Source organism: Cephaloticoccus primus, from assembly GCF_001580015.1.
Classification (GTDB): domain Bacteria; phylum Verrucomicrobiota; class Verrucomicrobiia; order Opitutales; family Opitutaceae; genus Cephaloticoccus; species Cephaloticoccus primus.
On the sequence record NZ_LSZQ01000041.1, the window covers coordinates 1 to 56634 of the forward strand.

Consider the following 56634-nt stretch of genomic DNA (forward strand, 5'->3'; position numbering starts at 1 on the left):
GCGAAACCACTTCGACCGCTCGTGGCTCCCGAACATCGTCTTCGAAGGCTACCAAAACTACGAGACAACCTGGAAACCCTACGACAACAACTACATCCAGATAACCCCCTTCGGTATCGTCCCCGAACCCACCACCTACGGCGCCATACTGGGCGCAGTAGGCATCGGCCTGTACCTGTTCCGTCGCAAACGGAAGACAGGACGGCGCACCAGCGAGTGCGCCGCCAAATAAAATGAGTCGAAGACTCCCGCTCCGCGCGGGCGGCGGTGGCGGGGCGCCACGTGCCATTGAATTTGGGAATCGGCTTCGGCGATAAAACGGGTCTGCGACCCCGCCGAAGCACGATTCCCAAATTGAAAGGACTCCTCCCTGTCGCGTTGCGACAGGAGAAGGAGCTTCAAATGCGGATGGAACCCATTGGGGCGCGGCGAAAAAGTTTACGGGTTAAACTCCCACCTGAGCTCCGGTCAGGGAGTTCATTCAACTGTGCGGCTTGTTCGTCGGGCGGAACGCCCGACGAACAAGCCGCACAGTAATGGGTGCAGGCACCGCCTGCCGCCGCCCGCGTAGGGCCGCCCTCCCGCCCCCCCACGCGCAGTGGCGGTTCGGGTGTTATCCGCGGGCGACGCGTTGGATAAAGGCTTGGGCGGCGGGGGAGGGGCTTGCTGCGGTGCTCCAGCCGGCGACGAGGCGGCTTTCGGGGGCGGGGCCGCTTAGCGGGCGAAAGAGGATGTCTTCGGGCAGCGTCTTCGCCTCGGAGGGGGTGATGAATGTCGCACCGAGACCGGCGCGGACGAGCCCGATGGCGTTGGCGCGCGGCCAGATCTCGTCCACGATTTTGAGTGTGATGCCTGCGTGCTCGCAGGTGCTGAGGATGCGGTCGTAAAACCCCGGGTTCATATGCCGCGGGAAGAGCACAAAGGGCGTGTCGCCGAGCTGGCTCAGGTGCAGCCGTTTCCGTTGGGCGAGCGGATGCGCGGCGGGCAGCAAGACGCCATTGGGCTCGCGCAAGAGCTGGCGTGTGCGAATCCCTTCGGGCTTTTCCTGCGAGGGGTGAAAGAAGCCGCAGTCGATTTCGCCCGAGTGGAGCGCGTCGATCTGCGCCGCGCTGGGGGATTCGGCCAGGCCGACGCGAATCGCTGGATGTGTCTGGGAAAACGCGCGGATGATCCCGGGCAGGACGGTCGCCATCGCCAGTCCGGTGAAGCCGATGCGCACCTGGCCGACTTCTCCGGCACTTACGGCGGCGAGCTCGGCCGGGAGCCGCTGGAGCGTGCCGAGCAGCGGCAGCAACCGCTCGAAGAGTGCGTGGCCGGCGGCGGTCAGCTCTACGCTGCGCCGAGTACGCACAAACAGTTCGCAGCCGAGGGCCTGTTCCAGATGGGCGATCTGGCGGCTGAGCGCGGGCTGGGCGATGCCGACGAACTCGGCGGCGCGGCTAAAGTGCAGGAGTTGGGCAACGGCAAAGAAGCCCGTGAGTTGCCTTAGCTCGTAGTCGAACTGATACTTTAAAAGCATTAAAATGGTAAAATTAAGTATTTTGGAGCATGGCAAGAATCCGCTATCGTTTCCGCCTCGCCCTTAACCGATGCAGCACATTTATAACCTGAACTACTATGCAAACGCCTAAGTCCCTCTTTGAAAAAGTCTGGGAAGCGCACGCGGTGCGAAAGCTGAAGAATGGGCAAACCCAGCTCCTGATCGGTACGCACTTGATCCACGAGGTGACGAGTCCGCAGGCATTTGGAATGCTGCGCGACCTGGGGCTACGGGTGGCCATGCCGCAGCGCACGTTTGCGACGGTCGATCACATCGTGCCGACTGATCAGCGCACCGAGCCGTTTAGCGATCCGTTGGCCGATCAGATGATCAAGGCACTGCGCAAAAACTGCGCCGAGCACGGCATCACTTACTTCGACCTCGGCTCGGGCAAGCAGGGGATCGTCCACATGGTGGGCCCCGAGCAGGGCATCACGCAGCCGGGCTCGACGATTGCTTGCGGCGACTCTCACACGAGCACGCACGGGGCTTTTGGCGCGATCGCGCTGGGCATCGGCACCAGTCAGGTGCGCGACGTGCTCGCGACACAGACGATGGCCCTGAGCCCGCTCAAGGTGCGCCGGATCGAGGTCACGGGGCGGCTGCGCCCGGGCGTGTACGCGAAGGACGTGATCCTGCACATCATCCGCACGCTCGGCGTGAACGGCGGGACGGGCTACGCCTACGAATATGCGGGCGAGGTTTTCGACCGCTTCTCGATGGATGAGCGGATGACCGTCTGTAACATGTCGATCGAGGGCGGCGCGCGCGTCGGCTATGTGAATCCGGATGAGACGACCTTTGAGTACCTGAAGGGCCGGCCTTACGCCCCGAAGGGCGCGGACTGGGATCGCGCCGTCGCGCACTGGCGCTCGGTGGCGAGCGACCCGGGCTGTGCCTACGACGATGTCGTGGTAATCCGCGGCGAAGACATCGCTCCGACGATCACCTGGGGGATCAACCCGGGGCAGGGGATCAGCATCGAAGAAGCGGTGCCCGACCCCGCGCATGCGAGCAGCGCGGACGAGCGCACGAGCATTGGCGAAGCGCTCGCCTACATGAAGCTGGAGCCGGGCGCGCCGATTCGCGGCACGCGGATTGATGTGGCTTTCCTCGGCAGTTGTACGAATGCGCGGCTTTCCGATTTTCAGGAAGTCGCACGCTATTTACCCGGCCACCGCGTGGCGCCGGGGGTAAAGGCAATCGCCGTCCCGGGCTCGCAATTGGTCAGTGCGGTTTGTGCCGAGCTGGGCATTGATCGCGTGTTTCGGGAGGCGGGCTTCGAGTGGCGCGAGGCGGGCTGCTCGATGTGCCTGGCGATGAACCCCGACAAACTCGTGGGCGATCAGGTCTGCGCGAGCTCCTCGAACCGCAACTTCAAGGGCCGCCAGGGCAGCCCGACTGGCCGCACGCTGTTGATGAGCCCCCTCATGGTGGCGGCGGCAGCGGTGACGGGCGCAGTCGCCGATGCGCGCGAGGTCTTCTCTCTGCGCGAGGCGAGCTGAGCTGGCCAGTGCCTTCCCCGGACTGACCGCGGTACACTTACTCTTCCTCTCTCCACTCCCTCCTTCCCATTTTATGGCACTTGAGAAAATTTCTACGATAACGGGCCGCGCTGTCACCGTGCCCGGTAACGATATTGATACCGACCGGATCATCCCCGCGCGCTTTTTGAAGTGTGTGACCTTTGACGCGCTGGGCGAGGGCCTCTTCGCCGATGATCGCAAGGCCGCTGAGGGGCAGCATCCGCTCGACAACCCGATTTACGCAGGGGCCAGCATCCTGCTTGGCGGCGCAAATTTCGGCTGCGGGAGCTCGCGCGAGCACGCGCCGCAGGCGATCAAGAAATTCGGGTTTCGCGCAGTCGTGGCCGAAAGCTTTGCCGAAATATTTTTCGGCAATGCGACCAACATCGGTCTCGCCTGCGTCAACGCCGCGCGTGCGGACATCCAGACGCTAAGCGCAGCAATCGCCGCCGATCCGACGCTGGAGCTCACGGTCGATCTGGCCGCGCAGCAGATCCGTTTTGGCGAAAGAAGCGTGCCGCTCACGATGCGCGAGGCCGCCCGCGATGCCCTGATAAATGGGCGCTGGGATCCGATTGCCGAGCTGCTCGAAGGCAGCGATGCGGTGGGAAATACGGCGGCAGGCTTGCCCTATGTGAGCGGGTGGTAGACAGAAGTTTTTGAACTTTTCCCCGTGCGGGTATGTCCTGGCGCGGAACCGTTTCCCTCCTGCTTCCCCCCCTTTCCTCATGACGATTCTTGCTGCTATCGAAGTTTTCACGGGCGCGGGCCTGCTTATTTATCCGCTGGGGCTCTGCTCGGCGGTGGCGGTTTACATCCTCTGCGAGCGCGGCTTTGCGCTGCGCCGTGCCGCAGTCATGCCAGCGGACCTGGTCGAAGCCGTGATCGCCAACCGCACACTCACTGGCGGGCGGCATACGGTGCTGGCGCGGATCGTCGAGTTTGCCGAGGCGCACCGCGACGACGAAGGCGCCGTGCGCGCCTTCGCGCGGCTGGAGATTAACCGCATGGAGCGCGGCATCCCTTATCTCGACGTCATTTACGCGGCCGCGCCGCTGATCGGCCTCACGGGTACGGTGACGGGGCTGCTGCGCGTGTTTTCGCAAATCTCGCCCGAGACGGGCTTGCCCGATCCGGTGGCTTTTACCTCGGGTGTCGCGCTCGCGCTTTCGGCGACGGTTATCGGGCTGGTGATCGCGATTCCTGCGCTGGTCGGCGGCGGCTGGCTCCAACGCCGGGTGGAGAACTATGCGGCCCAGCTCGATGTGCTCCTTGAGCGGATCTTGAAGCACGGCAAAACTGCGCAAGCCGCCTTGCCCTCTTCGCAGGGCGCCGCTCCGTCCGCAGCTTCGGCAACCGCGACGCCCTCCGCCGGATGAACTCGTCGCTCTACACCAAGCGTCGCGCCCGGCCCGAGATGAACCTCGTGCCGCTGATCGACGTGCTCGTGATGCTCGTCTTCTTCGCGTTTGTGACGATGCAGTTCAAGTCGGCCACGACGCTCAACATCACCGTGCCGCGCGTGCAGACTTCGGGCACCAACCAGTTTGAGGGCAAGGTCGAGATCGGCATCGATAAGGAGGGCAACATCTCCTACAACGGCCGCGCTACGAGCCTCGCCGACCTCGATGCGCTCTTGCAGGAAGTGAAGCGCGTGAACCGCGATACGCCGATTCTCGTGCGGGCGGACGAGACCAGCCACTTTGGCGCGGTGACTCAGGTGTGGGATGCGTGCCGCCGTCTCGGCCTCAACAAGGTCGTCATGCAGACGCGCCGTTAGCCCGGGGCTTGCGGAATCCTGGCGCTGCGCTCCTGTCGGGAAATGAAGATCGTCATCACAGGTGTTTCGCGCGGGCTGGGCCGCGCCTTGGCCGAGGAGTTGATCGCTGGCGGGCACAGCGTTTTCGGCTGCGGGCGCTCGGGCGAAGCCATCTTTGAGCTGCGTATGGCGTATCCCGAGCAGCGCTTCGCAGTCGTCGATGTGGGGCTCGACAACAAGGTCGCGCTCTGGGCCGCCGATGTGCTCGGCAGCTACGGCGCGCCAGACATCTTGATCAACAACGCGGCGCTCATGTGCCGCAGGGCCCCGCTGTGGGAGCAGGGCGACGAAGAGCTTACCCGGCTGCTCGACGCCAATGTGCGCGGCACGGCCAATGTCATCCGCCACTTCGTGCCCGCAATGGTCGCGGCCCAGCGCGGCGTGATCGTTAACCTCAGCTCATCGTGGGGCCGCGGTGTCGCGCCACATGTGGCACCTTACTGCGCGAGCAAGTGGGCGATAGGGGGGCTCACCCGCGCGTTGGCCGAGGAGCTGCCGCAGGGCATGGCCGCCGTCACGCTCGACCCGGGAGTGATCGATACGGATATGAATCGCGGCAACGAGTCGGGAGCGGCGGGAGGGGCGGGCGAGCTTCTGCGACCTGCTGATTGGGCAAAACTTGCTACGCCATTTATCCTCAAACTTTCCCTGATTGATAACGGAAAAGCGCTCACGCTCGGCGAGTAGTAGCCAATTGCGGACAAAAAGAAGCGAACTTGGGGATTTACTTGTTAACCCAAAAAATCGGCCAAGCAGGAAAACCATTCGGGAGATTTTTTTGGGTTAACGAGTAAATCCCTGGCCCGACCAAAGGTCGGGCATTTCTTACTGTGCGGTTTGCTCGGTGGGCGGAACGCCCACCGAGCAAACCGCACAGTAAGCGGGAGCAGGCACTACCTGCCGCCCTCCCGCCCCCACGCGCAGTGGCAGCCTTGGGCCGTTTTTGAGGTGCGCGCGCGGCGTGCATGTCGAGCGTTGTATGGCAGCGTGTGCAGCCTCTAGCGTTTGCGGGCTTGAGCGCCGAAACACCCACGATCGCCTACCTGTTTACCACCTTTCCGAAGCCCACGGAGACCTTTCTCCAGCGCGAGGTCACGGCGATGCTCGCGCGTGGGGCGCGGCTGCGGCTCTACTCAATGTGGGGCGGTGGCGGCGAGTTTCAGGGCGTGCCCGTGCAGCACTTCCCGAAGTGGCGGCTCTTCACGCTCCTGTGGTGGATCCCTTACGAAGCCGCGCGTCGCCCGCTCGTTTTGTGCGAGATCTTGCGCGGTCTTTGTACGCGGCTCGCTCCCTCGTGGATAAACTTCTGGGAAAACATGCTGGGCGCGGGCTTTGCCTGCCTGCACGCGCGGCATTTCAGGAAAAACCCGCCCGCGCTGATTCACGCGCCTTGGGGCGGGGCACCGGCGAGCGCAGCTTGGCTTTTGTGGAGGCTGGATGGGTATCGCTACAGCGCCGCTGCGCATGCCTACGATATCTACGAGCACGGCGGCGATTGGTGGCTGCGCGAGAAGCTCGCGCACGCGTACTTCGTCCACACCTCCACAGAGATGGGCCGCCGCGAGTTGGTTAAGCGCGGAGTGCCCGAGGCGAAGATCGTCTGCATCCGCCGCGGGCTCGCTGCGCTGCCGCCCCTCAAGCCGCTGCGCCGGGAGCGCGCGCATACGCCGCTGCGGCTCGTGTGCGTGGCGCGGCTGGTGGAGAAAAAAGGGCTGCGCCACCAACTCCAGGTGTACGCCGGCCTGCGCTCGGCGGGCACGCCGTTTGAGGCGCGGATCGTGGGCGAGGGGCCTTTGCGCGGAGAGCTCGAAGCCCTCGCGGCCCGACTTGGCATCGCCGATGCCGTCCGGTTCACCGGACATCTGGCGCACGCCGCCGTGTGGGAAACTCTGGAGTGGGCCGACATCCTCCTGCACACCGGAATGGTCGCGCCGAGCGGTGACCGCGATGGGCTGCCCAACGTGATCCCCGAGGCAATGTCGGTCGGTACACTCGTGGTTTCATCGCTGGCTGCGGCTACGACCGAAGCGATTGCCAATGAGGAGACAGGACTGGTGGCCGCTGTGCGCGATACGGGTAGCTGGCTGGCCGCGCTCGACAGGTTGCGGCGCGACGACGCACTGGCCGGGTGCTTGCGCGCGAACGCGCGGGCCTGGGTCGAGGAAAACTTCGATGCCCACAAAAACGCTGCCAAACTTTTCACCCATTTCGAGGAGGCGATCCGTCGCGATGAGCAGTAACGCATCCGCATTGATGAGGATCTGGTACGACTGCACGAAGTCCGCGCGGGCCGCGCATCGCTCGGGCCTCCAGCGCGTGGCGGGGCGGCTACGCGACGAACTGGGAGCAGTTTCTGGCATCACGGTCTTGCCGAGCTCTGGTCTGGAATGGGCGGAGGCCGCGCGGGCACAACAGCGCGAGCGCGGCAACTCGGACGGGCAGGACTGGTTTTTGACGCCCGAGGTTTTCGCTCCGGCGGAGCGCCCGGGTTTCGCGGAAATCCTCGCACAGCGGCCTTGCCCGATGGCGGCGATTTTTTACGACGCGATTCCCCTGAAAATCCCGCACGTGACCTGGCCTGCGAGCGTGGCGCGGCATCCCGCCTACATGAAAATGCTGGCGAGCTTCGACCTCGTCCTGGCCATATCCGAAGCGAGCAGGCGCGAGCTGCTGGAGTATTGGGACTGGATGGGCCTCGAAAAAAGGCCACCCGTGCGGGCGATTTCGCTGGGAGCCGACTTTGACGGCTCGGTGCGCATCAGCGCCGCGAGCGGGCCCACCCAGCCGCCTGTTTTGCTCTGTGTGGGCATCCTCGAACCGCGGAAAAACCAGACGTTTTTGCTGGAGCAGGTTATCCAAAAAGTGGGAGCGGATTTTGAGCCCCACTTCGTGGGCCGGATGAATCCGCACTTTGGAAAGCCGATTGCGGCGCAGCTCGCGCGTGCGGCACGCGCGTCTCGGGCTTCCGGTTGGTGCCGCCTTTTGAGGCGTGTTACTGGAGCAGGTCGGAAAGGCCGGTCGGAGGCGCGGGTTTATTATCACAAACACCTGAGCGACGAGGCGCTGGTGCAGCTCTACGCGCGGGCGACGGCGACGCTGTTCCCCACAATCGCCGAAGGCTGCGGCCTGCCTGTGCTCGAATCGCTGTGGCGCGGCCTGCCTTGCTTGTGCAGCGACTTGCCCTCAATCCGCGAAATCGCCGCGGGCGGCGGCGCGCTGCTCCTGCCTCCCAACGGGGCGGATGCGTGGGCTCGGGCGATTCGCGAAATCGCCGAGGGCGGCCCGCTCCTGGAGCGCCTCCAGCACGAAGCCCGCGCCCGCCCGCTCCCCACTTGGGCGACGACCGCTCAGCAGGTCGTCGATGAACTCGGCGCATGCGGAGCAGTCGTGTGATGGGGCGCTGCGAGTTTTGGAAAAAACACGTTGCCCAAAAAAATCGCCCAAACGGGTGGCCCCTCTCTTCTTTCCCCGCGGCCTTGGCTCGTTTGCGTTGAGGCGAAAGTCGGGAGGCGGGAGCGGGCTTTGCTTCCGCCCTCAGGTCGCCCGCCAGGTGAGGATGCGGAAATGCTAACGGCCGACGCCGACTTTCTTGACGGCGTAGGCCATCGCTTCGGCGATGCGCTCGAGTTGCTCGTCGGTGTGGAGCGCGGAGATTGCCGTGCGGATCAGGTCTTTGCCCGCAGGCACGGCGGGCGCGATCGACATGATTGTGAAAATGCCTTTCTCTCGCAGCGCTTGCCAGAAGGGGTAGACGCGCTCCTTCGAACCGAGGACGATGGGGACCGCGGGTGTCTCGCTGCCCCAGGTGTCGAGGCCGAGCTCGTCGAGCATGGCGCGGTATTTGCGCGTGTTGGCCCAGAGGCGTTCGCGGTGCTCCGGCTCGCGTTGCATCAGGTCGAGCGCGGTGCTCGCGATGGCAGCCTGGGCAGGGCTGAGTGCTGCGCTGAAAATGGTCTGCTTCGAGTTGGTGCGCAGGAAGTCGATGACTTCGCGCGAGGCGGCGACGAAGCCGCCAGTGCTGCCGAGAGATTTTGAAAGGCTGCCGCAAACGATGTCGATTTGGCCTTCGAGGCCGAAGTGGTTGGGCGTGCCGCGGCCGTCTTTGCCGAGGACGCCGAAGCCGTGTGCATCGTCGAGGACGGTGAAGCAGTGGTGCGCCTCGGCGAGCGGGACGAGTTCGGGCAGACGGCAGATGTGGCCCTCCATCGAGTAGACGCCTTCGAGGACGAGCATCTTGGCGGCGTCGGGAGCGGCGGCCTCGAGTGCGTCGCGCAGGTCGGTGGGGTTGTTGTGCGCGAAGCGCTCCACGCTGGCCATTGAGAGGCGGATGCCGTCCCAGAGACTGGAGTGCAGGTTCTTGTCGGCGAAGACGAGGTCACCTTTTTGGGCAAAGGCGGCGACGCTCGACATGCAGGACAGGTAGCCGCTGCTGTGCACATGGCAGGCTTCGCGGCCGAGGTGGGCGGCGAGCTTTTCTTCGAGCTCGATATGGTAGGCGCGCGAGCCGTTGGCCGAGCGGGCGCCGGTGGGGCTGGCTCCCCAGCGCTGCATGGCGGCTTGCCCGGCCTCGACGACGCGCGGGTCGAAGGACAGGCCGAGGTAGTCGTTGCTCGCGAGCATGATCATGTCGCGCCCGTCGAGCCGGACGGTGCTGCCGCGCTGCTCCTCGATGACGTGGTAGTAGGGATCGTACTTGAGCCGCATCTTCGTCGCGTGATCGTCGCGACAACGGTTGAGGAGCGGCTTCTTGTGCTTGGAGAAAAAGGGCAGGGAAGGCAGGGCCATTGGGAAAAGCGCAGGAGGGTAGCGTACGTGTCGGGCGGGCTTCGACCCTTTATTTCTGGCGTGACCTGTTGGTTGTCCTTTCGGGGGGGGGAGCGAGGGGGGCGGGGCGATTCGTCGTTTGCGCGGTCTTTTATTTCGACGTTCGAGCAAGGCTAGCGGGGCGGCTGTTAGCGACTGCGAGGGGGAAGCGTATCCATCCAGTTGAGGAGCTCGCTTGTGTAGTCGGCCCAGTTGCGGAAGCAGCGGGTGCGCGACTCGGCGGCGAGTTTGGCGCGGTATTCTGGACTTTGAAGCAGCGCATCGATGGCGTCGGCGATGCTGGGCGCATCCATTCTGTCTAGCGCGAGAGCACCGCCGCCTCGTGACACTTCGCCGAGTGCGCCGCGGCCTGAGCAAATGCAGGGGCGTCCCCGTGCGAGGCTTTCGATGACGGGCAGCCCGAAGCCCTCGATGAGCGAGGGGTAGACGGTGAAGGCGCACTGCGCGTAGGCAGTCTCGACTGCGGCCCGTGAGGCATGTCCGGCGTAGTGGAGTGGGCGACCGGCGGCCTGGAGGGCGGCGATTTTTTCGAGCGCGGCACGGCCTGTTTCGCTTTGGGCAAGCCCGATGATGTGGAGCTTAAACTGCCTCCCCTTTGCCCATAGCATCTCGGCTGCGTCGAGCAGCGCGAGGTGGTTCTTGCGCCCCTCAATGCTGCCGACTGTGAGGACCGTCGGCGGTGGGTCGTCGCCAGTTTGGGGCGACGGGGGCGCTGGGAGCGTCGTAGGCAAGCTCACCCCGAGCGGGATCGCGATGACCTGTGGCGTGCGAGGCGCACCGAGCCAGCGGAAGTAGTCGCGCAGCGTTTGCGCGGAGTCCTCGGAGTTGGCCGCGATGCCGTCAAACTGAAGCAGGGCGTGGAGATAACCGGGGAAGAAGGCGACGGTTTTCGCCGGGCTGAGCTCAGGGAGCTTTAGCGGAATCGCATCGTGAAAAATCGCGACCTTCGGGCCCGGGATTTTGAAGAGGGGGGCGTAGCGCGTGAGGTTGGGGTTAAAGAGCTCAGGAACGATTAACCCACTGCGGATGGGGAGCGGGCGCCCCTCCTTGGTAGCTGTGGTGTTGGGTGCGAACTGGCTTTGGGGCGCCAGTGATTCTTCAGCGTCGGCCACACCGACGGCCAATTGTACCAGTGCCTCTTCTCCCGCGGATGGGCTGAGCTGCCTTCGTAGCCGCTGCCAACGTCCGCGCCAGCGAGCGTGGAGCGGCCACCGCGCGCTGCGCTTTGTGGATTGGCCTCGGCTCTCGGGCTTACCTGCCGCGCTATGTCCGGAGCCACGGCCCGCATCCGGGCTCAGGTTTGCGTACTCCCACGCCTCAAGCCTGCGCCACTCCCCCGCGTAGCGATCCCAAGTGATGGGCTGCGCCGCGTGGCGTCTGGAAAGCTCGTCATAAAGCGCCCGGCAAACCACCTGAATTCCCGTCTGAACTCGAGTGTGCGCCGTGTGGGTGAGGTCAATCAGGTGCATGAGTTTTGCTGCTAATCAACTCAGGGAACGATTTCCCCGCTCTGCTGTCTCTACCAAAAGACAGTAGTTGGCGACCTTATGCGAGGTCGCAGGCGGCTGTTTAGAAGAAGCAACCTCTAAAATGGGTCATAAACTGAATGTTCCTCAGGGATGAAGTTAATCATACAAATTCCGTGTTTTAACGAAGCCAAAACGCTGGCTATCACTTTGGCTGATTTGCCGCGTAAGGTGGCGGGGTTTGACGTTGTTGAGTGGCTCGTTATAGATGATGGCAGTGCTGATAATACGGTTGCTGTTGCGCGTGAAAATGGGGTGAACCATGTTGTACATCATACCCGTAACAGAGGTCTGGCTCGCGGATTCATGAGCGGGTTGGATGCCTGTTTGCGACTTGGGGCTGACGTTATTGTAAATACCGATGCCGATAATCAGTATAATGCGGCGGATATTCCAGCATTGATTGCGCCAATCTTGGAGGGACGGGCCGACATTGTAGTGGGGGAGCGCCCCATAAAATCGATTACGCACTTTTCTCCTATCAAGAAATGCTTGCAAAAACTAGGCAGTTGGGTAGTGCGAGTTGCGAGCAAAACGAGTATTCCCGATGCACCAAGTGGTTTTCGCGCAATGAGTCGCGTTGCGGCTCAACAGCTGATGGTTTTCAATGATTATACCTATACGCTGGAGACCATTATTCAGGCTGGGCAAAAAAATATGGCGATTACCTCGGTGCCAGTCCGGGTAAATGGCGATTTGCGTCCCTCGCGTCTGGTAAAGAGCATCCCTTCTTATATAAAACGCAGCATTGCCACAATCGTGCGGATTTTTATTATCTACCGCCCTGTGCGATTTTTTGGCAGTATTAGCGCGCTGCTCTTCGGTTCAGGGTTAGTGATCGGGCTCTGGTTTTTGTCCCTCTACTTTCGTGGCGAAGGAGATGGGCATATTCAGGTGTTGATTTTGGCTGCAGTACTGCTGGTCACAGGCTTTCAAACTTTCTTGGTCGCCTTGCTGGCTGATTTACTTGCGGCCAATCGAAAACTACTGGAAGAGGTTCGCTTTGATATAAAATCGCGTATTTAGGTAGATGGAATTTAATAATTGTGAATCTCGACACTTTACATAAAAATAATAACTGACATGAAAGTAGCAGCAGGAATGGCCGAGGGCGGCATCGTCGTCGGAAATACTTACGATAAATATGGCTCTCGAAACCCCATAGTACGCCGGATCATGATGGGCTTTTCTGACACACTCTCTAGCCTTGTGGAGAGAGCTAGCCCCATTGATATTCATGAGGTTGGCTGTGGAGAAGGGTACTGGATTCAGCATTGGACTGCTCAGGGAATCCGCGCTCGTGGCAGCGATTTTTCTGAGAAAGTGATTTCTCTCGCCTCTGCGAATGCTAAAGGAAAGGGGATCCCTGAAAATGCCTTTTTAGTCCGCAGTATTTATGATCTAGAGCGGGGCAGGGATAGTGCCGACCTCATTGTTTGCTGCGAGGTCTTGGAGCACTTGGAAGATCCTCTGGCAGGGATTACGTCGCTTCAGCGCATTGTGACGAACCATCTGATCGTTAGCGTGCCCAGAGAGCCTGTTTGGCGAATGTTGAATATGATGCGAGGCAAATACTGGGGGCAGTTAGGAAATACCCCAGGTCACCTGAATCACTGGTCCTCTTCTTCATTTATACGATTTATTTCGCAATACTTTAACATTGTGGAGATCAGAAAGCCATTCCCCTGGACAATGCTCCTATGCCGAGCAAAGCACTGAATCCCACAGTATGTCATCATCTTGGAAGCGTCTCTTGAATATAGCAGGTGGTGCCTTGGGCTTGTTGGGCGTTGTTTTTGTTGTTTTTCGACTAAGGCACTATGCGGGAGAAATTGAATTTAGTCGATTTGGAAGAGGGGATTGGGTTGGAATTGCTTTCCTATGCTTAAGTTATGGAGGAAGTAACTGGTTTCTCTCGAAGGCATGGCAAAAGCTGCTCTTCTATTTTAAAGTTCCGATCGAAATTAGGAGGGCGGTACGTATTTATGGTCTCTCTCAATTAGCCAAGTACGTCCCCGGTAATATCTTTCACTTAGCAGGGAGGCAGGCGTTAGGAACTGCCGCCGGATTACCTTCTGGAGGCTTAATCAAATCGACCTTTTGGGAGCTTGGGCTTATTGCCGTAGCTGGTAGCCTATTTTCTCCACTACTTGTGCCATTACTTTGGGGGGCGACTCCGTATCTCTTTTCATTGGGGCTTTGGGGAGTCGTACTGAGCAGTGCCTTGTTTTTCATACGGCGGATTTTTTCTGCCGAAGTGAGTTGTGCCTTATTATGGCACTGTGTGTTCTTTGTCGTATCAGGCTCTGTTTTTATTGCCCTACTTGGCACTGTCTCTTCCATCGATTTTCCTGCGCCACTGTGGCCTGCTCTGTGTGGGTCTTACGTTATTTCCTGGTTGGCCGGTTTTATTACACCAGGGGCACCGGCAGGGGTAGGTGTTAGAGAGTTTGTACTGCTTTTTCTGCTAAAGGGGTTGGTTACAGAGTCTGATTTGCTCTTGGTTATTGTTTTGGGTCGTGCTGTAACCGTGGTGGGAGATGTTCTATTTTTCCTTGGTGCCTTACTTATCCGAGATTCGGGCAGCCGGGCTATTGTCCGCACTGCCTAGGTAGTGTAGTCATGAGATTCTGTAAGAGCTTTCATTTTGCTCATAGAGGGCAGATGAAAGCGAGTTATCATCGTCACGATTTGACGCTGATAATTCCATCTCATCACCCCCTCTAACCACACCAGCTCCAATTATAAAGCTTTTACCAAATCTCGCGACTAGACACCTTAAGAGAATGTGAGTTTCGACTAAATAGGACCTCTTCTCGATAGATAAATAACACTAGGGTGACCTCATTTACTAGCCTTAGCAATACGTGTAGAGTCCTTCGGGTCGTCTCTGCGGGTTTGAGATCCGATAATAAAGTGGTTGGCGCGGGCGAGGGCGGAGTGGGTGCCGAGGTCGAACCAGGTGGTGTCGGGGGGGAGGGCTTCGGTGTGAAGCTGGCCGCGTGTTAAATACAGGCGGTTGAGGTCGGTGATTTCTAGTTCGCCGCGCGGCGAGGGTTTTAGAGTTGAGGCGAGCGCTGGTGCTTGGGCGTCGTAAAAATAGAGTCCGGGGATGGCGTAGTTTGATGCGGGCGCGGGTGGTTTTTCTTCGAGTGCGAGGGGCTGTCCTGCGTCCGAGAGTTTGAGTATGGCGTAGTCGCTGGGGGTATCGACCGGGAGATAAAAGAGCGTTGCTCCTTCGTCACGAGCGGCGGCCCGAGCGAGTGTTTCCTTAAGTGCAGGGCCGCCATGAAAGAGATTGTCGCCGAGAATAAGTGCAGAGGGTTCGGCACCCGTGAGGAAGCCGCAGTGAGCGGCGATTGCGAAGGCTTGGGCGATGCCTTCGGGGCGGGGTTGCTCGGCGTAGTGGAGGTGCAGGTCAAACTGTGAGCCGTCACCCAGTTTCGCCTGGAAAGCGGGAAGGTCGCGGGGGGTGGAGATGAGAAGAATCTCGCGAATCCCGGTGGCTATGAGTGTGGCGAGCGGGTAGTGAATCATGGGGCGGCCGCCCACTGGCAGGAGATGCTTCGATGTGTGTTGCGTGAGCGGGTGTAGTCGCGTGCCGCTGCCGCCGGCGAGGAGGATGCCTTTGCGTTGGGGCTGCATCGGAGTGAGCGGGGGACGCGTTGTGCGTTTTTTCAGGCTGAGCCGCTATTGCGGCACGATGGTGGTGCCGAGTCGGCGAAGCGCGTCGCCGTGTTTGAGAAGCGGCTGCCACCACGCGAGATTGTCGAGGTACCACTGGAGGGTTTGGCGAAGGCCGTCAGAGAGGGAGTAGCGGGGTGCCCAATTGAGCGCGTCTCGGGTTTGGGAGGTATCGAGCGCGTAGCGGAGGTCGTGCCCGGGGCGGTCGGTGACGAAGCGGATTTGCTCGGCGTAGGACACGCCATCGCTGCGTGGGCGGAGTTCGTCGAGGAGTGCGCAGAGCTGGCGAACGAGGTCGATATTGGGCAGCTCGGTACCGCTGCCTATGTGATAGGTCTCGCCGATTTTTCCGCGATGGAGGATGGCGGTGAGGGCGGCGACGTGGTCGGCGACATGGAGCCAGTCGCGGCGGTTTTCCCCGGTTCCGTAAACCGGAATAGGCTCGCCGTGGAGGGCTTTCATCAGGGCGAGCGGGATCAGCTTTTCGGGGAACTGGTAAGGGCCGTAGTTGTTGGAGCAGGTGCTGACGATGACGGGGAGGCCGTAGGTGTGCGCCCACGCACGGGCGAGGTGGTCGGCTGCGGCTTTGCTGGCGGCGTAGGGGGAGCGCGGCGCGTAGGCTTGCGCCGTATTTACGGCGGTCGCGTCAGGCGAGAGTGAGCCGTAGACTTCGTCGGTGGAGACATGCAGCAGGCGAAAGTTTTCACGAGCGGTGCTGCCGAGATTTGCGAAGTGGGTGCGTGTGGCTTCCAGCAGCGCGAAGGTGCCACAGACATTGCTCTGAACGAAGGTGGCCGGGGTATCGATTGAACGGTCGACGTGGGTTTCGGCGGCGAGGTGGATAATCCAATCGGGCTGAAATTCTGCAAAGTGTGTCCGCAGAGTCGAGACGTCCGTGATGTCGGTTTGTGAGAAACGGTAGCGCGGGTGCGCAACAAGATCGGCGAGCGAGCGGGGATTGGCCGCGTAGCTGAGCTTATCGAGGTTGAGGACACTGTGCTCGGTCGTCGCGAGTAAATGGCGAATGAGATTGGTGCCGACGAAGCCGGAGCCGCCCGTAACGAGGATTTTCATGGGAGCGCTCAACTTTTGCCCAAGCTGAGCGTGCCCGTCAACGAAGTCAGCTGGCTCGCCTGATGCTTGGATCCCGTCTCTCAAGAAGGCCTGCCGGAGTACCCGGCTTTGCGCGGCGTCAACCCGCAGTTCACGACTTTTTCCGGGCGACGAGAAGCAGGCTTACGCCAAACAGGTTGGGGATACGCCACATGGAGGTGGTGACAAAGATCCATTTGAGCAGAGCGTTTAGCCAACGAGGTGGGATGCGGTACTCGGCACGGTCTCCGCCCTCGACCTTGGTTGGTTTGCGATCGAGCCGTAGTTTTCGAACGAGCAGGGCAGGGATGAAGGCGAGCGTATTGGTGTAATTGATATGTAGGATTTCCCAGTTTGAGTCGGGAAAGAGTGCGAGGAGGCTGCGTCGATTGTAACGGCGGAAATGGTGTAGCGAGACGTCCCAGTCGCTCCACAGCAGCATGCTCGCAGGGACAGTGATAACAGCGATGCCGTCGGGTTTGAGCAAGCGGTGAAAGCTGCGCACGGCACTGAGGTCGTCCTCAATGTGTTCGACGACATCAAGTGCGGTGAGGTAGTCAATTGAGGCATCGGGCAGGGGAACCTCGGGGCTGGTAAGCGCGATCACTTGTTCGGGACGAAAGCGTTTGTGCAGGAGTTCAAGTGCAGGCTCGTGATCGTCTAGCACGAGTACGCGACAGTGCGCCTCCATCTCAGCTGCGAATAAGCCGGTGCCTGCACCGCAATCGAGAAGCACGTCATCTTTTTTGGGAGGACGAATTTTAAAGATCCAGCGACGGACGAACTCTCGCTTGGCAACGTTGTACCAGTGCGTCTTCTCCGTGCGCTCCATGTTGGCGTATTCGTTAACTTCCATCGGCTGTGTTTGACTGGCGGAGTATTGGGAGGCGGGAGAGGCTGGTTGCCTAGCCTAAAATCTTCATGCTTGTGGGTGAGTCGCGCAGCGGGTTGCCTGTCGGCATGCATCGGTCGTCGCGTGCGTTTACCTTGATCGAGCTGTTGGTGGTGATGGCGATCCTCGGGGTGTTGGCAGCGGTGATGGTGAGCGCGGGGAGCTGGGCGCTCAGGCGGGCGGATATTTCGCGGGCGAGGGGCGAGCTTGCGGCTCTCGCGACTGCGCTTGAGCGCTACAGACGCCAACACGGTGATTACCCGATAACGAACGGCGAGACCCGCAGCGCGGAGCTGCTGCAAGCGCTCGTCGGGCTGCGCGGGCCCGGTGGGGAGCGCCTCAATCCACGCGGTCGCGCACTGATCGACCTCGGGCTTTTCACGACGGGCAACGATCTGGATCCGCTCACGAGTGAGGCGGCAGAGCTCGTCGACCCTTGGGGGAATCCCTACGTTTACTTTTACAAGGAACCGCCCGATTCTTGGCGAAACTCGGGCTTCGTTCTCTACTCGGCTGGGCCGGATGAACGGCACGCCCCCGCGCTGCTGACTGGGGGCTACCCGCAACCCGATCTCGATGAAAACCGCGACAATATCTACGCTGCGCCGTGACAGGGTGGGCACGCGGATGCGCTCCTCATCCGGTAACCGGATTGAGTCGGCGTGTTGTTGCGCCATCCACTCCATGCGGGCGCGGCGGGCTGCAGGGTTCACGTTAATCGAGCTGCTGGTCGTCATTGCGATCATCGGGATTTTGGCGGCGATTTTGATACCGACTGCGTCTGGTGTTCGCAGCTCCGCGCAGCGCGCACGCACGCGGGTGCAGTTTGCGCAGTGGGCGGCGGCGATTGAGGCATTCCGCCGCGAGTATGGGCACTACCCGCAGTTTGACCCGTCGCATAAGGTGAATGGTGGTGCGTCCGCGTCCGGCGAGCATCTCTTCCACGACATTCTCGCGGGGCGGCGGCGCGATGGGCAGCCGATTGCCGGCCTGGCTCTCGCGCAAAATCGGCGCCGGATGGCATTTCATTCTTTTGGGCAAACGGAGCTGGGAGGCGGAACGCAGCCCGCGCTTGCACTGATCTGTGACGCGCAGGGGAACACCGATATCGCTGTGCTCGTGGACCGAAATCTCGACGGGCGGATTGATGCGGCGGACTATCCTGTGCTGCCTTCAGTGAGTCGCGAGGGAGCGCTGATCGGCGCGCCCGCGATTCCGCCGAGCGGGCTTTCGCTTCCGGTCGCATTTTATTCGGCTGCGGCGAATGCCACAGTGGCAGCGCCCGAGTTTGTTGTGAGTTGGTGAATGCAGCGTCCTCGATTGCTCGCTCTCCAAATGCACGCGTCCCGCACATCCTTATCGGCTTCCTGCCCGACTCGCCGCCCGCGCGCTGCGACGGGCTTCACGCTGATCGAGCTCCTCATGGTGATCGCCGTCCTGGGGATTGTGGCGGGGATTGCGTTTTCGAACGTGGGCGGATCCGGGAAGGCCACTGCGCTACGAAGCGCCCAGGCGACGCTGGCCAATGCGCTATCTGCTGCGCGCCACCGCGCTTTGGCGCGCGGCGTGCCGGTGGCGCTCGCGGTTCACGACGACCCGGGCAATCCGTCGCGCTATCGGCGGATGGTGGCCGTGGTCGAATCGATCCAGACTGCGCCCGAAGTGGTCACCGTTTTTGAGCTGCCCAAGCACGCTTACGTGCTCCCGCATCGGAGCCGATTTCCAGAGGCGTTGCGCGAGCCGGGCGACTGGGCTGGTGGGAGCTCCCAAAACCTCCTCGGCTCCACGCGTTTTCTAAATCCCGGCGGCGTGATCAGCGTCGCGATCAATAGTCCGACAGCGGAGCGTTGGGAGTATGCGCTCGTCACCGCGCGCGGTACTATGAGCGGCAGCGGCGCCCTCATCGTCGGCCTCGCGCAACCCGCCGTGGGCGGGCCTTTCCCGATACGCTTCGAGTCGCCCGAACGCGTTCGCGGCATGTTGGTTTCCCAATACGGTCTCGCCCGCATGATTGATGGGCGCGAGGGATTCTAGTGAGGGTGACGAGTGCCGCCGCGCCCCGAAGCGAGACCTGTGCAAAGACTCAACGCGCTCTCGTCCCACCACTCGCGATGACACCCAGCTCCGCACACGCATACCGAAAAGCTTTCGCGCTTCGGGTTTCTCCCGCTTGGCGCGATACCTGCGGCTTTTCGCTGGTAGAAGTCCTCATCGCGATCGGCATCGCAGGCGGGGCGCTTGCAGTCCTCCTTGCGCTGCTTTCCGGACTTCTGCGAGCGGCCGAGGACAATGCTGATTTGCAAACCGCGCTGCGGCTTTGTGCTACAATCGAGGCGCGCCTTTACGAGGACATGGGCGGGAGTTTTCCCGGTGCGCTTGGCGCGGCTCCGGCGGGCCGCGTTTACTTTGCCGATAAGGAGGGCGCCCACCTGCGCGGCGAGCTGGAGAATGGCTCGTCGTCGCTGCCGCCGCCTCATTTTTATATCGAGATAAAGCCCTTCTCCGCGGCACCGCTGGCTTATGAAGCGGGCCGCGCGGTGCTCCCGCTCCAGGTTCGTGTGTCGTGGCCTCACGCGGCGGTCGTCGCAAACTCGGGCCAAGCGGGTAATGCCCAATCGACCGAATTCGTTCTGTCGCTCACTCCGCCATGAGCCCGCGCACTAAAGCGACCGCAACATTACACAAGGGCGCCCGCTTCTCCTCGGTGCCGCGCTGTGTGTTCCGCCGCGTTTCGTCGAATGCGGCCTTCACACTGATCGAACTCCTCGTGGCGATTTCTGTTTCCGTTGTGTTGGCGGGCTTGCTCGTGGTCGTCACGCGCGGTGCCCTCGATCTTTGGCAACGGGCCCAAGACCGCAGCACGGCCAGCGTACAAGCGAAGACCGCGCTTGGCCTTCTCGTCAGCGATTTCCAGTCGGTCCTCTACCGTGCAGAAGGAGAGCCGACGATTGCGCTCAATCTCGTCAACGCGGCCAATCTTGGCGCGCACAACTGGCGCACTCGCGAGCCATTGCTCAAGCCCGATACGGTCGCCTTGTTCACTGCTGCTGAACCGCCGGACCCGCTGGGCCGCACCCACATGGAGCGCAGTGGGGCGTGGCTGCGGCTCATCAGTTTTAACCACGGGCCCGAGGGCACTCGCCCACAAGCGATCAGCTATCAAATCGCTCGTCGTCCCGTCTCCGGCTCCGTCAACGCCAGCCCTGCGCCACCGATCCGCTACACGCTCTTTCGCCACTTCGCGACGCCCGAGCTCACCTTCGCCAGCGGCTATGACATCACCCACTACGACAGCCACCTAGCGCGGCCTGCGCTCGATCAAGCGCTCTGCGACAACGTCGTTGATTTTGGCCTGTGGTTCTACCGCCGCGAGAGCGGCGGCGCGCTCACACTGCTTTATCCCAAAAACTCCGGAGACCGGGATTTCCTCGCGCGAGGCGGCGGGGCAGGGCGCTTCCCCGATGTCGTCGACATCATGTTGCGTGTCGTGAGCGAGAGTGGAGCAGCCCGCCTGGAGCAAATGGAGCTCGGGCAAGTCGTCCGCCCACCCGAGTACACTAGCGACGACGAGTGGTGGTGGGCCGTCGTACAGGCCGAGTCGCGCGTCTACGCCGAGCGAGTTTCCCTGAGCCGCCCCCGCGGGCTGTAGCCGATGATGTCTCGCACCGATACTCCCGCAAGCGGCTCGCATCTCCCGACTCCAGGTCGCGCCGAGAAAACACGAGGCTTCGCGCTCGTTCTCGTGCTCAGCCTGCTCTCGATCCTCGTCGTTGTCATTTATGCGATCTCGCTGATTGGTCGGGTGGATGGCGAGATCGGCGCGACCGATTCCTACCACTTGCAAGCACGCCAAAACGCGCTCCTCGGGATGCGCCTCGCGCTCGCGGAGCTCCAGCGCACCGCGGGCGACTCAAGCGCTATCACTGCGCCCGCCTCCATCCGTCGCCGCAGCAGCAGCACGCCTGCCTACCCCCAGCTCCTCGGCGTGTGGGCGGCAGGGAGCTCCACAGCGGTTCCGACCAATTGGTTCGTCAGCGGAAATTTTGAAGCAGCTGGCCCCAGGCAAATCACGCCCGACTCGCTCCTGACTGCGGCCACCGCGATTACTCTTGTCGGTCGCGGCACGGTCTTGGCCGAGCGCGATATGGGGCGTGCCCACCGCGTGCCCATTGGTGATACGCAAGGCGGCTACGCCTTCTGGATCGGTGATCAAGGCGCGAAAGCCGCGCTGGCCGTTGCTGCTGAGCGAGCGCCGCTCGCGCCCAATGGGCGCGCACTCCTCAGCGATCCGCGCCGAGACATTTCCGGCTTTGCCCACCACTCGCCTCAACGCGGCCAGCCCCTCATCTGGGATGACCTCAGTTACCTGATCGGCAGTACGACCAATATGAAGCCGCGTTTTCGCAGCTACAGCGCCAAGAGCTATTGGGCGGAGGGCGGCGTACTTCGCGCGGGTCTGTTTAACGTCAACACGAGCGACCCGATTTCCTGGGAGGCAGTCCTGCGCGCTTACGAACACGCGCGCGATGTTGACGCCCCGGCTCTCACCGAAAGCGACGCCCGCTTCCTCGCCGAACAGATCGCCGCCAACCTCGGCCCTAAACAAGCACCCGGGAAACCGCAGTACGGCCCCTTCTTTTCAATCGCGGCCTTCTGGGACAGCGAGCTGGTACAAGAGTCACTCGAAGCCGCGGGCATTACCGAGCTCACGCAAGACGAACTCCGCAACGTGCTGTGGCCCATGCTGCGCGTCCGCTCCGATACCTTTCTCATTCGCGCTTATGGCGACGCGCGTAACCCGGCCTCCGCTGCTGGCGCCCTCGGCTCGCGCGCGGCAGCCGTCGCTTACTGCGAAGTGCTCGTGCAACGCAGTCCGCAACCCGATCCACTCGGCAGCGGGCAGCGGTTCACGCCCCTGTACTTTCGCTGGCTCCTGCCCGAAGAGATTTAGAAAAAAACTTGAGCTCGCCGCGTGAAGCCGCTGCCTTCCTCGCCTCCCCACTTGCCAGGGTAGCTCAGTGGTAGAGCAGAGGACTCATAAGCCTTTGGTCGCGGGTTCAAATCCCGCCCCTGGCACCAAGGTTTTGCCGAGCAGGCCGGCAGGCGTGTGAGTTCCCCCCCCCCACTTGACCGCAATGCAGCCTGCCGGACCCGCCGGTCAGTCGATTACCTGAACCTGTAGAATCTGTGCCCATGCAAAGTGAATTTCTGTTTCCTGTCCCCAGTTTGTGGGGGGAGCGCGAGCGGCCCCGCACGGCGCGCGAATGGGAGTACGCCCGCAAACCGGAGTTGCTGGAGCTGTACTCCTCGCAGATTTATGGGCGGACGCCGGAGGGGGGCGGCGTCGCGAGCGTGGAGACGATTTCGCAGGATACAGGGGCCCTCGCCTGTCTGGCGACGATGACGCAGCTGAAGATCCGTTTCTGGGGACCGCGCGAAGGAACGAGGGCGGCGACCTTGCTGCTCTACACGCCGAATGCCCAAGCTGCGCTGGGGCCGGTTCCCGTGCTTGTTGGGCTGAATTTTATGGGCAACCACTCCACGACTGCGGATCCGACTGTTTTGGTGAGCCCGGGGTTTCACGATGAGGGCTATTGGAAGACGATCGCCGCAGATCGTGCCGCGCAAGAAAGCTACTGGTCGGTCGAGGTCGCGCTCAAGCGTGGCTACGCGGTGGCGACGATGCATTGCGGCGAGCTGGAGGCGGATACGCCCGGCGCGGGGCCTGCGGGGGTGCGCGGCCTGTTTAACAGCGAGGCGGAGTTTGCTGCGCCGGCTCCCGATATGTGGGGCACGATTGGCGCGTGGGCCTGGGGGCTCTCGCGGATTCTGGACGTGCTGGGCACGCTGCCCGAAATCGATGCGACGGCGGCGATTCTCCACGGGCATTCGCGCTTGGGGAAGACGGCCCTGTGGGCGGCCGCGCAAGATCCGCGTTTTGCGGCGGTGATCAGCCACAGCTCCGGCGGCGGCGGGGCGGGGCTTTTCCGCCATGAGAAATGTGAGACGGTGAAGGGACTCAGTCACTATTTCCCCTACTGGTTTACGCCGAATTTCAGGAACTACATTGATGCCCACGAAACGCTGCCGATTGATCAGCATCACTTGCTGGGGCTGATCGCACCGCGGCCAGTGCATGTGGCGAGCACGACGGCCGACGCGCATCGACCGGATTTTTTCAGCGCGGTTTATGCGAGCCCCGTTATGGAGCTCTACGGCCACCGCGGGATATTGCCGCCCGAGCTGGCAACGCCGGGCGTCGATCTTTCGTGGCAAGAAGCGCAGAGCGTGCAGCTACCCGAGGTGGGCCGCAGGATCGGGCAGCGTTTGTCGTTTCACCTGCGTGAGGGCTGGCACGAAGTGAAGGCCGAAGACTGGAAGCACTTCGCCGATTTCTCTGACGCAAACGTCCGCAGGTAGTAGGTGAGGGGGGGGCGGCGCATCCGGTCGGCCCACTTGACCGGATCGCGGTGTCGACCTAACTCTGCGCTCAACCTTTTCCGCTTATGACAACGCTCACTCCGCCTCCCGCCCCGAAGAGTTACCTTTCCGAAGAAAAACGAGAAGAGATCCTCCGCGAAATGGGGGAAAACATCCTCTATGTAGAGGAGTCGGCAGGAGCCCGGGAAGCAGGAGACTTGCAGAGCTCTTGGGGCTGGTTGGCTCGGGCTAACTTACCCCACTACAGCTTGATGCGGCTCAAGCTGAACTATGGTGCCGAGTTTATCCGGAAGTTTGGGTTCAAAACCGAACCTGCTGAGGTAGCCTACGGCAAAGACTGGCTGGAGCGTGACTACACGCCATGACCAAAGACTCCTTGGCGGCTCTTGATGCCCTTCTGATTGAAGAAGAGGCTGTTATTCTGGACTTAAGAAAGACCAGACTAGCACGTAGACTCGCTGCCAAGCGGCGCAGCTTGCTTACACACATCAGGGACGTTGCCCGCAGTGGTGACTTGCGGCTTATGGTGCTGACCGAGCTCGCGATCCTTAAGGGCGACCTGTTGCGCTATGCGAATAGCTCGGAAATGGCGCGTAGCTTACGGCGGGCGATTGAGGAGCTGGGCGCGGTGTTGCGGCATCTCAATCTCATCACCGATCCTGCGAAATACAGCCTGATCGACCAAGGGCATAGCCTCGCCAAAAAGCGCGAAAATGGATTGCCACTAGATGATGCCCGACTCGCTCTTGGCAGCCATTTGACGCGTCTGCGCAACATGGACAGGGCGCGACTAGAGGAGGAGGAAAAGGAAATTATCGATACCCGAAAAGCGCTCGTTGCCGCAGCACTCAATGGCTACGTTGAGCGGCAAGTTCGGGTGCTCGGAGCCTCCGCGGAGGTTCCATCTGCTGCGGGATAGTGGGCTGAGTTTAGTTGGTGCTGGCTGATTGCGAAGGCGCACCATTCCTTGGCCGTGCTTTGCAAAAGTCGTGTGTCGCTAAATCTAGGACGGTGGGTATTTCCGGACGGGTGGGGCGGTTTACGGGTTTTCCCGTAAACCAAATAAATCGCCCGCATGGGTAAGCCCTTTGGCGTAGGCGCGGGGAGAGCGTGGTTTTTGCGCGGCTTGGTTGGCGTTAGCGTTTTGTTGGAGGAGCGGTGTAGCTGGGGATCGTAAATCGGATTTGGCCTTCGGCATCGTGTGGAGTTTCGCCGACGGCGGCGCGAGTCGCGGCACCGTTGCGCAGGGCGGCGAAGCCTTGGTCGAGGAGTTTGATCATTTTGAGGTCGCGGGCCTTGGAGCTGGGGGCGCCCATGATGACGGCGATCACGCGTTGTCCGTCGCGCTCGGCAGTGGCGGCGAGGCAAAAGCCAGCGCTGCGGGTGTAGCCGGTTTTGAGCCCATCGACGCCGTGCACTTTGCCCAAGAGGTGGTTGTGGTTGCGCATATCGACTCGGCGTTTGGGGTCGCCGGGGCGAAAGCTGCGCCGCTGCGTCGAGCTGTAATCGAGGATGCTCGTGTGGCCAACGAGGTAGCGGCAGAGTGTGGCGATGTTGCGCGCGGTGCTGAGGTTTCCAGCGGCGATATCGCGTTGTGCAGGTGGGGAGGGCGGCAGGCCGTGGGGGTTGTGAAAGCGCGTGAGCGTGAGGCCGAGCTCGGCGGCGCGTGCGTTCATCTGCTGGACAAAGGCTTCGACTGAGCCGCTGGCTGCGAGTGCGAGGGCGTGTGCGCAGTCGTTGGCCGAGTGGAGCATGAGAGCGTAGAGCATTTCCTCGACCGGGAAGACTTCGCCCTCGCGCAGCCAAACTTGCGTGCCGCCTACGCGGGCGCTGGCGGCGGTGACGCGAACGGGGGAGTCGAGCCGGAGCCGCCCGCTGGCGAGCGCATCGTGCACGACGAGGAAGCTCATGAGCTTGGTCATGCTCGCGGGCGGTGCGATCCGGTCGGCCTGATCTTCAAAGAGTACGGCTCCAGTTTGAGCGTCGATGACGATGGCGCTTTTATAGGGCGGTGGAGCTGGCACAGAAGCCGCTGGGGAAGCCGATTTCGGTGCTCGTGCTTTGGTCGCGGCCGCCTTGGGAGTGGGGGCGATTTTCTTGGCGCGTTCGGCTGCGTGTACGGGCGCGATGCTCGCCAGCGCGAAGAGCCCGCAGAGCAGTAGCAGGCCGAGTGCCCACGTGTGACGCATCGGGCGGCGCGAGCACGGCTGCTTGCCGCCGCATGCTTTTTCGTCACGCCTCATCACTCGGCTTTCCCCTCCGTCGTCGCAGCGGCTGTTGCAGCTTTTGCTGCGGTGCCGACCTGTTCAAGCGGCAGCGCGTGGAGTTTGAGCTCGGGGTTTTTCTCTTCGAAATAATTTAGCGTCCACTCGTTGGGGAAGAGGACGATGGGCTGCTCAAACTTGTCGTGCCCAAAGCTCACGCCGCTGGCGACGACGATTGAGCTGAGGTCGGCGAGCCGCGGGTGCGGCTCGATCCAACGCAGCAGCGTCCACGGTGCGGGGCTGAGCCGGGAGTCGGCCTTGTATTCGGCGCGCAGTCGGTGTTGCACGACCTCGAACTGGAGCGTGCCGACGGCGGCGATCAGCGTCGTGTCTGACGGCGCGTTGCGCACGTGGAAGGACTGCACGACGCCTTCCTGAAGGAGCTGTGCGAGGCCGGCGCGGTATTTCTTGGCCTCGGCGGGACTGGCACTGGACAGGTAGGCGAAGACCTCGCTCGGGAAGCGCGGGATCTCGTCGTAGAAAATGCTGCGATCTTCGGTGAGCGTGTCGCCGATGCCGAACTCGCCGTGGCCGACCAGGCCGATGATGTCGCCCGGCCAAGCCTCATCGACTGTCTCGCGCTCCTGACCGAAGAGCTTGTGCGAGGAGGAGAGCCGCACGGTCTTTCCCGTGCGCTGATGCGTGACCGTCATGTCGCGCGTGAAGCGTCCTGAGCACACGCGCACGAAGGCGATGCGGTCGCGATGCTTGGGATCCATGTTGGCCTGGATTTTGAAAACGAAGCCGGAAAACCTTTCGTGCGTGACGGGCACTTCGGCCGCACTCGTCGGCGCGGGGAGTCCGGGCACATGGCGGCTCACGGAGCGGCGCGGCGCGGGCGGCACCGAGTCGCGCAGGAAACCGCGCAAGAGCAGTTCGACGCCGAAGTTGTTGATCGCCGAACCGAAGTAGACCGGGCTCTGTGCGCCCGCGTGCACCTGCGCGAGATCGAAGGCGTGGCCCGCGCCGTCGAGCATGGCGAGCTGCTCGGTCGCCGCAGCGAGGCTGTGCGCGTCGAGTTGCGCGCGGATCGCGTCGTCCTCGATTGAGGCGACCTTGACGGGGGCCTTGTACGCGCCGCCGCCTGCTACGCGCTCGAATAGGTGGAGCTGCGCGTCGAGCCGGTCGTAGACGCCGCGAAAGGTGGGCCCATTGCCCAGCGGCCAGTTAACGGGCGAGGCTTGGATGCCGAGCACGGTTTCCAGCTCGTCGAGCAGCTCCAGCGGGTCGCGCGTGGGGCGGTCGCACTTGTTGATAAACGTAAAAATCGGTACACCGCGTCGGCGGCACACCTCGAAGAGCTTGCGCGTCTGCGCTTCGACGCCCTTCGCGGCATCGATGACCATGAGTGCCGCGTCGACAGCGGTGAGGACGCGGTAGGTGTCTTCCGAGAAGTCCTTGTGCCCGGGCGTGTCCAGCAGGTTGACGGCGCAGCCCGCGTACTCGAATTGCAAGACGGTGGAGGAGATCGAGATCCCGCGCTGCTTTTCGATCTCCATCCAGTCCGACGTGGTGGCGCGTGCGGCCTTGCGGTCTTTCACCGAGCCAGCGAGGTGGATCGCGTTGCCGTAGAGGAGGAACTTTTCGGTGAGGGTCGTCTTGCCCGCGTCGGGGTGCGATATGATTGCGAGGGTACGGCGTCGGGCGATTTGCTGAGCGGGTGACATTTGGCGAAAGCCATGATCCCCAGCACAAAACCTCAAACGGGGGAAGTGTCGTTTGGAGTTTTAGCCAAAACGGAAAGTGCCGCTCAGGAGCTCAGCCTTTGTGGAGCATTGTAGGAGGGAATCCGGCAAGGGCCTGCTTGGCCCAGCTCCAAGAGCGCGAGTCGCACTGGCCCCTGGACTAGTTTTGTGGGACAGGGATTTCGGCGAGCTCCGACACGCCCAGCATGACGAACATCGACATTATTCCCAAGCCGATGAAGTAGACGATGGGGGAGACGCAAATCACGAGCAGCATGGGGATCAGGCCGCTAGTGGCTTCGCCCTTGCACATGACGATAATGGAAAGGATGAAGGTGGCCAGGCAGAGCGCGCTACCCACGGTGCCACTCAGACCAGGAATCGGGAGTAAGTAAAAAGCCCAGGCTAGGCCGAGGCAGATCCAGGTCGCGCGTACCGGGGCGGTGTTATTGGAGGAAGCCATGATGGGAAAACAGGGAGAGGAGAAGCTGAAGTGGGGGAGGGCGTCTAGCTGGAGAAAACGCGCAGTTGTGTAGCGTGAGAGTGGCTGCCGGCCGGCATGCATACAGCTCCCCTGAGCACCGCTCTCGTGTCTGGCGGAATTCGCCCGCGCGGGTTTCCCAAGTAGAGCCAGGGAGAAGCGAGCGCCGCTTTGGCTTACGTTCCTGCGCGCTTACTGGGTGACGCGGACGGGGATCGTGAGTTCGCCGCCTTCGTAGCCTTTCAGGAAGAGGCTGCCGGTGCCGGAAGCGCCGCCTTGCACGTTGATTGTGACAGAGCTTTGGCCGCCGGGGACGATCACTTCGTCCATGATGACGCTCTCGGGGATGTCGGTCGTGACGTCGAGGAGCAGGCCGCCGAGCGGCGCGGGGTTGGGCAGCGTAAAGGTGAGCGGCTGGCTGGAGCCGGTGCGCAGACTCAGCGCGGAGGGCGTGACGCTGAGCGTGCTGCCGTCGATGCGGAAGCTGCCCAGCGGGGTGGCGCCGCGCGCGCCAGAGAGTGCGACCTGGTAGCTGCGGCCGGTTGCGAGCGCCGGGACGAAGAAGCTGAGCGAGCTGGGCGACTCGTAAGCGCTGCGCACGGGCGCGCCGTCGAAGCTCACAGTGTCTTGCGGGGTGAAGCCGCGGCCGATCACGCTGATGCGTGCGCCGACGGGCCCGCGGTTGGCCTCCAGCGAGTAGACGTAGCGGCCGGCGACGCTGGCGCGGCTGAGCTCGGTGTAGCTCTCGGCTGGGACGTTGCGGTCGTTGCTGCGAATTTCGTAGTTAACGAGGAAGTAGTAGGCAAACTCGTTGCGGCCCGGCGCGAGCGGGTAGTCGTATTCGTAAAAACCGCTGCCGCTCTGGCTGGGCTTCATGGGGTGGCGCTCACCGTCGATGACGATGTGGGGCGCGACGCTGCCGGGGACGATGCGTTTGCGTTTCTCGTCGACGCGCAGGGTGATGGTGTAGATGCGCGAGGGATTCTCGGTCATCGAGCTGGGCGTCAGGTTACTCAAAACCACATCGTTGCACCCGGGGACGAGGGCGAGTAAGCAAAGGGCACTGATCCACAGGAACAGTCGGCGCGCGAGAGTGGGACGAGAGTTTTGCATTGGTTTTCGCAAGGGGCCAGTCAGTTAAAGCAGCGAGGTAATGAGTGCGGCTTTACTAGCGCAAGGGTCTAAGCCCCCTTTTTTTGCGGGAGCGCCAGCGGTGGAAAACTGCCGCGGCGGCTCCGGGGCCGAGGCTGCGCCGCCGATATCGAGGCCCGAGCTGGTGCCTAGGCTTCCGACGGCGGTTGGCTCAAGCGCAGAGCCCCGCCAATCGGTCGGCTTCCCGCCGCCGCCACTGGGGCTGTATGTGCATGTGCCGTTTTGCGCATCGACCTGCGATTTTTGCGCGTTCTATCAGGTGCGGCCCACGGCAGCGGATGTGCGCGACTACTTCGCCGCGCTGGAGGCCGAGGCTGCGCTTGTGCAGTGGCCGCGCGCGGCAAGCACGGTGTTCTGGGGCGGGGGCACGCCCGGGCTGCTCTCGCCCGATGCGCTGCGGCGACTGGGCGAAATCACGCGGCGCTATTGCGTGCACGGAGATGCCGCTGACTCGGGCGGCGACTTCGAGTGGACGGTGGAGCTAGCCCCGGCCTCGGTGACGCAGGCGCGGCTCGCCGCGCTGCGCGAGGTGGGCGTCACGCGGATCTCGATGGGCGTGCAGAGTTTTCAGCCCGCGCTGCTCGATGCGCTGGGCCGCCAGCACTCGCGCGAACAGGTTTACCGCGCCTACGAGCGAATCCGCGCAGCGGGTTTTGCGAGCGTGAACCTGGACTTGATGTTCGCACTCCCCGGGCAGACGCAGGCCGAGTGGGAGGCCGATGTCGCCGAGGCGGTCGCGCTAGCGCCCGATCATCTCTCGACGTACTGCCTGACTTTTGAGGAGGACACCGCGCTGTGGCTGAAGCTCTCCCAGGGGCGCGTGAAGCTGGATGCCGAGCACGAAGCGCGGCTCTACGAGCGGACCTGGGAGCGACTGGCGGCGGTGGGCTACGCGCAGTACGAGGTCGCCAACTTCGCGCGGCCCGGGCACGCGTGTCGGCACAACCTGAATACTTGGGCGATGCACGAATGGGTGGGACTGGGGCCCGCGGCGGCTTCGCAGCACGGGGGCTGGCGCGGCGCAAATATCGCGGACTTGCGCGGCTGGGTGGAGCGCGTGCAGCGCGGTGGGAGGGGCGGGAGGGGCGAGCGAATGACCGAAGATCGCCTGCGGCTGACGCCTGCGCAGCTCGCCGAGGATGCGTTTATCTTTGGGCTGCGGATGAATGCAGGCGTCTCGCTTGAGGCGTGGCGCGCGCGTGCGCCGGATGCGCCTTGGGCACAGGTGGAGCAGCTCGCGCAGCGGCTGATCGCCGAAGGGCTGGCAGTGTGGGCGGGGCAGGAGGAGCGGCCGGAGGGGAAGGGCGAGCGGCTGTGCCTTACCAATCGCGGCCGGCTGCTGGCCGACGCCGTCGGTCTGGAGATGATGGCGGCCTTTGACGTGGAAGCCGCCTGACACGGAGGCTGAAAAACCGTAGCCTCACCGCCCAACGAAGCGTTCGAAAACGCGCGGCCTCGCTGGGCCGTAGCCCAAGCTGCATTTTACCGGTTAACCCAAAAAATCGCCCCAACGGGTTTTCGCTTCATCCGCGTTTGGTGTTGCCTGCCCTGTTGCGAAGCAACAGGGGGGGGGAGGCATTCTAAATTTGGGAATCGCGCTTCGGCACGTAGTGCCGAAGCGCGATTCCCAAATTGAAATGGCACGTGGCGCCCCGCCACCGCCCCACGCGCAGTGGAGTCACCCGTGCGCTCCCTGTCTCTGGGCCTTCCTTGACGGTCAAGCGGAGCGGGCATCAGTGTGTCGGCCCCCAAGGTTTACTCCAAATGATCCGCAGCATTTTTATTTTCGCTTTTGCGGTCGTGGTGGCTGTGGCGTTTTGCGGTGGCGGTTGTGCCTCGTGGCGCAAGCCCACACCGCCCCCTTCGGCGGTGGCACGCTTTTTCCTGGAGGCCGATGCCCCGCAGGCGGGAGTGGAGCTGGTGCTGCCCGTCAGCGAAGTGGTGCTGCGTGTCGTGCCCAAGCCGGTGATCAGCGAGTACGACATCGCCGAGGTCGCGGAGGTGCAGGTCGACCTCGGGCGTTGCCTTGCGTTTCGGCTGACGGGCCCGGCGGCGCGCGATCTTTACAGGATGAGCGTGTCGCAGGGCGGGAAGCGGCTCGTGCTGTTGATCAACGGGCAGCCGCTGGGTGCGCGCGTGCTGGATGGCGCGATTGAGGGCGGCGTTTTGTTTACCTTTGTGGAGCTGCCCGACTCCGCGCTCTCCGAGCTGGTGCGCGAGCTCAACGCCACCGCCGCGTTCATCCAGGCCCAAACGGCGAAGGCCAGGTAACCGCCCGCGCGATAACACGATGATGAGGCGGCTGCTAATCTGTTTGGCGTGCGTATGCGGGCTGTTTTCGGGCGCGGCTGCGCTCGCGGCAGACAGCGGCAACCACTCGGTGACGCCGCTTGAGCTGCACTGGCCGACGCCGCATCCGGCCTGGGCACAAGGGCGGCCGAGTCGCGATTTTTTGCAGCCCACTGTTTCGGGAAATCCATTGAGCGGCAGCTACGGCAGCGTGCGCAACGGGGGGACGCGTTTCCACGAAGGGATCGACATAAAACCCCTGCGACGCGACGCGGCGGGGCTGCCGCTGGATCCCGTGTTTGCCGCGATGTCCGGTGTGGTGCGGCACGTGAATGCACAGCCCGAGCACAGCAGCTACGGGCGCTATGTCGTCCTCGAACATCCGGCGCACTCGCCCGCGGTGTACACGCTGTACGCGCATCTCGCCTCGGTCGCGGCGGACATCCGCCCGGGTGCGCTTGTGGCGGGCGGGCAAGTACTGGGCCGGATGGGCCGCAGCGCGGGTGGCTATGTGATACCGGCGTCGCGCGCGCATCTGCACTTCGAGATCGGGCTGCGGCTCAGCGACGCCTTCCCCGCGTGGTACGCCAGCCGTGGCTTCGATAGTCCCAACCATCACGGACTTTACAACGGGATGAACCTGATGGGCTTTGACCCGCTGGCATTTTTCGAGGCGCAGCGCGCAGGCCGGATTGTGACGATGAGCGACTGGTTTGCGCAGATGCAGCCTGCCGTAAGCCTGCGAATCGCTACGCGGGCGACGCCCGATTTTGTGCGGCGTTATCCGGCACTCGTGCGCGGGCAGGGGCGCGGCGGTGCCGCAAGCGGCTCCCGCTTGGGCGAGCAAGCCGGTTGGCAGATCGACCTCGACCCCAGCGGCATCCCCTTTCGCTGGACGCCGCTAAGTGCGGCGCAGCTCGGCGCCCGGAGCGAAGGAGAAATGCAGATCGCCTCGGTAAACGAGGCTCTGCTGGCGACCCAGCCCGCCAAGCAACTCGTGCAGCGGCAGCGCGGCGAGTGGCGCCCCGGCCGCGATCTAATTTCGCTGCGCGAGCTTCTGTTTGGCCCGAGCAAACCGGCAACTCCACCCACTACGCACAGTACCTCCACGACCGCCGCGCCCGCGCCTCCGAAGCGCGACCAGCCCTAGCCCCAATGCGGCGAACGCCGCCCCGTAAGTGGCAGGCTCGGGGACTGGGGTGATTTGCCAGTAGTCGTCGTAGCCTTTCAGGTAGTGCCGCGCCCAGCGAACCTTGCCTTTGTAGCCCTCAAACTCGATTTGACCGAGGACCGGCGGGACGGCCTTGTCGCCTTTATTACGCTTCACGAGCAGGTAGTCGGAGCCGTCGTCCCAATTGCGAATGAGAAGCTTGGCCTTGGCGTCGTTAAAACTGAGTTCGTCGAGGAAGAGGATGTTACCCGTTCCGGCAAAATCGATTGTTCCGCGGTTTTCGATATGCAGGTTTTTGAGTCGTTGCTGTGTGCCGCCGCCAAGTCGCAAAACGGCTTCGTCACCCGCTGGCCCATAGGGGTTTCCATTGAGTGTGATTGAGGGCAGCCCTCCTTTGGGCGCGACGATCGGGTCTTTGCTCTTTTTGGGGAGCACGAGCTCGTCTCTTCCCGCGCCGTCGCCCACGATTATTCTATCTGAAGCTTCAATACTCCCTTTGTTTACCACCACCCTGCCTTGGTGGATTCTCATGGTGTGAAAGTAATGCCGCGCAGTGCTGTTTATAAAGAGTGAGCCCGATCCGCTTTTTATCAGGTTTCGACTTCCTGTAAACTGAGAGGATCCAGCGATAGTGAGGTTGCTGTAACTATGAATATAAATCGGACGGTTTGCGCTGGTCGTGATGCGACCAGCTCCACTGAGCGAATAGTCACCTCTTCCTGTGGTCAGGATTCCGCCGGATCCTATTTCGAGCGTTTTCCCATTCAGGTTTAGAGATAATTTAGCAGTACCCTCCGACTCAAAGCGAAGCGAGTTGATCGTCCGATTTGCGTTGAGGTTAATAGACTTTTTCAGGCTGACATTACTCATCCCGTTCCACTCGTTATCGGGGCCTGTGTCGTATTGATCCAGGGCGACCAGGTAGCGGGTGTCTCCGTCTGTGATTATGCTTCCCCAGCCTTTTCCTCCGACTGTGACCCAGGGAATGATATTTCCTACCAGCTCGAAGGTTTTATCAATAGGTGTTCCCGCATTCCAGCGTATATGGGTTTTTCTGAAGTTTGCAGTAAAGGAAGTGTTGGTTGTGACATTGAGCGTGGCCTCATTTTCTCGTTTGGTATCTTTGTGTAAAATGAGGCTGACTCGGTCTGTTTCGTTTCTTGTAACTATATCTATCACGTTGGCTCCTCCAATGAGATGAAGTGAGCCAAGCCCTTCTCCATTGCCTCCTTCTTTGGGGTTTCCTACATATCGCAGAGTTCCTGCCGATAGGGTTATGGAAGTCCTGCCGCCGATTCGGTCTACATCAACGGGATGCTCCTCCAAGTTTAAGATGCCTCCATTTTCGACCACGATTGTGGCGTAGTTGGTGATCTTTCCTTCATGATGAAAGTGAAGCTCGCCTCCACGGACAAAGATTTTTCCGATGAAGTCGGGACTGGCTGCGGAAAGGTCTACGCGGCCTTCGCCAACGATATTGAGGATCGAAGAGGCGTTGCCGGTGATCGGGCCGTCGATCTCAACCACTTTTCCCTTGGTGGTCTTTATGGTGTGGGTACCACTGATAACGAGTTGTGCGCGTGCTGGAATTACGGCGAGGGCGAACCCTACGATAAGTGCCAGTACGGCGTTGGGGGATTTGAAATTGCTTAAACGCGCATCCAAGCATTCTGCATTCTGCATTCTGCAAAAGTGCGGCCTCTACCACGAAAGGAGTTTTACGCAAGTAGGAATACGTTGTTTATTCGTATATTCCGCAGAGGGCCCCGTTTCAATTTATTTGCACGACTGGTGGGAGTACTCAGCGCATTTTTCCGCTGGTTGTGCGGGGGGGATACGCGGTCGTGGATTTGCGATCAGTAGGGTGCGTGCCAAAGCCGGCCAAAGATTGGGCCCAATAAACGGGTCTTTGGGGCCTTAAAAATCTGGCGGCGCGTGGGCGGGGCTGACGTGATGCGCGGGCTATGATTGTGGGCGTCCACCCTTTGGCCGGTTTCGACAAGCTCTTGCACTACCGCGTGCCGGAGCGGCTGTGCGGGAGCGTGGGCGTGGGCTCGCTGGTGCGTGTGCCGGTGCTCAATGCGCTGCGGCTGGGTGTGGTGGGCGAGGTGGGGGCGCCGAAGAATTTTCCCGTGGCGAAGCTCAAATCGCTGGCCGAGCTCGTGTATCCGTTTCCCGCGCTGACGCCGGAGCTGCTCCGGCTCGCGCAGTGGATGGCGCGCTACTACGCGGCCTCGCTCGATAGCATCATCGAGACGATGATCCCTGTCGCGGTGCGAAACGGCGCCGCGATCAAGGAGGAGGTGCTGTTGCGCGCTTTGCCGATGCCCGCCGTCTGCGGCGAAGGCTCGCAGAGCCGAGCGGCAGGCGGCGGGCGCGCGCTGGGGCCGCAGCAGGCGCGGGTGTACGCGTTTCTCGAAGGGCAGGCGCATCCGCAGCCGAAGGGCGCGGTGCTTCAGCGGCTGGGCGTTTCGGCCTCGGTCGTGGCCGGCCTTATCAAGCGCGGGCTCGTGCGCGAGGAGCGGCGGCGCGTGGTGCGGCATGCGTACGCGGATGACTGGGCGAGCGGCGAGGTGGCCGCCGCGCAGCCTCCGGCGCTCAATGCGGAGCAGGCGGCGGCGGCGAGCGCGATTGAGGCTCGTCTGGACGGGGGCGGCTTCGGCGTGAGCTTGCTGCACGGCGTCACCGGCTCGGGGAAAACGGAAGTTTACCTGCATGCGATTGACCGCGCGCTGAAGGCGGGCGGCGGGGTGATTTTTCTCGTACCAGAGGTCGCGCTCACGCCGCAGACGGTGGCACGCTTGCGCGCGCGACTGGAAGCGATTGCGCCCGGGCATGCCTGCATCGTGTGGCACAGCCACCTGAGCGAGGGCGAGCGCTTGGACGGCTGGCTGGCGCTGGCGAGCGGCGAGGCGCGAGTCGTGGTCGGCGCGCGCTCGGCGGTGTTTGCGCCGGTGCAAAACCTGCGGTTGATCGTCGTCGATGAGGAGCACGAGCCCGCCTACAAGCAGGACGAGTCGCCGCGCTACCACGGGCGCGATGTGGCGGTGTACCGCGCGCACCTCGCGCGGGCGCACTGCGTACTGGGCTCGGCCACGCCGTCTCTGGAGAGCTACGCCAATGTGCAGGCGGGGAAGTACGCGCTGCTGGAGCTCAAGCAGCGGGTGGACGACCGGCGGCTGCCCTTCATCGACGTGGTCGACATGCGGGTGGAGATGATGCGCTCGCGCGGGGCGGCGATTCTCTCGCAACGGCTCGTGCACGCGATGCAAGACCGCTTCGAAAAGCGCGAGCAGGTGATCCTCTTTATCAATCGGCGCGGCTACTCATCGTCGATGATTTGCCAGGACTGCGGACACGTCGAGGAGTGCGAGCATTGCAGCATCGCGATGACCTACCACCGCACGGATGAGACGCTGCGCTGCCACTTGTGCGGTGCGCAGCGACCCGCGCCAGTGCGCTGCCCCAAGTGCGGCAGCCCGAAAATTCGCTGGCGCGGGCTCGGCACGCAGCGGGTGGAGGAGGCCGTGCGCCGCGTGCTCCCGCGCGCCCGCATCGAGCGGATGGATACCGACACGATGGGACGTAAAAACCGGTTTCGCGAAGTGCTGGGCGACTTTCGCGCGGGAAAAATCGACGTGCTCGTAGGCACGCAGATGATCGCCAAGGGGCTGGACTTCCCCAACGTCACGCTCGTCGGGCTGGTCGATGCCGACATCTCGCTGCACATCCCGGACTTTCGCGCCAGCGAGCGCACCTTTCAGCTCCTCGTGCAGGTGGCGGGGCGAGCCGGGCGGGGCGACCTCGCGGGCGAAGTGATCGTGCAGACCTTTACGCCGCAGGCCGAGCCGATCCAGTTTTCGCGGCACGCGGATTTTGCGGGCTTCAGCGAGGCAGAGCTCAAGCTGCGGCGCGATTTCAAGTACCCGCCCTATCGGCATTTGATTAAACACCTGTTTCGCGGCCCCAATCCGGAGAAACTCGCTTTTTACGCCGAGCAGTGGGCGCGCAAAGTCGAGGCCGAGCTTGGTATGAAAAGCGGTGGGAACGAGAGGCAGGGCGGCGAGGGCAGGGAGCCCGCTGCGGTAATCGCAAGCGGTGAGGGCAGCGAGAACGGGAGTATCGAATGCGGGCCAGATGCCGCGGCAGCCGCGCGCGGGCAAAGCAGTGCGGGTGAGCCGAATGTTGCGCCAACCGCAAGTGAACGGGGCAGTGCGACTGGGCAAGGTGGCGCAGAGGGTGCCGCAAATCCGCGCGGGCAGAGTGGAGTAGATGGGGGCGGCGGCAGCGAATCAAGGAACGGGAGTGAGGGGCAGAGTGGGCGGGTCGAGCTGCGCGGGCCTTCGCCCTCGCCGATTGAGAAGGTGAAGGATCATTACCGCTGGCAGCTCTGGTATTTTACGGAAAACGTTTCCAAAACCGTCCCCAAACTCGTGGCCCTGCAGCAGGCATTCCCCTGGCCCAGCGACATCATCCAGGTCCTCGACGTCGACCCCGTGAGCCTGGGCTAGTTTACTGCCAGAGCTAAGAAATAAGGCAGCTTTTTGAGGCCGAATGGATTTTAGTTGGTTGGGCCCCAAACGGTGGGGTTAAGCCTAGAAGATGCGCTAATCCCAAACTCTGCCCCAAACGGTTGGCGCACGCTGCGTCATATTTAGGCGCGCGGCGATCTTCTTGAGCCTTCCGACTGTCCGCTTGGAGTTGTGAAAATAAACAAGATCACAGTCGGGTATATTTTAATAGGACTCACTTTCTTTTCCTATGTTTTGCTAAGAGCAATAAGGGTGGGGGTAACGTATGACGAAGTGGTGACTTTGCAGGAATTTGTGCCCCACTCGATTTACAATATATTATTTGAAGCACGCCCCATAGCTAATAACCATATTCTTAATACAATATTGATTAAGGCTGTTTTTTTGTTTGGTGCTCAGTCCCTATTTTTTGCACGAGTTCCAAACTTAATTTCCTTTTTGCTCTATTTGTATTTCTCCTGCAGGATTCTATCAAGGGGTTTGCCTGGGTTCTACGGTATCGGGTGTTTTGTTCTTTTGATTTGTAACCCCTTTATGCTAGAGTTTTTTAGTCTCGCGAGGGGGTACGGATTGTCGCTTGCGTTTATGATGGGAGCCTTGTGTTTCGCTTCTGATAATATAAGGAGATTCTCAACTTCTAGCCTTTGTAAAAGCTTAGCTTTAGGGGCGCTTTCGGTTGTTAGTATATTTTCTATGATTTATTTCGAGATAGCTTTGATTGTGGTCTTGAATATAACTATCTTTTTGAGGAGAGATTGGTCAATCTTTAGAAGATCATTAATTTATAGTTCCTTGATTGGTGCTGCATTGCTTGCTGCGATTTCTGTGCCAATTTTCCGATTGGAGAAGTATAATGGGCTGGCGTATGGTGGAAGTCGAGGGTTTTATAGCGATACGCTACTGTCACTTACTAGATATACTCTGGGTAATTTTGAAGCATCTTATTTTGCTCCATACTTGCTGAACTCATTCTTGTGTATTAGTATAGCTGTTGTAGGTATTTCCTTTTCCAGAAAGTGGAGGACTTCGCTCTCGTGGCTATTTGTCGGTGTGGCTGGTTTGTCTGTTTTGCTAATTATCTGCGCTCACTCTCTCGCTGGGGTTAAATACCCAATAGATCGAGTGAGCTTGTTTTTGTACCCACTCATGATGCTCTCGCTTTGCTTTTGCTTATGTGGCCTGGGGCGCTGGATTGGTACGGGGTTGTTAGCTGTGCTAGTGCTGGCCCTTTCTTCAAATTTTACCCTACGGGCTAATTTTTACAAAACCACGTTGTGGGATTTCGACTCTCATGCATCTCAAATACTGGAGCTGATTAATGGCATGGGGCGAGCAGAGGGGCGGGTTATTGGATTGAGGATTGTGAATATACTGGGAAGGTCAGTATCTTATTATGCTAATAAAAATAGGTATGGTTTTGTGAGAATTTTGGATAAGCATGATGCCGTTGAGGAAATCAAAGAAGGATATTATTTTCTGTATTTTTCACGAAATGTATTTCCTGATTCTGACTTTGTGAGGCATGATAAGGATAGGCTGCCTAAAGGGCTCTCGGAGGGAGATATTTTTATTGAATATCCTGAAGAGCAAATAATAGTTTTCAAGGACTTGAAGGGAGGGCTGCCTGACTATTAATTTTTACCATCGAAAAGGTGAGCCGAGAGTCAGGCGACTCACTGACTTGGTAGGCAGGCGGTTGGCAAACTGGATGACAACTTTAATGGCCTTCAGCATGATTCGAGGGCCGCCGCCACAGTGGGACTGGAGCCTGTGGTAGTGGCAACACTTTTTGAGAGAGAGTTGCTTGGGCATCGCCAAGCCTGTGCCGAAAGGTGTGCGGGTTCGAGTTTCTTCTTGGGGAATTGAACTTAAATTGCTTATTAATAGTTAAATAGGTAGATTAAAGCTGTGCGGTTATGAGTACGACGCCCCTTTGTAAGAGCATGTTGATAGCGGGCCGGCGGGATTTTATTTAATTTTTGCGGAGTTTTGTCTTGCTATCCGGAGGATGAGCCCTTTCACTTACGTCGCTTCCCTTAGTCCGCCCCATCCCCCAAATGATGACACGATGCCCAATTGTGCCTGTGCTGTGCCCAACCTTTCCGCAGTTTGCTGCGCATTTTGTCACGCGTATCGCGGCAAAAGCTCAGCCTTCCCTGAATGTCGGTCGCATCGAGCGAAGGCGGGAGTATAACCGCGTACTCGTGAGTCGAAGCGTGGAACTTCATGACCGGCTGGCTGCTCTTATCCTTCCTATGAATCTTCACCTAGTTGCACTCGACTTTGTTTCGTCAACTCCTAAACCCTGAACCGTAATTATGAAAACAAAAACCTCACGACGGAAGTTTCTCAAAAAAGCTTCGGCTGCCGCTGCCGCCTTTACCATCGTCCCCCGGCATGTGTTGGGTGGATCGAGCTTCGTTGCTCCCAGTGAAAAATTGGTCGTGGCTGGTATCGCTGCGGGACGTCGAGGCGCTGGCGATCTCCATAACTGTTACAAAAGCGGCAAAGTGGAAATCGGCTACCTGTGTGATGTGGATGAAGCTGAGGTTGCTCTCGGTGCCAAGGGCTCCCCTGATCCGGAGCACTACAAGAAGGCGAAGTATTACGCGGACTTCCGTGAGATGCTCGATAAGGAGCAGCGCCACATTGATGCGGTGTGTATTGCCACACCCGATCATAATCACGCGATCCAAGCCTTGGCAGCGATGCAGCTAGGCAAGCATGTGTACGTGGAGAAGCCGATGACTCACGATATCTGGGAGGCGCGCGTCCTGACAGATGCTGCCAAACGCTACAAGGTGGTTACCCAGATGGGGAACCAGGGAGCTTCTGATGATGGACCGCGTCTGGCTCGCGAGTGGTACGAGGCTGGTGCGATCGGTGATGTGCACACTGTCTATGTTTGGACCGACCGTCCCGTGTGGCCGGCAGGTATTCACTGGTCCAGCCCCAATGCCACTATGCCGAAGGATTTGGACTATGTGCCCAACTATCACATCCCCAAAGAGAAGAACTGGGACCTATGGCTAGGCACTGCTCCTTACCGAGATTTTGTGGACCGGTTTAATTGGCGCTGCTGGTGGGACTACGGTACGGGCTCAATCGGCGATATGGGCTGTCACTTAATGGAGCTCCCCTTTAGCGTGCTAGGGCTACAAGAGGTGCAGGAGGTGCACGCCTCTGCTGGCACGGTGTACAAGGATCACTTCCGCCGCGACGAGTTCTTCGATAGCGTTCCACCATCCTCATATGCCACTTTGCGCTTTGCTAAGACCTCTCGCACGCAAGGGCCGGTGACTCTGTATTGGATGGATGGAGGAATAACGCCTCCTATTCCTGATGAGCTTGGCCCTGATGAGCCTTTAGGCTCCAACGGCGCTCTGCTGGTTGGCACTAAGGGAAAGATCTTAGCTGGCGTTTATGGTAGAAATCCCCGGTTGTTACCCACGTCACGACAGGTGAAGGTGCCGCAGAAGTATCCGCGGGTACCATTGGCAAGTGGAAACGTGTGGGGCCCTGGACACGCCGCCCAGTGGGTAGAGGCCTGCTTGGCCGGATACGGCAAGAAGGAGCTGAGCTCCTCCTTTGATATTGCTGGACCGCTTACTGAGGCCGCACTATTGGGTAACTTGGCCATTCGCACGGCGAACATGAAGATGGAAGGTCGCGGTTTCGGCCGGGACTTCAAGTTACAATGGGACAGCAAAAACATGCGCGTTACCAATTTCGACCTTGCCAACCAGTTCGTGAAGCGGGAGTACCGCCCCGGCTGGGAAGTGAAATACAAACTCTGAGTTGGTTTTTGCGGCGGTGGTCATATGACCACCGCCGTGACACGGCCGGAAAATATGACTATAATGGCATTGAAACTTAAGAAATAGATGATATGCCCTATTCGTTAACCTTTTAATATAAAAAGGTAATGCGTTATTTGGGGGAACTCGAAGCTAAGTGAATCGTACTACGTCCGAGGCGTATTTGAAGTGAGTGAGGCAGAGGAGCCTTGGAGAAGTCCATTGTTTTTGATTTGCTCAGGAAGGGCGACTGCGTCTACATTGAGATCGTCTTGAATGCTACAAAGGCGACCCTATTACGGTCCGACCAAGGATAACGACCGATACTAGCGTCAATCCATACCGACGGTTGGCACGATTATCAAGGGCGAGTCGAGCTGCGCGGGCCCTCGCCCTCGCCGATTGAGAAGGTGAAGGATCACTACCGCTGGCAGCTCTGGTATTTTACGGAAAACGTTTCCAAAACTGTCCCCAAACTCGTGGCCCTGCAGCAGGCATTCCCCTGGCCCAGCGACATCATTCAGGTCCTCGACGTCGACCCCGTGAGCTTGGGCTGAGGGGAGGCGAGGGGCGGGGGGCTTTGCCAATAAAAGAGTCTGTGGCCCTGCTTTGCGCGACTTGGATGGGAAGCTCGTTCTGGTTTAGCTGCTGCGCAGGGGTCGCTTCGCGAGGATTGTGAACCGGTAATTGGGAGCACCCGTTGGGGCGATTTTTTGGAGTTAATGAGTTTCGTTGCGATTTTTCGGTCGTGGTAGGGGGCGTGGTATTCGGGAGAGCGAGGAGTTCGGGGGGGGAGGAGGGGAGAGCGGGGATTGACGAATTTGGCAGCGGGCAGAGGAGGCTAGGGGGAAGGGGATCAGGGCGGAGGCGCTATCTAGTGAGAATTAGTTTCAAATAGATCATTGACTTGAGAGTTGGTCTTAATAGCTGATCTCCCCGCATCTGAAATCCCTGCGACTCCCCTGCCAATCCCTGTTGATTTACAAGCCATGAGCTATGCTGCGATTATCCCGACGAGTTACGCCCAATGGCGCGTTTGCATTGAGCAGCGCTGCCGCCAGCCGTTGACGCGTGAGTTTTGCGAGCGCCGCCTCGCGGCGCTGCGTGATGCGGCGGATTCGCACACGCGGGATTTTCGGCGGCTCTACGGTGAGTCGCATTTGGCGGCGACGGTTTCCTGGTTCGAGCGCGCGCTGGCAGAGGCTGTGTCCGCTCCGGCTGGCCTCGTCTCAGTGTCGTCCGGTTTGGCGCCCCACGCGGGCTGATCGCCGATGCCAACGCGCGGCCCGCCTTTTGCCCGCCCGACGTCCGCCTCCCCACCTCCCTGTTCCCTCAATTTTCTGATCATTCGCTAAAATCCCAGACCCACAACCATGCTCCAGATCGACCGCCTCGTTAAACGCTTCGGCAGCCACACGGCTGTCAACGGCCTGACCATCTCAATCGCCCCGGGCGAGCTCTTCGCGCTGCTCGGCCCCAACGGCGCTGGCAAGACGACAACGATCAATTGCTTGCTCGGCTTCATCCAGCCTGACGAGGGCCAGGCGGTGATCGACGGGCTAAGCGTCGTCCAACAGCCGCTGGAGACGAAGCGGCGGCTCGCCTACATCCCCGAGCAGGTAAATCTCTACGGGCACTTCACGGGCTTGGAGAATCTCGCGTACTTCGCGGAGTTGGGCGGGCATCGCTATGCCGAATCGCGCTTGCACGATTTTTTGGCGGAGGCGGGGCTCCAGCCCGAGGCGCACGAGCGGCGCGTGAGTGGTTACTCGAAGGGCATGCGCCAAAAAGTCGGCATCGCGATCGCACTGGCGAAGGAGGCGAAGGTGCTGCTCCTCGACGAGCCGACGAGCGGGCTCGACCCGAGCGCCTCGCATGAGTTTAGCCGTTTGCTGGGCCGACTGCGTGAGCGCGGCGTCGCGATCTTGATGGCGACACACGATCTGTTTCGCGCGAAGGAGGACGCCACGCGTGTGGGCATCATGCGGCATGGCTCGCTGGTGCGCGAGCTGACGGCGGCCGAGATCAGCCACACGGATCTGGAGAAGCTCTACCTGGAAACCATGCGTGACTAGGCCGCGGCGAGCTCCCGGAGGAGCGCGCACGCGTGCATGCCTTTGTGGCCTCTACATTGCACCGCACGTAGCCGCGCCCTCCGCCGCCCCCCCCCAAGGCTCCTTCCGCACAGGGGCCGTCTCGTTTTTCCCCCGCCTGTTTCCTCCGCTAACTACGCCGCTTTACTCCACCGAAGACTCCCACTTTTCCCATGATTTCCACAATCGTACGCCACGAATTTAAAGGCGCACTGCGCGATGGCCGCTTCCGCTGGGCGGGCATTATCATCGCGCTCCTGCTGCTCGCCGCCTTGTTCGCGGGTTGGTCTTACCACCGCGATATTTCTGCCCAACGCCGCGAGGCCGCACACGCCGAGCAGCACCGCTGGCTAAACCAGCCTGAGAAAAATCCTCACTCCGCAGCGCACTACGGGGTTTACGCATTCAAGCCGCGGCTCACGCCCGCGCTGATCGACCCGGGGGTGGAGCCCTACGCGGGCGTCGCTACCTGGATGGAGGCGCACCGGCAAAACGACGTGTTGTATCGCCCCGCCGAGGATGCGACGGCGGCCCAGCGTTTCGGCGACCTGACGGTGGCGCTCGTCCTGCAACTGCTCTTGCCGCTGCTCATTGTAGCGGTGGGCTTTGGCGCGGTGAGTGCGGAGCGCGAGCGCGGCACGCTGCGCCAAGTCTCTGCGCTCGGGCTCTCGCCTACACGTTGGCTTTTCGGAAAAGCGCTCGGGCTGGCATCGGCTTTTGCGCTGCTCGCAGTGCCTGCGCTGCTGTGCAGCGGACTGGTGCTCGCCGCGCTGCAAGACGGGGCTACTGAAAACGCCTGGGGCCGCTTCGGGCTGCTGGCGCTCGTGTACCTCGTTTACCTTGCGGTGTTCTTGTTTCTCACGCTCGGGGTGTCGGCCAGTGTGCGCAGCTCGCGCGCTTCGCTGATCATCCTGCTCGGCGTGTGGATGCTCAACGGGCTGCTCGTGCCGCGCACGCTCTCGGAGCTCGCCGCCAGTCGCCATCCGGTGCCCTCGGTCGCCGAGGTGAAAAACAACGTCGCGCAAAAGCAGCAAGACCCCGAGTACGCCCGACGGGCGCGCGAGATCTGGGAGCCGCGCGTAATCGCGAAGTACGGGCTCTCTGGCGTGGAGGAGCTAAACGGCCTTTCGTCGCGCGGGCTGCAACTGCTGCGAAGCGAGTCAGCGGGCTACCTCGTTTTTGACGAAGCGTACGGTGAGCTTCACGACCAGATCGAAGCGCAAAATGCCTACCAACGCGCCCGCTCGTGGATCGCGCCGCTGGCTGCGCTGCAACCTCTCTCGCGGGCGTTGGCCGGGACGGACTTCGCGCATCACCGCGCTTTTATCGAAAGCGCCGAGGCCTATCGCCGCGTGATCCAGGACACGATGAATGAGGACATCCTGCTCAACGACGGCAAACAGGGCAGTGGCCCGTATCTCGCGGGCGCCGACTTGTGGGCCAAGGTGCCGCCGCTGGTCATCCCGACGCCCACGCTGGGCGACGCGCTGCGCGGACAGTGCGCTCCGCTCGTCGCGCTCGTCGCGTGGTTTGCCGCGACCGTCCTGTTTTTCGTTACGGCGGCGCGCCGCCTTCGCGCGCTCTAAACGCCTCACGGTCTCTCATCCCGTCACCCATTTCTCCCCAACCCGTTTTTTTAAACGACCATGAACTTTCGATTCTTCTCCTGGGAACTGCGGCATCTGCGCGCGGAGCCGACCTTCGTCGTCGTGCTCCTGCTGCTCGTGGCGCTCTGTTCCGTAGCGATTTCAAACGGCGCCTCGCGTTTGCGTGCGCAGCAAGAACGCCAAGCCGCCGCGCTGGCCGAGATGGATACGGCGGCGGCGGCGACTGCCGAGCTCGCCCGCAAGCTCGATAGCGGCGAGGCGACGACGCCCAGCTTCTCCGATCCGCGCACGGCTGCCGGTTTTGCAGGGCGGCGGATGGTGGCCTACACAGTGAAGCCGACCTGGGCGCTTGCCGCGCTCTCTGTTGGCCAGAGCGACTTGTACCCGAGCGTGCACAAGCTGGCGCTCAACTCGCGCGAGAGCGCGCTCACCGCAGCCGAGTACGAAAATCCGCAGCGCCTGCTGATCGGAAGCTTCGATGTGGCCTTCGTCGTGATCTACATCGTGCCGCTGCTGCTCCTCGGGTTGACCTACAACCTCGTCGCTGCCGAGCGGGAGCGGGGCACGCTGCCCCTGCTGCTCTTGCAGCGCGGCACGGTGAACCACGTCGCGTTTGGCCGCGGGCTTTTCCTCGGCACGCTCGTACTGCTCGCGCTCGTGGTGCTTTTGCTTGCCGGACTGGGCCTGTCGGGCGTGCTCGCACAGGTGAGTGGCGCGGCACTCTTTGGCTGGCTCGCGGCGGCTTTCTTTTACGGGCTGTTCTGGGTGGCGCTCGCGGTCTTCGTTGCGAGCCGCGGCGGAGGCTCGGCCACGAACGCCGTCGTCCTCGCGGGCGCGTGGCTCTTGTTTACGATTATCGTGCCCTCTGCGGTCAGCGTGGCGGTAAAGGCGATTTACCCCGTGCCTTCGCGCATGGCGTACATTGATTCGCAGCGCGTCGTCACCGAGGAGTCGCGCAACCGCCAGAGCCAACTCCTCGCCGCTTACTTCGAGGATCACCCTGAGCTGGCCTCGGCCGAGACGCAGGCCGCAGTCGCGGCGGGCACGCAGGCGAATCCGCGGCTCATCGCGCACCTCGGTTATCAGGAGCAGGAGCGGCTACTCGCGCCCGTGCGTGCGCGCTACACCGAGCAATTGGAGCGCCAGCAGGGGCTCGTCGATACGCTCAAGTTTCTTTCGCCCGCGCTGCTTGCCCAGTCCGCTTTTAACCAGCTCAGCGGCACGGGCATGGAGCGGCATCGCGATTTTCAACGCCAGTCGAGCGCCTTTCACGACACGCTGCGCGACTACTTCCAGCCCAAGATCATCGCGGGCGAAGCGTTTTACGATTACGACCAGGTCCCGCGCTTCAGCTTCGACGAGGAGGCGGCCCCGGCACGGGCCGCCCGCAGCGCGACTGCGCTTTGGCTGGTGCTCGCAATCGCCACCGCACTGCTCCTCGCCGCCAGCCTACCCGGGCTGCGCCGCTACACTCCGACCGCCGCCGCTGCCGAAGGCGTGTAGGGCGTGCCGGGTTAGTCGCAGCTCTGCTGAGTAAGTGCGCTCCATTTTTCCGGTTCAGTTTGTCGGGCGTGTCGCCAGCGAGCGCCGCGCCCACTGATCCGTTTGCAACCGCCTAGTTACCCCGACGCATCCAGTCGGGCGTGGGGTTTCCCATGCCCGGAAACGTTAATCCCCAACGAAGTCGGGTTATGAAAAACACACACAACAAGAACGCGCTTCCCGGTAAGCTCGGGAAGCCAGGATTCCTCATCGCAGCAGTCGCCACGGCCTCGCTGTGCGCTTACGCTCAGGCGAGTGATGCCGACGCATCAGCCGCGGCCGCCCGCGGCCCCGCAGCGGATGTGCAGGCCGAAACTATCCACGATCTCGACGCCGTCACGGTGACTTCGACTCGCACGGCACGCCGCGCCTTCGAGGTGCCCGGGATGACCTCCGTCGTGGATCAGAAGAGCCTCGACCTGAGCCAGCCGCAAAACGTGGGCGACACCGTGCGCACGCTCCCCAATGTGGAGATCACAGGCGGCCCGCGCCGCAACGCAGAGACGCCTACCATTCGCGGGCGCAGCCAGGAGCACGTCCTCGTGCTCGTCGATGGCATGCGCCAAAATTTCAACCAATCGCGCCGCGGTCGCTTTTACCTGGAGCCCGACATGCTCAAGCAAGTCGAAGTCGTGCGCGGGCCCAACTCCGCCCTCTACGGCAGCTCTGCCCAAGGCGGCACGATCGCCATGCGCACCAAAGACGCGCTCGACCTGCTGGAGCCGGGCCGCAGCACTGGTGCGCGCGTAAAGGCGGGCTACGCTTCGGTAAACGAAGAGAGCTTTTATAGCCTCGCCGGTTACGCGGCGGCGGGCGGGCTCGATCTGCTCGCCATCGGCAGCTATCGGGATGGCGGCGACATCCGCCTGGGTACCGGCGACGATCTGGAGTTTAGCGGCAGCGAGTCGAAGAGCGGCCTTTTCAAGGCCAGCTACAAAACGGCCAATGGGCAGACACTCGCGCTCTCGGCGGATGTCACGCGCGAGGAGAGCCGCCAGCCGAGCACGCCCAGTAGCACGAGCACCAGCAGCATCGTTGACCGCACCGCGAAGACCGACAGCGCGCAGGCGCGTTACCTGCTAAACCCGAACAATAGCGACCTCATCGACCTGGAGCTCAGTGCCTACCAGGTCGAGACGGGCAACTACGACATCGGCTTCACCGCCAATCTGATCGACCGCGACGAACGCCGGATCGTGAAAACCACGGGGCTCAGCCTTATCAACCGCAGTCGCATTGAGCACGCCGCGCTCGGCCGCCACAGCCTCACTTACGGCATCGAGTATTTTAAGGACGAGATCACCCAAGTGCGTTGGGACACTGGCGCACCGCAGCCCATCCTCTGGAATCCCGACGGGAAGATCGACTACCACGCTGTTTTCGCACAGGATGAGATCGCGCTCACCGAGACGCTCAGCCTTATCCCCGGGCTGCGCTACGATAAGTACAAGGCCGGCTCGCCCCAGGTCGCGCACGAGAGCAGCGACGACTTCCTCGCGCTAAAAGTCGGTACCGTTTACCGCCCGCGCCCGTGGTTGTATTTCTTCGGCCTGTACTCGGAGGGCTTTGTCGCGCCCAGCCTCGGCCAGCTCTTTCGCGGCGGCACACACTTCCGCCGGGGAAGTCGGCAGCAAGATTTCGCAGGAAACCTCGATCTGCGTTCCGAGAAATCCGAAAACTACGAGGCCGGTATCGGGCTGGAGTTTCGCTTTGAAAACCAGGCCCACTTTCAGGCGAAGCTTTCGGTCTTCACCCAAGACGCCCGAAACCCGATCACCACCGAAGTGCAGATCCAACCCAGCGTGCCGCCCGAGCTCGCGGCGGTCGGCGTTACCCAGTACGAGCTTTCCAAATACATCAACCTCGGCGGGGCCGACTACGAAGGCGCAGAGATCGAGCTCGGTTACTCGACACCTGCCTGGTACCTGCAAGCTGCGGGCTCGACGATGACGGCTCGCGAGAAAACCCGTCCACGCAGACTCGACACGACGCCAGCCGACAAACTCACGGTGGGTGGCGGCGTACGCATCGCCCGCGCGAAGCTCACGCTCGGCGGTAACGCGCTCTTCGTCGGCAGCCGCGCGTCCAAGGTCGATCGCGAATCGTATATGACACCCGGCTACGCTGTTTGGGGCGCTTACGTCGTGTGGCAACCCGAGTTCCTCGGGCCGCGCACCTCGCTCAACCTCAACGCGAACAACCTGTTCGATAAAGCCTACGCCCGTAGCGAGCGCGACCTGTTCTCCTCCGGCCGCTCCATCCAGACCAGCCTGACAGTGAGCTTCTAGAGGCGTCACAGATAGGCCCTCGGTATATGGGGATAAACCGCCTCCCTCATCAACAAGGCGCACGTGAACGAGTAACAGGTGTAGTGATGCTGACTTGTAGCCAGTATTACAAAATTTACCTTGTCATAAGAAAGGCAGCGCGGATGAAACCGCTGCCTTTTTGATGCACACAGCAAACCTTCCCCCCTTTCAGTCAGCTCACCGCGCAGGGACGCTCAGGCAGGCCCTCGCCGTTACGGCGCTCATGGCCACTGCTCTGGGCTCGCCCTTTGCCCATGCCACTAGCCGCGCCGGAGGGAGCATCGCCGAGCCGCCTTCTGATGCCCTTATCAATCTGGATGCGATTACGGTGAGTTCGACGCGCACGGCCTGGCGGGCCTTTGATGTGCCGGGGATGACCTCGGTCGTCGACTCGCGCGCACTGGATCTGCTCCAGCCGCAGAGTATGGACGACATCCTGCGCGCGCTGCCCAATGTGGAGCTCTTTGGCGGCCCGCGCCGCACGGCAGAAGTACCGCGCATCCGCGGGCGCAACTCCGAGAATGTGCTGATCCTGATCGACGGCATGCGCCAAAACTACGGCGGCGGGCATCGGGGGCGTTATTTTATCGAGCCGGACCTGCTGCGCTCGGTCGAGATCGTGCGCGGGCCAAACTCGGCACTCTACGGCAGCGGTGCGCAGGGCGGCATCCTCTCGATGGAGACCAAGGATGCGTCGGACTTGCTGCTCCCCGGACGACAGTACGGTGCAAGGCTAAAGACTGGCTACACCTCGGCCAACGACGAGAGTTTCGCTGGCGCAGCGGCCTATGGAGCGAGCGGACCAGTGGAGTGGCTGGCCTCGGTCACCGCGCGCGATGGTGGCGACATCCGCCTGGGTACGGGAGAGGACTTGCCCTTTAGCGGCAGCGAGCTGCGCGCGGCTATGTTCAAGGCGACCTGGAGGCCGAGTCCGGGCCAGTCGCTCTCGCTTGTGCATGATACGGCGCGCGAGGAAAACGTGCAGCCGACGAATCCGCAGGGCAGCAGCTTGAGCAGTATCGTGAACCGCAAGACCAAGGTCGAGGGCAGCCGCGCGCGCTACGTGCTGCACCCGGGGCAGAGTGATTGGGTCGACCTGGAGGCGGTGCTCTATCGAGTGAAAACGGGCAACCGCGACCTCGGTGTTTCGGCGAGTTTGGTGGATCGCGACGAGCGCCGTTCGGTGCAGACTACGGGTTTCAACCTCATCAACCGCAGCCGCCTGGAGACCCCATTTCTGGGCAAGCACAGACTCGCCTACGGGGTGGATGTTTTTGGCGATGAAAATGTGGCTCGCCGCTTCGATACGGGCGTGGGGCTGCCCATCCAGACTTCGCCCGAGGGCGAGGTGGACTACGAAGCGGTCTTCATCCAGGACGAGATCGTGCTGCCCGGCGCAGTGACCCTGATCCCGGGCCTGCGCTACGATAAATTCAAGTCGAAGGCAGTCACCGAGGCCTTCTCTTCGAGCGATGACGACCTCTCGCTAAAGTTGGGGGTGATCTGGCGTCCGCATTCGGAGTTTTTCGTTTTCGGGCTGTATTCGGAGGGGTTCCTCACGCCCGATGTGGCGCAGATTTTCCGCACGGGGCAGCACTTCCGGATCGGGTCGCGGCAGCAGGATTTTGTCCCGAGCCTCGGCCTCAAGCCAGAGACTTCGCACAACTATGAGGGCGGCTTCGGCTTTGAGCGAAAGCTCGCCAGTGGCGCGCGGTTGCAAACGAAGCTCTCCGTCTTCCTCCAGGATTCGCACGACACGATCTCGCGCGAGGTGATCATCCTGCCGGTGCCGGCTGAGCTCGCAGCGGTTGGCATCACCCAGTACGAGCACTCGCGCGCGGCCAATCTGGAAGGCGCGGAGTTTAAGGGCTCCGAGCTGGAGTTTGGCTACACGACCGAGACCTGGTTTATCAACGGCGGGGCCTCGACCTTGAGCTCGCGAATCGACGGTACGGGCAAGCGTGTGAGCACGACTCCGGCCGACAAATTTTCCGTACAAGGCGGCAAGCGATTTGCTGCCGCGCGGCTCACGCTTGGTGGCAGCGCGCTTTTGGTGGGAAACCGCCGTTCCAAAGTCGAGGAGCCGCAGTACCAAACGCATGGATATGCGGACTTTGGATTTTTCGCGGTTTGGCAGCCCATAAGCGGCTACCCTGAGGCGACGGTAAACCTGACTGCCAGTAACCTCTTCGATAAGGCCTACGCGCGCGACGATGTAGGCCTCTTCGCGACTGGCCGCTCCGTGCAGGCCACGCTTACGGTGCGCTTTTAGCGGAGTCTGCGACTCACTTTATTGGGCGTGTCGCGCGCTGGCGACGCGTCCGTCAACCTGGCCTGCGAAACTCGCGTGCCGCTCTTTTCAAGAAATCTAAACCTCCCGGCTTTCCAGCCAAACCTTCCCCTCCTTCTTCGTGAAACCCTTCCTGAAAAAACACCTCTTCTCGGCGGCCCTCCTGGTCGCGGTACTTGGCATGGTGCGGCCTGCGGCTGCGCACCACCTGTGGCTTTATGCAAGCCGCTACGATGTGCCGCGCCTGGCAACGGCTCGGCAATGGGGCCAGTGGAAGCCGGACAGCATCGTGCTCTTTGGTTACGGCGATTACTATCCGCTCCACGACCTGCTGGAGCCGGAGCGCGTGGCCTCGTTTACCCGCTACTCGGCCAACGGAGATCAACAGCCAGTCGCGCTCGGGGAGGGGTCTTTCCTCGCCTCGCCCCTCACCGTTTTTGTGCCCGGTGCGCACATCGTCGCGGCCGAGCTGCACCCACGCTTCGTCTCGCGAGTCGGCGAGGAGCACCAGCATCACTACCTCTTTGTCCCAAAGGATGAAGTCATGGAGGGGCTGCCAGTTATCCGGAGCTACGTGTACCACAACTACGCCAAGGCGCTTTTCCAGGTGGGCCCGAGCGAAGAGCGCCCCCAGGACGCGGCCCTGCTCGCCCGCCCGCTCGGCCACACGCTGGAGATCGTTTTGCTGAGCAATCCGCGTACGGTGGCGGGCGCACCGAACGCGGGCTCGGGCACCGTTCGCGCGGGCGTTGACTTCGCTGTTTTGTTTGAAGGCCAGCCCCTGGCTGACGTGACCGTGCGAGCCAACCACCTCGGGCTACCGGCCAGTGCGGAAGGCGCGACTGCGCTTGTGGAGCTCGACGAAGCAGGGCGGGGGAGGCTCACTGCGCCGCGAGCAGGCGTCTGGCAACTGCACCTCACGCACCGAATCCCCGCGCCGCCCGAGTTGTCCCTCAAAGCCGCCGCACTGACCTACTCCGCCAGCTTCACCTTCGAAGTTCCTGCGCCTTCACGCTACTGAGCCCAGGCCAAGTTGGTCGATCAACCAAGCCGCGTCGTGTGATCGGTGCGAGTGCTACGCGGGCTGTTTTGAAGGCTGCTAACGGCGATGCCGCGGATATTGGAAGCGCCTTGGCCCGGGGCTTTTTCTCGGGGCCCGTCGACATCGGTTTCGAGGAGCCTTGACCAAGGCAATTGCAGCCAAAATGAGGTTCCTCATCTTCCCGGAAAATAGCCCTCATGAGGAGGGCTGTCTCAATGGCTTAGGCGTTTTCGACCGGGTTCAGGTGGTGGAGGATGAGTTCCTGGAGGGTGGCGAGGAAGAGGTAGCAGACGAAGGCGCGGCGCAGGGGGGCGGTGAGGGCGTCGATGCTGATTTCGCCCGCTTCGAGTTCTTCTTCGCTGAGGCCGCTCAGTTGGTTGCGGTGTAGTTGCAGGCGCACGGCCGCCGTGGCGCGGAGCACGGGCTGTGCGTTGCGCGAGTCCAGGTAAACTACTCCTTCGGAGATAAACGTTTCGCCGAAGAGGCCGAGCAGGGTGTCCAGGTCGCTTGTCTGGCTTTTTACGACATCGGCGCGCCAGAAGTCGCGCAGGTCGTCGGGCAGGCTGGGCAGGTGTACGGCGGGCGAGGGCTCGGCGCGCAGTTGCTGTGCAGTTTCGCGCACGACGTCGAGCAGCGGAGCGACGACTTCGACGCTGAGGCGTACTTCAATCTGTTTCATATTCCTCGCTCTCAAGCACGGTGGTCAGCTGCCACTGTTGCAGGGTGTAGGCGTAGGCTTCGGCTTGCTCGCGTGCGCCGCTCCATACGACTGAGCGGCCTTTTTCGTGAACTTCGAGCATGTGCTTGCGCGCCTGGATTTCGTCGAGGCCGAGTACTTTGCGAAATACCATGACGACGTAGGACATGAGATTTACCGGGTCGTTGAGCACGACGACGAGCCAGCGGCTGGCGTGCTCCAGCTCCGTGAGCGTTTCGCTCGCGGGTGAGGGCATGGGGAGTGTCTCCACTGCGGCATTCATGATTTCATCAATTTCCGAAAAAACTCCGGCAAGCCGTGGCGGCCGTATTACTCCGCCGAAGTGGCCTCCTCGCTCGCGCGTTGCACTTCGCCAGCGATTACGGACTGGGCTTCGGCGACTGGCACTTTTCGCGCGGCGGCTTCGTGGCGCCACTTGAGCTCGATCACGCCTTCTTTCAAGCCGCGTCCGCCGACGGTCAGGCGCAGCGGGATGCCGATCAGGTCGGCGTCCTTAAACTTCACGCCCGGGCGCTCGTCGCGGTCGTCCACGAGTACGTCTGCACCGGCTCGCTCGGCGGCGGCAGCCAGCGTTTTCGCCATCGCGGTAGCGGCCTCGTCCTTCGGATCAAGCAGCGTTACGATGACTTGAAATGGCGCGACGGCCCACGGCCAGCGGATGCCATCGGCATCGTGATCTTGCTCGATGAGTGCCTGCATTGAGCGGCCAATCCCGATCCCGTAGCAGCCCATGACCATCGGGTGGCTTTGCTTTTCGGCGTCGGTGTAAACCGCGCCGAAGCGCTCCGAGTACTTCGTCCCGAGCACAAAGATGTGCCCGACCTCGATCCCGCGGCGGCTCTGGAGCGGTTGGCCCGAAAGCGGGCAAGGCTCGCCGGCATGCACGCGGCGAAAGTCGCCGAACCGCGTAATCGCCAGGTCGCGCGCGACGTTCACATGGCGGAGGTGGTGGGCGTCTTCGTTGGCGCCGGTGGTGCCATTGCCGATTAGCCGGATCGCGTGATCGGCAAAGATGCCTGTGAGTGCAGCGGGGTTTTTGATCGTGCCGCGCACCGCGCCGAGGCTGCCGGGCTTGGCTCCCATAATGGGCTCAATCTCTTCTGGAGTCGCCGGGCGCACGAGCGTGAAGCCGAGTGCGCCGAGCTTGGCTTCTTCCAGCTCGTCGCAGCCGCGCAGGATGACGACGAAGGGCTGCCCGTCGCCGATGTAGACGAGTGTCTTGAACTGCGCCTCGGCCGGCACGCTGTAAGGCGCAGCAGCAAGCGCGGCGATTGTCGCGACGCCCGGGGTGGCGAATTTCTCGATCTCGCCGCTCGGGGGCGCGTCGCTCAGGTCAGCAGGTACGAGCGCGCTGGTCGCCTTTTCGCGGTTGGCCGCGTAGCCGCTCGCCTCGCAGTAAATGATATCGTCGTCGCCGACTTCTGCGGGAGCCATGAACTCGTGCGAAAAGCTGCCGCCCATGACTCCGGTATCGGCCTCCACGGCGATGGAGAGCAGGCCGATCCGCCTGAAAAACGCTTCGTAGCCTCGCTTCATCGCCTCGTAGCTGCGGGCCGCGCCCGCTTCATCGGCGTCGAAGGAGTAGGCATCCATCATGACAAACTCGCGCGTGCGCATCAGCCCGTAGCGCGGGCGGATCTCGTTACGAAACTTGGTGGCGATCTGGTAAAAGTTTTTCGGCAAATCGCGGTAGCTGCTGATCTCGTTTTTCACCAAGGGCGTGATGACTTCCTCATGCGTGGGGCCGAGCACGAGCTCGGGCTCGCGTGAGGGCCGCGCGGCTGCGCCTGCGCTATCAGCGCGAAACATGATCTCGCGGCTCGCCGCCCAGCGCGGGCCGTTTTCCCAAAACTCGGCAGGGTGCAGGTGCGGCATCCAAAGCTCGATCGCGCCGGCTCGATCCATCTCCTCGCGACAGATCTCGGTGAGCTTGCGCATCACGCGCTGGCCCAGCGGCATGTAGGTGTAGAGGCCCGCACTGAGTTTACGCACGAGGCCCGCGCGGATCAGCAGTTTATGCGAGGCGATCTCGGCATCGGCGGGGCTCTCTTTGAGGGTGGGAATGAAAAACTGCGACCAAAGCTTCATAGGCGGGGGAGAAAGTCGCGCAGGCAAGCGGCCCTCCGCGCCCTGAGCAAATGTATTTGCCGGAGCAAAAGCCTCTGTCGTTACTCACCGACTTTCCATGCCGCCGCCGCCCTCCACCTCCGACAAGAAACGCTCCGCGCCAGAGCCCTGGCCGATGAAGTGGATCGTCCTCGCGCTGCTCCCCTGCCTAGCCGCCTATACCTTTGTGACGCTCCAATACCGCAAGCCCGGGCACGCCTTTGAGCCCTACAACGATCTCAAGGCGAGTGCGCAAATCCACCAGCTCCTCGAAGCCGGGTTTCAACGCATCCCCCTCGAAATACGCGACGCAGCAGACTCGCGCCCGCTCAACAAAAAGCCCGACTTCGCCGACCACGCTGAAAACCCCGCCAACGCACGCACGCTCTACGCGCTGATAACGCAAACCGCGCGCGGCGGACTTCCCGAAGACCTAGCCGCCGCACTCATCGACTCGCCGCACTTGCCCCGCACCATAAACACCTCGCTCGGCCCTGCCGACCTCTACGAAGGCGGCGACCTTGTCTTCAAGATCCAGTTTTACGCGAGCTCCGAACCAGTTGCGGCGCAACTCTACGTGCGCGAAAACCAGGCCTTCGTGGTCGTCGAGCTCGCCGCCCCCGAGCCTCCCGAGGACGACTACTCGCCACGCCGCACCGCATACCGAAAGTGGCTGATCGCGCCCTCCGCGCCGCTCAAGCCCGGCCGCTACACCGGACTGCTCGTTGGCGCCGAGCAGTCACTGCACTGGGATGTGCGCGTGCACTGAACCGCTGCAACTCTCCCTCACACGCTTCTACCGCCGCCCCGCAACCCCTCGCTGCACTTCTCGCCATGCCGACACCTGCGCTCGCCACCACCATCAAACCCACCGACCTGCGCGGGATCCTCCAGTACGTGCCGCGCTTCCAGGGGCAGATTTTCGTCATCGCCTTCGACGGCTCGATCGTCGCCGACGAGAATTTTGGCAACCTGCTCGTCGATGTCGCCGTGCTGCGCAGCCTCGGGATCAAAGTCGTGCTCGCCCACGGCATCGGCCAGCAGCTCCGCGAGCTCTCACAGCTCCGCGGCATCCCGATCTCCGATGCCGAAGGCAGCGGCATCACCGATGCGCCCACGCTCGACCTCGCCATCCGCGCCTCGTCCCGCGTCTCACACCTGATCCTCGAAGGCCTGGCGCAAAACAACCTCAAGGGCGCCACCACCAACGCCGTGCGCGCGCTGCCGCTGGGCATCATCCGCGGCGTCGATCAGCAATTCACTGCCAAGGTCGACCGCATCGATAAGGGCTTCATCCACTCACTCATCGACCGCGGCGTGATCCCGGTCGTAGCGCCTCTCGCCTTTGGGCCCGACGGCCGTTCGCTGCGCGTCAACTCCGACCTGCTTGCCGCCGAGCTCGCCGAGGCGCTCCACGCGACGAAGATCATTTACCTGACACCGCAGCCCGGGCTCTCCATCGGTGGTGCCGTGCAACCGCAAGTCGCGGTTGAAGCGCTGCGCAAACAGCTCGACGAAGCACCTGAGCAAATCGCCGAAAGCGGCCGCTCGAAAGCGCGGCACGCTGTCCACGCCATCGACAACGGTACCCCGCGCGTGCACATCGTCGATGGCCGCCTGCTCGACAGCCTGCTCAACGAAATCTTCTCCAACGAAGGCGTTGGCACGCTCATCTACGGCAACGATTACCAGCAAATCCGCAAGGCCACCCGCCGCGACGTCCGCTTCATCTATAGCCTCACCCGCAGCGCCGTGAAGCGCGAGGAGCTCGTCCAGCGCACCCAGCAAGCGATAGATAAAACCATCGACCAGTTCTATGTCTTCGAGATCGATGAAAACATCATCGCTTGCCTGAGCCTCATTTTCTACCCCGGTACGCCCAAGCTCGCCGAGCTCGGCGCCCTCTACGTGATGCCCTTTTACCAAAACCACGGCATCGGTAAAAAGATGGTCGAGTACGCCTGCCTCATGGCGAAGCAACAGGGGGCCGCGCAAATCCTCGCGCTCTCCACGCAAAGCTACGGCTTCTTCACCAACAACCTCGGCTTCAGCGAAGTGGACAAATCAATCCTGCCGGAAACGCGCCTGCGCCAGTACGAAGAAAGCGGCCGCAACGCCAAAGTCCTCGCCCGCACCCTGTGAGGGCGGGCGGAGCCGCCGGGCCCCGCGCGTTATCTCCGTTAGCCGCGTTATTTGTGTGCTGCGGTGAAGG

The 56634-nt window shown here is 61.7% G+C and carries 50 protein-coding genes and 1 tRNA gene; 36 read left to right on the top strand and 15 right to left on the bottom strand.

Features of this window, described 5'->3' with window-relative positions; all coding sequences use genetic code 11:
* The coding region (locus AXK11_RS04675) for a PEP-CTERM sorting domain-containing protein (protein WP_156469202.1) at positions 1 to 232 on the top strand (232 nt) is incomplete at its 5' end.
* Between the two features lie 381 nt (positions 233 to 613).
* Here the strand turns inward: AXK11_RS04675 and AXK11_RS04680 are convergent.
* A complete protein-coding gene (locus AXK11_RS04680) occupies positions 614 to 1519 on the bottom strand; it encodes a LysR family transcriptional regulator (RefSeq protein WP_068629806.1) in 906 nt (301 codons plus the stop codon).
* Between the two features lie 98 nt (positions 1520 to 1617).
* Between AXK11_RS04680 and leuC the strand changes: the two genes are divergently transcribed.
* From leuC to AXK11_RS04715, 7 genes are all read left to right on the top strand, one after another.
* Complete coding sequence (gene leuC / locus AXK11_RS04685) at positions 1618 to 3045, top strand: 3-isopropylmalate dehydratase large subunit (protein WP_068629807.1); 1428 nt, start codon at positions 1618 to 1620, stop codon at positions 3043 to 3045.
* 73 nt (positions 3046 to 3118) lie between these two features.
* Positions 3119 to 3715 carry a 3-isopropylmalate dehydratase small subunit gene (gene leuD, locus AXK11_RS04690; RefSeq protein ID WP_068629809.1) on the top strand — a complete coding sequence of 199 codons (597 nt, stop codon included), beginning with the start codon at positions 3119 to 3121 and terminating at the stop codon, positions 3713 to 3715.
* A gap of 79 nt (positions 3716 to 3794) precedes the next feature.
* A complete protein-coding gene (locus AXK11_RS04695; RefSeq protein WP_082780895.1) occupies positions 3795 to 4445 on the top strand; it encodes a MotA/TolQ/ExbB proton channel family protein in 651 nt (216 codons plus the stop codon).
* The gene (locus AXK11_RS04700) at positions 4442 to 4846 is read left to right on the top strand and encodes an ExbD/TolR family protein (RefSeq protein ID WP_068629811.1); all 405 of its coding nucleotides are present in this window, start codon (positions 4442 to 4444) and stop codon (positions 4844 to 4846) included. Before AXK11_RS04695 ends, AXK11_RS04700 begins: the two co-directional genes overlap by 4 nt.
* Positions 4847 to 4888: 42 nt before the next feature.
* Complete coding sequence (locus tag AXK11_RS04705) at positions 4889 to 5572, top strand: SDR family oxidoreductase (protein ID WP_068629812.1); 684 nt, start codon at positions 4889 to 4891, stop codon at positions 5570 to 5572.
* Positions 5573 to 5850: 278 nt separating this feature from the next.
* Entirely contained in the window at positions 5851 to 7125 is a 1275-nt protein-coding gene (locus AXK11_RS04710; protein WP_068629814.1) for a glycosyltransferase, read from the top strand.
* 13 nt (positions 7126 to 7138) lie between these two features.
* On the top strand, positions 7139 to 8278 hold the full coding sequence (locus tag AXK11_RS04715) for a glycosyltransferase (protein WP_068629817.1): 1140 nt from the start codon (positions 7139 to 7141) through the stop codon (positions 8276 to 8278).
* Positions 8279 to 8452: 174 nt separating this feature from the next.
* Here AXK11_RS04715 and AXK11_RS04720 read toward each other — a convergent pair whose 3' ends face one another.
* Complete coding sequence (locus AXK11_RS04720) at positions 8453 to 9670, bottom strand: aminotransferase class I/II-fold pyridoxal phosphate-dependent enzyme (protein ID WP_068629819.1); 1218 nt, start codon at positions 9668 to 9670, stop codon at positions 8453 to 8455.
* Positions 9671 to 9837: 167 nt separating this feature from the next.
* Complete coding sequence (locus AXK11_RS04725; RefSeq protein WP_082780898.1) at positions 9838 to 11178, bottom strand: glycosyltransferase family 4 protein; 1341 nt, start codon at positions 11176 to 11178, stop codon at positions 9838 to 9840.
* A 150-nt stretch (positions 11179 to 11328) separates the two neighbouring features.
* Between AXK11_RS04725 and AXK11_RS04730 the strand changes: the two genes are divergently transcribed.
* From AXK11_RS04730 to AXK11_RS09740, 3 genes are read left to right on the top strand one after another with little or no spacing between them, the layout of a single operon-like run.
* Positions 11329 to 12261: a glycosyltransferase family 2 protein gene (locus AXK11_RS04730; protein WP_068629822.1), complete on the top strand. Its 933-nt coding sequence runs from the start codon at positions 11329 to 11331 to the stop codon at positions 12259 to 12261.
* Between the two features lie 57 nt (positions 12262 to 12318).
* The gene (locus tag AXK11_RS04735) at positions 12319 to 12954 is read left to right on the top strand and encodes a class I SAM-dependent methyltransferase (RefSeq protein ID WP_068629824.1); all 636 of its coding nucleotides are present in this window, start codon (positions 12319 to 12321) and stop codon (positions 12952 to 12954) included.
* 34 nt (positions 12955 to 12988) lie between these two features.
* Positions 12989 to 13846, top strand: a complete 858-nt coding sequence (locus AXK11_RS09740; protein ID WP_197456805.1) for a hypothetical protein — start codon at positions 12989 to 12991, stop codon at positions 13844 to 13846.
* Between the two features lie 233 nt (positions 13847 to 14079).
* Here AXK11_RS09740 and AXK11_RS04740 read toward each other — a convergent pair whose 3' ends face one another.
* The 3 genes from AXK11_RS04740 to AXK11_RS04750 all read right to left on the bottom strand — a co-directional run bounded on the left by AXK11_RS04740 (position 14080) and on the right by AXK11_RS04750 (position 16867).
* Positions 14080 to 14880 carry a sugar nucleotidyltransferase gene (locus AXK11_RS04740; RefSeq protein ID WP_068629827.1) on the bottom strand — a complete coding sequence of 267 codons (801 nt, stop codon included), beginning with the start codon at positions 14878 to 14880 and terminating at the stop codon, positions 14080 to 14082.
* A 45-nt stretch (positions 14881 to 14925) separates the two neighbouring features.
* A complete protein-coding gene (gene rfbB / locus AXK11_RS04745) occupies positions 14926 to 15993 on the bottom strand; it encodes a dTDP-glucose 4,6-dehydratase (RefSeq protein ID WP_068629829.1) in 1068 nt (355 codons plus the stop codon).
* A 130-nt stretch (positions 15994 to 16123) separates the two neighbouring features.
* Entirely contained in the window at positions 16124 to 16867 is a 744-nt protein-coding gene (locus AXK11_RS04750) for a class I SAM-dependent methyltransferase (protein WP_068629831.1), read from the bottom strand.
* 65 nt (positions 16868 to 16932) lie between these two features.
* Here AXK11_RS04750 and AXK11_RS04755 point away from each other — a divergent pair, with 65 nt between their 5' ends.
* The 10 genes from AXK11_RS04755 to AXK11_RS04800 all read left to right on the top strand — a co-directional run bounded on the left by AXK11_RS04755 (position 16933) and on the right by AXK11_RS04800 (position 24263).
* Positions 16933 to 17514: a prepilin-type N-terminal cleavage/methylation domain-containing protein gene (locus AXK11_RS04755; protein WP_082780899.1), complete on the top strand. Its 582-nt coding sequence runs from the start codon at positions 16933 to 16935 to the stop codon at positions 17512 to 17514.
* Positions 17480 to 18208, top strand: a complete 729-nt coding sequence (locus AXK11_RS10195) for a type II secretion system protein (RefSeq protein WP_343124255.1) — start codon at positions 17480 to 17482, stop codon at positions 18206 to 18208. Before AXK11_RS04755 ends, AXK11_RS10195 begins: the two co-directional genes overlap by 35 nt.
* A 30-nt stretch (positions 18209 to 18238) precedes the next feature.
* Entirely contained in the window at positions 18239 to 18937 is a 699-nt protein-coding gene (locus AXK11_RS04765) for a pilus assembly FimT family protein (protein ID WP_156469205.1), read from the top strand.
* A 77-nt stretch (positions 18938 to 19014) separates the two neighbouring features.
* The gene (locus AXK11_RS04770; protein WP_068629838.1) at positions 19015 to 19554 is read left to right on the top strand and encodes a hypothetical protein; all 540 of its coding nucleotides are present in this window, start codon (positions 19015 to 19017) and stop codon (positions 19552 to 19554) included.
* On the top strand, positions 19551 to 20552 hold the full coding sequence (locus AXK11_RS04775; protein WP_068629840.1) for a prepilin-type N-terminal cleavage/methylation domain-containing protein: 1002 nt from the start codon (positions 19551 to 19553) through the stop codon (positions 20550 to 20552). The genes AXK11_RS04770 and AXK11_RS04775 overlap by 4 nt, the downstream gene beginning before the upstream one ends.
* Positions 20553 to 20558: 6 nt before the next feature.
* A complete protein-coding gene (locus AXK11_RS04780) occupies positions 20559 to 21854 on the top strand; it encodes a hypothetical protein (RefSeq protein WP_156469206.1) in 1296 nt (431 codons plus the stop codon).
* A 53-nt stretch (positions 21855 to 21907) separates the two neighbouring features.
* Positions 21908 to 21982 (top strand) — tRNA-Met (locus tag AXK11_RS04785).
* 114 nt (positions 21983 to 22096) lie between these two features.
* The gene (locus AXK11_RS04790; RefSeq protein WP_156469207.1) at positions 22097 to 23323 is read left to right on the top strand and encodes a glucuronyl esterase domain-containing protein; all 1227 of its coding nucleotides are present in this window, start codon (positions 22097 to 22099) and stop codon (positions 23321 to 23323) included.
* 86 nt (positions 23324 to 23409) lie between these two features.
* Positions 23410 to 23709, top strand: a complete 300-nt coding sequence (locus AXK11_RS04795) for a hypothetical protein (RefSeq protein ID WP_068629846.1) — start codon at positions 23410 to 23412, stop codon at positions 23707 to 23709.
* The gene (locus AXK11_RS04800; RefSeq protein ID WP_068629849.1) at positions 23706 to 24263 is read left to right on the top strand and encodes a hypothetical protein; all 558 of its coding nucleotides are present in this window, start codon (positions 23706 to 23708) and stop codon (positions 24261 to 24263) included. The genes AXK11_RS04795 and AXK11_RS04800 overlap by 4 nt, the downstream gene beginning before the upstream one ends.
* Before the next feature lie 217 nt (positions 24264 to 24480).
* On the opposite strand, the gene AXK11_RS04805 is transcribed toward AXK11_RS04800, so the two are convergent.
* From AXK11_RS04805 to AXK11_RS04820, 4 genes are all read right to left on the bottom strand, one after another.
* Entirely contained in the window at positions 24481 to 25533 is a 1053-nt protein-coding gene (locus tag AXK11_RS04805) for a D-alanyl-D-alanine carboxypeptidase family protein (protein WP_197456806.1), read from the bottom strand.
* A gap of 53 nt (positions 25534 to 25586) precedes the next feature.
* Positions 25587 to 27275, bottom strand: a complete 1689-nt coding sequence (locus tag AXK11_RS04810; protein WP_068629853.1) for a peptide chain release factor 3 — start codon at positions 27273 to 27275, stop codon at positions 25587 to 25589.
* A 178-nt stretch (positions 27276 to 27453) separates the two neighbouring features.
* Complete coding sequence (locus AXK11_RS04815) at positions 27454 to 27756, bottom strand: hypothetical protein (RefSeq protein ID WP_156469208.1); 303 nt, start codon at positions 27754 to 27756, stop codon at positions 27454 to 27456.
* Between the two features lie 210 nt (positions 27757 to 27966).
* Entirely contained in the window at positions 27967 to 28887 is a 921-nt protein-coding gene (locus AXK11_RS04820) for an IPT/TIG domain-containing protein (protein ID WP_068629857.1), read from the bottom strand.
* 100 nt (positions 28888 to 28987) lie between these two features.
* Between AXK11_RS04820 and hemW the strand changes: the two genes are divergently transcribed.
* From hemW to AXK11_RS04835, 3 genes are all read left to right on the top strand, one after another.
* Positions 28988 to 30322, top strand: coding sequence for a radical SAM family heme chaperone HemW (hemW, locus tag AXK11_RS04825; protein WP_231865761.1), 1335 nt, complete (start codon positions 28988 to 28990; stop codon positions 30320 to 30322).
* A 368-nt stretch (positions 30323 to 30690) separates the two neighbouring features.
* On the top strand, positions 30691 to 31197 hold the full coding sequence (locus AXK11_RS04830; RefSeq protein WP_068629860.1) for a hypothetical protein: 507 nt from the start codon (positions 30691 to 30693) through the stop codon (positions 31195 to 31197).
* 22 nt (positions 31198 to 31219) lie between these two features.
* Positions 31220 to 32365: a M23 family metallopeptidase gene (locus AXK11_RS04835; protein WP_082780916.1), complete on the top strand. Its 1146-nt coding sequence runs from the start codon at positions 31220 to 31222 to the stop codon at positions 32363 to 32365.
* Here AXK11_RS04835 and AXK11_RS09745 read toward each other — a convergent pair.
* Positions 32252 to 34069 (bottom strand): PEP-CTERM sorting domain-containing protein, encoded by a 1818-nt coding sequence (locus AXK11_RS09745; protein WP_156469209.1) that lies wholly within the window; start codon positions 34067 to 34069, stop codon positions 32252 to 32254. The two genes, AXK11_RS04835 and AXK11_RS09745, sit on opposite strands and share 114 nt — an antisense overlap.
* Before the next feature lie 281 nt (positions 34070 to 34350).
* Between AXK11_RS09745 and priA the strand changes: the two genes are divergently transcribed.
* The 4 genes from priA (at position 34351) to AXK11_RS10200 (ending at position 41272) form a co-directional block, all read left to right on the top strand.
* On the top strand, positions 34351 to 36897 hold the full coding sequence (priA, locus tag AXK11_RS04850; RefSeq protein ID WP_082780902.1) for a replication restart helicase PriA: 2547 nt from the start codon (positions 34351 to 34353) through the stop codon (positions 36895 to 36897).
* 192 nt (positions 36898 to 37089) lie between these two features.
* Entirely contained in the window at positions 37090 to 38553 is a 1464-nt protein-coding gene (locus tag AXK11_RS09750; protein WP_156469210.1) for a hypothetical protein, read from the top strand.
* Between the two features lie 683 nt (positions 38554 to 39236).
* Positions 39237 to 40715: a Gfo/Idh/MocA family protein gene (locus tag AXK11_RS04855; protein ID WP_068629868.1), complete on the top strand. Its 1479-nt coding sequence runs from the start codon at positions 39237 to 39239 to the stop codon at positions 40713 to 40715.
* Positions 40716 to 41125: 410 nt separating this feature from the next.
* A complete protein-coding gene (locus AXK11_RS10200; RefSeq protein ID WP_156469211.1) occupies positions 41126 to 41272 on the top strand; it encodes a hypothetical protein in 147 nt (48 codons plus the stop codon).
* A gap of 423 nt (positions 41273 to 41695) precedes the next feature.
* Here AXK11_RS10200 and AXK11_RS09760 read toward each other — a convergent pair whose 3' ends face one another.
* Entirely contained in the window at positions 41696 to 41875 is a 180-nt protein-coding gene (locus AXK11_RS09760) for a hypothetical protein (protein WP_156469212.1), read from the bottom strand.
* A gap of 213 nt (positions 41876 to 42088) precedes the next feature.
* On the opposite strand from AXK11_RS09760, the gene AXK11_RS04865 reads away from it, so the two are divergent.
* The 6 genes from AXK11_RS04865 (at position 42089) to AXK11_RS04890 (ending at position 51577) form a co-directional block, all read left to right on the top strand.
* Positions 42089 to 42790, top strand: a complete 702-nt coding sequence (locus tag AXK11_RS04865) for an ABC transporter ATP-binding protein (protein ID WP_068629872.1) — start codon at positions 42089 to 42091, stop codon at positions 42788 to 42790.
* Between the two features lie 191 nt (positions 42791 to 42981).
* Positions 42982 to 44394 (top strand): ABC transporter permease subunit, encoded by a 1413-nt coding sequence (locus AXK11_RS04870; protein WP_068629874.1) that lies wholly within the window; start codon positions 42982 to 42984, stop codon positions 44392 to 44394.
* 60 nt (positions 44395 to 44454) lie between these two features.
* Positions 44455 to 45918: a DUF3526 domain-containing protein gene (locus AXK11_RS04875; protein WP_068629876.1), complete on the top strand. Its 1464-nt coding sequence runs from the start codon at positions 44455 to 44457 to the stop codon at positions 45916 to 45918.
* Positions 45919 to 46106: 188 nt separating this feature from the next.
* Positions 46107 to 48245 (top strand): TonB-dependent hemoglobin/transferrin/lactoferrin family receptor, encoded by a 2139-nt coding sequence (locus tag AXK11_RS04880; RefSeq protein WP_068629877.1) that lies wholly within the window; start codon positions 46107 to 46109, stop codon positions 48243 to 48245.
* A gap of 244 nt (positions 48246 to 48489) precedes the next feature.
* A complete protein-coding gene (locus AXK11_RS04885) occupies positions 48490 to 50538 on the top strand; it encodes a TonB-dependent receptor domain-containing protein (RefSeq protein ID WP_197456807.1) in 2049 nt (682 codons plus the stop codon).
* Positions 50539 to 50677: 139 nt separating this feature from the next.
* Entirely contained in the window at positions 50678 to 51577 is a 900-nt protein-coding gene (locus tag AXK11_RS04890) for a DUF4198 domain-containing protein (protein WP_068629881.1), read from the top strand.
* Between the two features lie 241 nt (positions 51578 to 51818).
* Here AXK11_RS04890 and AXK11_RS04895 read toward each other — a convergent pair whose 3' ends face one another.
* Genes AXK11_RS04895 through AXK11_RS04905 form a run of 3 tightly spaced genes read right to left on the bottom strand, consistent with a single transcriptional unit; the run spans position 51819 to position 54404 of the window.
* Positions 51819 to 52277 (bottom strand): DUF2017 family protein, encoded by a 459-nt coding sequence (locus AXK11_RS04895; RefSeq protein ID WP_068629883.1) that lies wholly within the window; start codon positions 52275 to 52277, stop codon positions 51819 to 51821.
* Positions 52264 to 52578, bottom strand: a complete 315-nt coding sequence (locus AXK11_RS04900) for an ATP-dependent Clp protease adaptor ClpS (RefSeq protein ID WP_197456808.1) — start codon at positions 52576 to 52578, stop codon at positions 52264 to 52266. Before AXK11_RS04900 ends, AXK11_RS04895 begins: the two co-directional genes overlap by 14 nt.
* Positions 52579 to 52625: 47 nt before the next feature.
* Positions 52626 to 54404 carry a proline--tRNA ligase gene (locus AXK11_RS04905; RefSeq protein WP_068629885.1) on the bottom strand — a complete coding sequence of 593 codons (1779 nt, stop codon included), beginning with the start codon at positions 54402 to 54404 and terminating at the stop codon, positions 52626 to 52628.
* A gap of 97 nt (positions 54405 to 54501) precedes the next feature.
* Between AXK11_RS04905 and AXK11_RS09405 the strand changes: the two genes are divergently transcribed.
* Complete coding sequence (locus tag AXK11_RS09405; RefSeq protein ID WP_082780904.1) at positions 54502 to 55191, top strand: hypothetical protein; 690 nt, start codon at positions 54502 to 54504, stop codon at positions 55189 to 55191.
* A gap of 65 nt (positions 55192 to 55256) precedes the next feature.
* On the top strand, positions 55257 to 56564 hold the full coding sequence (gene argA, locus AXK11_RS04915; protein WP_082780905.1) for an amino-acid N-acetyltransferase: 1308 nt from the start codon (positions 55257 to 55259) through the stop codon (positions 56562 to 56564).
* The last annotated feature ends 70 nt before the right edge of the window (positions 56565 to 56634 follow it).

Coding starts and splice junctions, on each gene's coding strand:
- AXK11_RS04740 (WP_068629827.1), bottom strand. CDS start 14,880: ATGCAGCCCCAACGCAAAGGCATCCTCCTCGCCGGCGGCAGCGGCACG.
- AXK11_RS04815 (WP_156469208.1), bottom strand. CDS start 27,756: ATGGCTTCCTCCAATAACACCGCCCCGGTACGCGCGACCTGGATCTGC.
- AXK11_RS04895 (WP_068629883.1), bottom strand. CDS start 52,277: ATGAAACAGATTGAAGTACGCCTCAGCGTCGAAGTCGTCGCTCCGCTG.
- AXK11_RS04805 (WP_197456806.1), bottom strand. CDS start 25,533: ATGCGTCACACGTGGGCACTCGGCCTGCTACTGCTCTGCGGGCTCTTC.
- AXK11_RS04855 (WP_068629868.1), top strand. CDS start 39,237: ATGAAAACAAAAACCTCACGACGGAAGTTTCTCAAAAAAGCTTCGGCT.
- AXK11_RS04710 (WP_068629814.1), top strand. CDS start 5,851: ATGTCGAGCGTTGTATGGCAGCGTGTGCAGCCTCTAGCGTTTGCGGGC.
- AXK11_RS04870 (WP_068629874.1), top strand. CDS start 42,982: ATGATTTCCACAATCGTACGCCACGAATTTAAAGGCGCACTGCGCGAT.
- AXK11_RS04735 (WP_068629824.1), top strand. CDS start 12,319: ATGAAAGTAGCAGCAGGAATGGCCGAGGGCGGCATCGTCGTCGGAAAT.
- AXK11_RS04680 (WP_068629806.1), bottom strand. CDS start 1,519: ATGCTTTTAAAGTATCAGTTCGACTACGAGCTAAGGCAACTCACGGGC.
- AXK11_RS04730 (WP_068629822.1), top strand. CDS start 11,329: ATGAAGTTAATCATACAAATTCCGTGTTTTAACGAAGCCAAAACGCTG.
- AXK11_RS04875 (WP_068629876.1), top strand. CDS start 44,455: ATGAACTTTCGATTCTTCTCCTGGGAACTGCGGCATCTGCGCGCGGAG.
- AXK11_RS04835 (WP_082780916.1), top strand. CDS start 31,220: ATGAGGCGGCTGCTAATCTGTTTGGCGTGCGTATGCGGGCTGTTTTCG.
- AXK11_RS04790 (WP_156469207.1), top strand. CDS start 22,097: ATGCAAAGTGAATTTCTGTTTCCTGTCCCCAGTTTGTGGGGGGAGCGC.
- AXK11_RS09745 (WP_156469209.1), bottom strand. CDS start 34,069: ATGCAGAATGCAGAATGCTTGGATGCGCGTTTAAGCAATTTCAAATCC.
- AXK11_RS04755 (WP_082780899.1), top strand. CDS start 16,933: ATGCTTGTGGGTGAGTCGCGCAGCGGGTTGCCTGTCGGCATGCATCGG.
- AXK11_RS04725 (WP_082780898.1), bottom strand. CDS start 11,178: ATGCACCTGATTGACCTCACCCACACGGCGCACACTCGAGTTCAGACG.
- AXK11_RS04900 (WP_197456808.1), bottom strand. CDS start 52,578: ATGAATGCCGCAGTGGAGACACTCCCCATGCCCTCACCCGCGAGCGAA.
- AXK11_RS04770 (WP_068629838.1), top strand. CDS start 19,015: ATGACACCCAGCTCCGCACACGCATACCGAAAAGCTTTCGCGCTTCGG.
- AXK11_RS04715 (WP_068629817.1), top strand. CDS start 7,139: ATGAGGATCTGGTACGACTGCACGAAGTCCGCGCGGGCCGCGCATCGC.
- AXK11_RS09405 (WP_082780904.1), top strand. CDS start 54,502: ATGCCGCCGCCGCCCTCCACCTCCGACAAGAAACGCTCCGCGCCAGAG.
- AXK11_RS04865 (WP_068629872.1), top strand. CDS start 42,089: ATGCTCCAGATCGACCGCCTCGTTAAACGCTTCGGCAGCCACACGGCT.
- leuC (WP_068629807.1), top strand. CDS start 1,618: ATGCAAACGCCTAAGTCCCTCTTTGAAAAAGTCTGGGAAGCGCACGCG.
- AXK11_RS04780 (WP_156469206.1), top strand. CDS start 20,559: ATGTCTCGCACCGATACTCCCGCAAGCGGCTCGCATCTCCCGACTCCA.
- AXK11_RS04775 (WP_068629840.1), top strand. CDS start 19,551: ATGAGCCCGCGCACTAAAGCGACCGCAACATTACACAAGGGCGCCCGC.
- AXK11_RS10195 (WP_343124255.1), top strand. CDS start 17,480: ATGAAAACCGCGACAATATCTACGCTGCGCCGTGACAGGGTGGGCACG.
- AXK11_RS04720 (WP_068629819.1), bottom strand. CDS start 9,670: ATGGCCCTGCCTTCCCTGCCCTTTTTCTCCAAGCACAAGAAGCCGCTC.
- AXK11_RS04700 (WP_068629811.1), top strand. CDS start 4,442: ATGAACTCGTCGCTCTACACCAAGCGTCGCGCCCGGCCCGAGATGAAC.
- rfbB (WP_068629829.1), bottom strand. CDS start 15,993: ATGAAAATCCTCGTTACGGGCGGCTCCGGCTTCGTCGGCACCAATCTC.
- AXK11_RS04705 (WP_068629812.1), top strand. CDS start 4,889: ATGAAGATCGTCATCACAGGTGTTTCGCGCGGGCTGGGCCGCGCCTTG.
- AXK11_RS04880 (WP_068629877.1), top strand. CDS start 46,107: ATGAAAAACACACACAACAAGAACGCGCTTCCCGGTAAGCTCGGGAAG.
- priA (WP_082780902.1), top strand. CDS start 34,351: ATGATTGTGGGCGTCCACCCTTTGGCCGGTTTCGACAAGCTCTTGCAC.
- argA (WP_082780905.1), top strand. CDS start 55,257: ATGCCGACACCTGCGCTCGCCACCACCATCAAACCCACCGACCTGCGC.
- AXK11_RS04765 (WP_156469205.1), top strand. CDS start 18,239: ATGCACGCGTCCCGCACATCCTTATCGGCTTCCTGCCCGACTCGCCGC.
- leuD (WP_068629809.1), top strand. CDS start 3,119: ATGGCACTTGAGAAAATTTCTACGATAACGGGCCGCGCTGTCACCGTG.
- AXK11_RS04820 (WP_068629857.1), bottom strand. CDS start 28,887: ATGCAAAACTCTCGTCCCACTCTCGCGCGCCGACTGTTCCTGTGGATC.
- AXK11_RS04885 (WP_197456807.1), top strand. CDS start 48,490: ATGGCCACTGCTCTGGGCTCGCCCTTTGCCCATGCCACTAGCCGCGCC.
- AXK11_RS04830 (WP_068629860.1), top strand. CDS start 30,691: ATGATCCGCAGCATTTTTATTTTCGCTTTTGCGGTCGTGGTGGCTGTG.
- AXK11_RS04750 (WP_068629831.1), bottom strand. CDS start 16,867: ATGGAAGTTAACGAATACGCCAACATGGAGCGCACGGAGAAGACGCAC.
- AXK11_RS04695 (WP_082780895.1), top strand. CDS start 3,795: ATGACGATTCTTGCTGCTATCGAAGTTTTCACGGGCGCGGGCCTGCTT.
- AXK11_RS04810 (WP_068629853.1), bottom strand. CDS start 27,275: ATGTCACCCGCTCAGCAAATCGCCCGACGCCGTACCCTCGCAATCATA.
- AXK11_RS04905 (WP_068629885.1), bottom strand. CDS start 54,404: ATGAAGCTTTGGTCGCAGTTTTTCATTCCCACCCTCAAAGAGAGCCCC.
- AXK11_RS04800 (WP_068629849.1), top strand. CDS start 23,706: ATGACCAAAGACTCCTTGGCGGCTCTTGATGCCCTTCTGATTGAAGAA.
- AXK11_RS09760 (WP_156469212.1), bottom strand. CDS start 41,875: ATGCGACTCACCGTAGAGCCGCCGAAAATCCCGCGTGTGCGAATCCGC.
- AXK11_RS04795 (WP_068629846.1), top strand. CDS start 23,410: ATGACAACGCTCACTCCGCCTCCCGCCCCGAAGAGTTACCTTTCCGAA.